At 49.6% G+C, this 57671-nt stretch carries 53 protein-coding genes and 1 riboswitch (2 of these 54 cut by a window edge); of the genes, 23 read left to right on the top strand and 30 right to left on the bottom strand.

The window, feature by feature from the left end; translation table 11 throughout:
- The 3 genes in view from HR45_RS09170 to HR45_RS09160 are tightly spaced (at most 18 nt apart) and all read right to left on the bottom strand, a layout consistent with a single transcriptional unit that may run on beyond the window.
- Positions 1-952, bottom strand: partial view of a DMSO/selenate family reductase complex A subunit gene (locus HR45_RS09170; protein ID WP_037442172.1) — the beginning only. 1478 nt of this gene lie to the left of the window's left edge; 952 of the gene's 2430 nt are visible here — the first part of the coding sequence; its start codon is at positions 950-952; its stop codon lies off the left edge, out of view.
- Between the two features lie 18 nt (positions 953-970).
- Positions 971-2953 (bottom strand): MtrB/PioB family decaheme-associated outer membrane protein, encoded by a 1983-nt coding sequence (locus HR45_RS09165; RefSeq protein WP_037442170.1) that lies wholly within the window; start codon positions 2951-2953, stop codon positions 971-973.
- Positions 2954-2967: 14 nt separating this feature from the next.
- Positions 2968-3918 (bottom strand): DmsE family decaheme c-type cytochrome, encoded by a 951-nt coding sequence (locus HR45_RS09160; protein WP_081933436.1) that lies wholly within the window; start codon positions 3916-3918, stop codon positions 2968-2970.
- A 777-nt stretch (positions 3919-4695) separates the two neighbouring features.
- On the opposite strand from HR45_RS09160, the gene HR45_RS09155 reads away from it, so the two are divergent.
- The gene (locus tag HR45_RS09155) at positions 4696-5136 is read left to right on the top strand and encodes a MarR family winged helix-turn-helix transcriptional regulator (RefSeq protein ID WP_052074635.1); all 441 of its coding nucleotides are present in this window, start codon (positions 4696-4698) and stop codon (positions 5134-5136) included.
- Between the two features lie 190 nt (positions 5137-5326).
- On the opposite strand, the gene nrfD is transcribed toward HR45_RS09155, so the two are convergent.
- The 4 genes from nrfD to HR45_RS09135 all read right to left on the bottom strand — a co-directional run bounded on the left by nrfD (position 5327) and on the right by HR45_RS09135 (position 7955).
- Entirely contained in the window at positions 5327-6268 is a 942-nt protein-coding gene (gene nrfD / locus HR45_RS09150; protein WP_037442167.1) for a cytochrome c nitrite reductase subunit NrfD, read from the bottom strand.
- A complete protein-coding gene (locus tag HR45_RS09145) occupies positions 6265-6942 on the bottom strand; it encodes a 4Fe-4S dicluster domain-containing protein (protein WP_037442165.1) in 678 nt (225 codons plus the stop codon). Before HR45_RS09145 ends, nrfD begins: the two co-directional genes overlap by 4 nt.
- Entirely contained in the window at positions 6935-7420 is a 486-nt protein-coding gene (locus HR45_RS09140) for a cytochrome c3 family protein (protein ID WP_037442163.1), read from the bottom strand. The genes HR45_RS09145 and HR45_RS09140 overlap by 8 nt, the downstream gene beginning before the upstream one ends.
- Before the next feature lie 67 nt (positions 7421-7487).
- Positions 7488-7955 (bottom strand): hypothetical protein, encoded by a 468-nt coding sequence (locus HR45_RS09135; RefSeq protein WP_037442161.1) that lies wholly within the window; start codon positions 7953-7955, stop codon positions 7488-7490.
- A 388-nt stretch (positions 7956-8343) separates the two neighbouring features.
- On the opposite strand from HR45_RS09135, the gene HR45_RS09130 reads away from it, so the two are divergent.
- The 9 genes from HR45_RS09130 (at position 8344) to HR45_RS09085 (ending at position 21545) form a co-directional block, all read left to right on the top strand.
- Positions 8344-9303, top strand: coding sequence for a LysR family transcriptional regulator (locus tag HR45_RS09130; protein WP_037442159.1), 960 nt, complete (start codon positions 8344-8346; stop codon positions 9301-9303).
- Between the two features lie 152 nt (positions 9304-9455).
- The gene (gene menD, locus HR45_RS09125) at positions 9456-11189 is read left to right on the top strand and encodes a 2-succinyl-5-enolpyruvyl-6-hydroxy-3-cyclohexene-1-carboxylic-acid synthase (protein ID WP_037442157.1); all 1734 of its coding nucleotides are present in this window, start codon (positions 9456-9458) and stop codon (positions 11187-11189) included.
- On the top strand, positions 11189-11974 hold the full coding sequence (gene menH, locus HR45_RS09120) for a 2-succinyl-6-hydroxy-2,4-cyclohexadiene-1-carboxylate synthase (protein ID WP_052074633.1): 786 nt from the start codon (positions 11189-11191) through the stop codon (positions 11972-11974). The genes menD and menH overlap by 1 nt, the downstream gene beginning before the upstream one ends.
- 3 nt (positions 11975-11977) lie before the next feature.
- Positions 11978-13021, top strand: coding sequence for an o-succinylbenzoate synthase (gene menC / locus HR45_RS09115; protein WP_037442155.1), 1044 nt, complete (start codon positions 11978-11980; stop codon positions 13019-13021).
- Between the two features lies 1 nt (position 13022).
- Positions 13023-14441 (top strand): o-succinylbenzoate--CoA ligase, encoded by a 1419-nt coding sequence (gene menE / locus HR45_RS09110; RefSeq protein ID WP_241461086.1) that lies wholly within the window; start codon positions 13023-13025, stop codon positions 14439-14441.
- Positions 14442-15736: 1295 nt separating this feature from the next.
- Positions 15737-18142, top strand: a complete 2406-nt coding sequence (locus HR45_RS09100; protein ID WP_063355105.1) for a type I restriction-modification system subunit M — start codon at positions 15737-15739, stop codon at positions 18140-18142.
- A 2-nt stretch (positions 18143-18144) separates the two neighbouring features.
- The gene (locus HR45_RS09095; protein WP_037442151.1) at positions 18145-18861 is read left to right on the top strand and encodes a restriction endonuclease subunit S domain-containing protein; all 717 of its coding nucleotides are present in this window, start codon (positions 18145-18147) and stop codon (positions 18859-18861) included.
- Positions 18862-19345: 484 nt separating this feature from the next.
- Positions 19346-20209: a DMT family transporter gene (locus HR45_RS09090; protein WP_241461085.1), complete on the top strand. Its 864-nt coding sequence runs from the start codon at positions 19346-19348 to the stop codon at positions 20207-20209.
- 199 nt (positions 20210-20408) lie between these two features.
- The gene (locus HR45_RS09085; protein ID WP_037442149.1) at positions 20409-21545 is read left to right on the top strand and encodes a 5-methyltetrahydropteroyltriglutamate--homocysteine S-methyltransferase; all 1137 of its coding nucleotides are present in this window, start codon (positions 20409-20411) and stop codon (positions 21543-21545) included.
- Positions 21546-21623: 78 nt separating this feature from the next.
- Here HR45_RS09085 and HR45_RS09080 read toward each other — a convergent pair whose 3' ends face one another.
- From HR45_RS09080 to moaA, 11 genes are all read right to left on the bottom strand, one after another.
- Positions 21624-22313 carry a TIGR01621 family pseudouridine synthase gene (locus tag HR45_RS09080; RefSeq protein ID WP_037442147.1) on the bottom strand — a complete coding sequence of 230 codons (690 nt, stop codon included), beginning with the start codon at positions 22311-22313 and terminating at the stop codon, positions 21624-21626.
- Positions 22314-22321: 8 nt separating this feature from the next.
- On the bottom strand, positions 22322-23584 hold the full coding sequence (locus tag HR45_RS09075) for a sensor histidine kinase (protein ID WP_037442389.1): 1263 nt from the start codon (positions 23582-23584) through the stop codon (positions 22322-22324).
- Positions 23585-23633: 49 nt separating this feature from the next.
- Positions 23634-24311 carry a response regulator transcription factor gene (locus HR45_RS09070; protein WP_037442145.1) on the bottom strand — a complete coding sequence of 226 codons (678 nt, stop codon included), beginning with the start codon at positions 24309-24311 and terminating at the stop codon, positions 23634-23636.
- A 3-nt stretch (positions 24312-24314) separates the two neighbouring features.
- Entirely contained in the window at positions 24315-24833 is a 519-nt protein-coding gene (locus HR45_RS09065) for a hypothetical protein (protein WP_037442143.1), read from the bottom strand.
- 259 nt (positions 24834-25092) lie between these two features.
- A complete protein-coding gene (locus HR45_RS09060) occupies positions 25093-26211 on the bottom strand; it encodes an ABC transporter ATP-binding protein (protein ID WP_037442141.1) in 1119 nt (372 codons plus the stop codon).
- Positions 26211-26879 (bottom strand): molybdate ABC transporter permease subunit, encoded by a 669-nt coding sequence (gene modB / locus HR45_RS09055; RefSeq protein WP_037442139.1) that lies wholly within the window; start codon positions 26877-26879, stop codon positions 26211-26213. Before modB ends, HR45_RS09060 begins: the two co-directional genes overlap by 1 nt.
- Positions 26879-27643, bottom strand: coding sequence for a molybdate ABC transporter substrate-binding protein (modA, locus tag HR45_RS09050; RefSeq protein WP_037442137.1), 765 nt, complete (start codon positions 27641-27643; stop codon positions 26879-26881). The genes modB and modA overlap by 1 nt, the downstream gene beginning before the upstream one ends.
- Positions 27643-28110 (bottom strand): molybdopterin synthase catalytic subunit MoaE, encoded by a 468-nt coding sequence (moaE, locus tag HR45_RS09045; protein ID WP_037442135.1) that lies wholly within the window; start codon positions 28108-28110, stop codon positions 27643-27645. The genes modA and moaE overlap by 1 nt, the downstream gene beginning before the upstream one ends.
- 2 nt (positions 28111-28112) lie before the next feature.
- Complete coding sequence (gene moaD / locus HR45_RS09040; RefSeq protein WP_037442133.1) at positions 28113-28361, bottom strand: molybdopterin synthase sulfur carrier subunit; 249 nt, start codon at positions 28359-28361, stop codon at positions 28113-28115.
- A 4-nt stretch (positions 28362-28365) separates the two neighbouring features.
- A complete protein-coding gene (moaC, locus tag HR45_RS09035) occupies positions 28366-28842 on the bottom strand; it encodes a cyclic pyranopterin monophosphate synthase MoaC (protein WP_037442130.1) in 477 nt (158 codons plus the stop codon).
- Positions 28843-28899: 57 nt separating this feature from the next.
- The gene (gene moaA / locus HR45_RS09030; protein WP_037442128.1) at positions 28900-29880 is read right to left on the bottom strand and encodes a GTP 3',8-cyclase MoaA; all 981 of its coding nucleotides are present in this window, start codon (positions 29878-29880) and stop codon (positions 28900-28902) included.
- Positions 29868-30003, bottom strand: a riboswitch (molybdenum cofactor riboswitch). Its footprint overlaps the gene before it by 13 nt.
- Positions 30004-30223: 220 nt before the next feature.
- On the opposite strand from moaA, the gene HR45_RS09025 reads away from it, so the two are divergent.
- Positions 30224-31870: an electron transfer flavoprotein-ubiquinone oxidoreductase gene (locus HR45_RS09025; RefSeq protein ID WP_037442126.1), complete on the top strand. Its 1647-nt coding sequence runs from the start codon at positions 30224-30226 to the stop codon at positions 31868-31870.
- A 112-nt stretch (positions 31871-31982) separates the two neighbouring features.
- The gene (locus tag HR45_RS09020; RefSeq protein WP_037442386.1) at positions 31983-33902 is read left to right on the top strand and encodes a methyl-accepting chemotaxis protein; all 1920 of its coding nucleotides are present in this window, start codon (positions 31983-31985) and stop codon (positions 33900-33902) included.
- A gap of 41 nt (positions 33903-33943) precedes the next feature.
- On the opposite strand, the gene HR45_RS09015 is transcribed toward HR45_RS09020, so the two are convergent.
- On the bottom strand, positions 33944-35473 hold the full coding sequence (locus tag HR45_RS09015; protein WP_037442124.1) for a DUF3612 domain-containing protein: 1530 nt from the start codon (positions 35471-35473) through the stop codon (positions 33944-33946).
- A 115-nt stretch (positions 35474-35588) separates the two neighbouring features.
- Here HR45_RS09015 and HR45_RS09010 point away from each other — a divergent pair, with 115 nt between their 5' ends.
- Positions 35589-36104 (top strand): aldolase/citrate lyase/malate synthase family protein, encoded by a 516-nt coding sequence (locus tag HR45_RS09010; RefSeq protein WP_037442122.1) that lies wholly within the window; start codon positions 35589-35591, stop codon positions 36102-36104.
- Positions 36105-36300: 196 nt separating this feature from the next.
- Positions 36301-37242 (top strand): YeiH family protein, encoded by a 942-nt coding sequence (locus tag HR45_RS09005; RefSeq protein ID WP_037442120.1) that lies wholly within the window; start codon positions 36301-36303, stop codon positions 37240-37242.
- A gap of 4 nt (positions 37243-37246) precedes the next feature.
- On the opposite strand, the gene HR45_RS09000 is transcribed toward HR45_RS09005, so the two are convergent.
- Positions 37247-37780, bottom strand: coding sequence for a helix-turn-helix transcriptional regulator (locus HR45_RS09000; RefSeq protein WP_037442118.1), 534 nt, complete (start codon positions 37778-37780; stop codon positions 37247-37249).
- A gap of 158 nt (positions 37781-37938) precedes the next feature.
- Here HR45_RS09000 and HR45_RS08995 point away from each other — a divergent pair, with 158 nt between their 5' ends.
- The 4 genes from HR45_RS08995 to HR45_RS08980 are packed head-to-tail and all read left to right on the top strand — an operon-like array spanning position 37939 to position 43496.
- Positions 37939-39117 (top strand): TolC family protein, encoded by a 1179-nt coding sequence (locus tag HR45_RS08995; RefSeq protein WP_037442115.1) that lies wholly within the window; start codon positions 37939-37941, stop codon positions 39115-39117.
- Positions 39114-40136, top strand: a complete 1023-nt coding sequence (locus HR45_RS08990; protein ID WP_052074632.1) for a hypothetical protein — start codon at positions 39114-39116, stop codon at positions 40134-40136. The genes HR45_RS08995 and HR45_RS08990 overlap by 4 nt, the downstream gene beginning before the upstream one ends.
- Before the next feature lies 1 nt (position 40137).
- Positions 40138-43191 (top strand): efflux RND transporter permease subunit, encoded by a 3054-nt coding sequence (locus tag HR45_RS08985; RefSeq protein ID WP_037442113.1) that lies wholly within the window; start codon positions 40138-40140, stop codon positions 43189-43191.
- Positions 43188-43496 carry a DUF3240 family protein gene (locus tag HR45_RS08980; RefSeq protein WP_037442111.1) on the top strand — a complete coding sequence of 103 codons (309 nt, stop codon included), beginning with the start codon at positions 43188-43190 and terminating at the stop codon, positions 43494-43496. Before HR45_RS08985 ends, HR45_RS08980 begins: the two co-directional genes overlap by 4 nt.
- 54 nt (positions 43497-43550) lie before the next feature.
- On the opposite strand, the gene HR45_RS19410 is transcribed toward HR45_RS08980, so the two are convergent.
- The 9 genes from HR45_RS19410 to HR45_RS08940 all read right to left on the bottom strand — a co-directional run bounded on the left by HR45_RS19410 (position 43551) and on the right by HR45_RS08940 (position 51474).
- On the bottom strand, positions 43551-43706 hold the full coding sequence (locus HR45_RS19410) for a hypothetical protein (protein ID WP_156104046.1): 156 nt from the start codon (positions 43704-43706) through the stop codon (positions 43551-43553).
- Positions 43707-43834: 128 nt separating this feature from the next.
- Complete coding sequence (locus HR45_RS08975) at positions 43835-44464, bottom strand: paraquat-inducible protein A (protein WP_037442109.1); 630 nt, start codon at positions 44462-44464, stop codon at positions 43835-43837.
- A gap of 68 nt (positions 44465-44532) precedes the next feature.
- Entirely contained in the window at positions 44533-45720 is a 1188-nt protein-coding gene (locus tag HR45_RS08970) for a cyclic di-GMP phosphodiesterase (RefSeq protein WP_037442107.1), read from the bottom strand.
- A 130-nt stretch (positions 45721-45850) separates the two neighbouring features.
- Entirely contained in the window at positions 45851-46081 is a 231-nt protein-coding gene (locus tag HR45_RS08965; RefSeq protein WP_037442105.1) for a hypothetical protein, read from the bottom strand.
- Positions 46081-46818 carry a DNA-binding protein gene (locus tag HR45_RS08960; RefSeq protein ID WP_037442104.1) on the bottom strand — a complete coding sequence of 246 codons (738 nt, stop codon included), beginning with the start codon at positions 46816-46818 and terminating at the stop codon, positions 46081-46083. Before HR45_RS08960 ends, HR45_RS08965 begins: the two co-directional genes overlap by 1 nt.
- Positions 46818-47384 (bottom strand): hypothetical protein, encoded by a 567-nt coding sequence (locus tag HR45_RS08955; protein WP_037442103.1) that lies wholly within the window; start codon positions 47382-47384, stop codon positions 46818-46820. Before HR45_RS08955 ends, HR45_RS08960 begins: the two co-directional genes overlap by 1 nt.
- Positions 47371-48051, bottom strand: coding sequence for an energy-coupling factor transporter transmembrane component T (locus HR45_RS08950; protein ID WP_037442102.1), 681 nt, complete (start codon positions 48049-48051; stop codon positions 47371-47373). The genes HR45_RS08955 and HR45_RS08950 overlap by 14 nt, the downstream gene beginning before the upstream one ends.
- Positions 48041-49387, bottom strand: a complete 1347-nt coding sequence (locus HR45_RS08945; protein ID WP_037442101.1) for an ATP-binding cassette domain-containing protein — start codon at positions 49385-49387, stop codon at positions 48041-48043. The genes HR45_RS08950 and HR45_RS08945 overlap by 11 nt, the downstream gene beginning before the upstream one ends.
- A 2-nt stretch (positions 49388-49389) precedes the next feature.
- Complete coding sequence (locus tag HR45_RS08940; protein WP_037442100.1) at positions 49390-51474, bottom strand: TonB-dependent receptor plug domain-containing protein; 2085 nt, start codon at positions 51472-51474, stop codon at positions 49390-49392.
- Between the two features lie 356 nt (positions 51475-51830).
- On the opposite strand from HR45_RS08940, the gene HR45_RS08935 reads away from it, so the two are divergent.
- The 3 genes from HR45_RS08935 to HR45_RS08925 all read left to right on the top strand — a co-directional run bounded on the left by HR45_RS08935 (position 51831) and on the right by HR45_RS08925 (position 54521).
- Positions 51831-53189 carry an isochorismate synthase gene (locus tag HR45_RS08935; protein ID WP_037442099.1) on the top strand — a complete coding sequence of 453 codons (1359 nt, stop codon included), beginning with the start codon at positions 51831-51833 and terminating at the stop codon, positions 53187-53189.
- A 102-nt stretch (positions 53190-53291) separates the two neighbouring features.
- The gene (locus HR45_RS08930; protein ID WP_037442382.1) at positions 53292-53951 is read left to right on the top strand and encodes a 7-cyano-7-deazaguanine/7-aminomethyl-7-deazaguanine transporter; all 660 of its coding nucleotides are present in this window, start codon (positions 53292-53294) and stop codon (positions 53949-53951) included.
- 129 nt (positions 53952-54080) lie between these two features.
- Positions 54081-54521, top strand: coding sequence for a GNAT family N-acetyltransferase (locus tag HR45_RS08925; RefSeq protein ID WP_052074631.1), 441 nt, complete (start codon positions 54081-54083; stop codon positions 54519-54521).
- On the opposite strand, the gene HR45_RS08920 is transcribed toward HR45_RS08925, so the two are convergent.
- The gene (locus HR45_RS08920; RefSeq protein WP_063355104.1) at positions 54454-55512 is read right to left on the bottom strand and encodes a LysR family transcriptional regulator; all 1059 of its coding nucleotides are present in this window, start codon (positions 55510-55512) and stop codon (positions 54454-54456) included. The two genes, HR45_RS08925 and HR45_RS08920, sit on opposite strands and share 68 nt — an antisense overlap.
- Before the next feature lie 347 nt (positions 55513-55859).
- Here HR45_RS08920 and HR45_RS08915 point away from each other — a divergent pair, with 347 nt between their 5' ends.
- Together HR45_RS08915 and HR45_RS08910 are read left to right on the top strand one after the other, a co-directional pair.
- Positions 55860-56999: an efflux RND transporter periplasmic adaptor subunit gene (locus tag HR45_RS08915; protein ID WP_037442097.1), complete on the top strand. Its 1140-nt coding sequence runs from the start codon at positions 55860-55862 to the stop codon at positions 56997-56999.
- 18 nt (positions 57000-57017) lie between these two features.
- Positions 57018-57671, top strand: partial view of an efflux RND transporter permease subunit gene (locus HR45_RS08910; protein WP_037442096.1) — the 5' end (the start) only. It continues 2472 nt past the right edge of the window; only the first 654 of its 3126 coding nucleotides appear in the window; its start codon is at positions 57018-57020; its stop codon lies off the right edge, out of view.

Here is a 57671-nt window from a genome sequence, read left to right as displayed (position 1 = left end):
CATAACTACGCTCATAAGGCAATGCTGCAAGACCTTTCTCCGGTATCGCCTCTTCCGCTCTGAAGCCGTAGCATTTATCGCGCAAAAACGCTTCATTGATCATGCCGTTGGTGATCAGGTGATATGCAATTCCCGAAATCAAAGCCGCATCAGTACCTGGGCGACATGCATGGTATTCAATTTTGCTACCCGCGACAGTGTCGCTGTACCGGCAGTCAAACAGAATGGTTTTTACTGAATTCTTAATTTGGGCAAACTCATAGCCTTCGCCGCTACCACTCTGACGGATCTCCAGAGGGTTAAAGCCGAAGAACAAGCACAAGTCACTGTTGTGAGACTCCAACATGGTCGAACGAGCATTAGAACCATAGATAATCGGGTACATACGGCTGACTTGGGCCGAACTGTAGCTGCCATAATAACCCAAATATCCGCCCATACAGTTCAGCAAGCGGCGCCAAGTCGAACTGCCATTGAGGTCATAGTACGCACCCGACTGATATTGGTAATAAACAGAGCGCGTACCATAGGTGTCATAAATGCCCTTGAGCTTGTCACCTATCTCACTAATCGCTTGTTCCCAACTAATACGCTGAAATTCACCAGCACCACGTGTTCCAACCCGCTTCATCGGATAGAGCACACGATCTGGATTGTAAACCCGCTTACGGTTAGAACGGCCACGCGCGCAAGGACGGATCTGATGGTTACCAAAACTGTCATCGCCAAAGACTTCGTTTTCAATACGCACAATTTTGCCGTCTTTGCTAAATACCTTAAGCGGACAGTTTGAACCACAGTTACATAGACAGGCCGACCAACTAACGACTTCCTCTGTAGCCCCTTCATCAGGTACTACTTCTTCAACATCTTTAGAGCTTGAATTACAACCGGTAACGGTTGCTGCGGCGCTTAACGCGGCGCTCATTTTTAAAAAACTTCTGCGTTCCATTTGCTTAAAACCTCTTACTTAGGGCAGCTTGTAGCTGACACTCAACATCAGCAGGTGTGCGTTATAGTTATGATCAAGTTTGCCTAGGGTGGTTAGGCCTGAGATGGCATCCACAGCCACTTGAGCGTCATCCGTGTCGTAGTAGCGCTCGTAGCGATAACTTAACTTCAGCCCTAATCGCTCGCTCACGGCATAGCGGCTATAAAGCTCAAGGCTGTGTTCGTAGTCGTAGTAATCGCCATAGTCATTGCGATCAATGGCGGTATTGCTTTCTGAATTGGCAAATTGATAGTCAGCCCCCAGACTCAGTGCTGGCGACCAACGGTAGCTGGCGCCAATACCTAGGTTGATGAAGCGGTCCTCGGTACTGCCAAACCAGTTCGCCACGCTAAAGTTGCTGGAACCGGCCATATCAGAATTGATCCACTGTTGACTGGCCATTGCATAAAGATGCATGGCATCAGAGGGATTGAGTCCGATGTTAGCGCTGTAACGGTAGTCTTCTGATGCAGACAGTCCGATATCTGTGTGTTGATAATCGTCTTTGGCGTATGCAGCAGTAATATCCACAGATAACCAAGACAATGGCACATGATTAAAGCTCAGTTCCGCGCCATAGCGCTCGCGATCAGCAAGGTAGTATTTACGTAGCAACGGATTTTCATCAGGAGACAAGATCCGCGAGGCGTCATACTGCGAGCCGTCACGCGTTTCATACAACGCCTTGATACCGAAGGTCATTGAGGTTAGCGGCTTGATATTGAGCCGAGCCCACAATTGATCTTCGTTGTTTTGTTCACGCTCAAGGTAGTTGCGTTCAGTACGTTTGTGCTGATATTTACCGCTTAGACGCCACTGACTGCTGAAGCGATAATTGGATTGCAGCGCAAAGGTTTCGCGACTGATATCTAGTGGCACATTGGCACGAAAAGCACCATTGGCGTTATCCCACTCTAACTGTGCAAAATCAGCAACGGCTCCTTGGTTGTCGCGGTCACTGTAGGTAAAGCTGCCATTTACTCGCCAACGAGCATTGATCAAGCTGCTGAAGTTGAGCCGAGCGTCACGCGTCTCTACCTCACCGTTCCAGTTCTGCAGTGGATTACCGTCCATCGCAATCAGATCGGCGTCTTGGATCAAGCGTCCCGCGGCAATATGGCTATTTACCACAGTGCGACCAAAGAGATATTGGCCATCCAATAGGACTTGGTGGGCGTCATTATCAGGCGTTGCCGCGTAGATATCTTCCCGATAAGGTAATGACAAGTTATTAATATTATTACGGAAAAAGCTTCCATTATACTGCAAACGACTAAACCAATTCGTTCCGTCCGCTGTTAAGCCTGCGGCTAAGGTATCGGTACTGTCATCGATTGGCTGAGCAAAATTGATCACACCGTTGGCAGCAATTAAGCTGGCGGCCTTGTTGCCGATGCGACTTTGATGGGCGAATTGAACAAACGCTTGATAGTCACCCAAGAACAAGGTCAACCCTGCTCCCACTTTTTCACGTTCAATAAACAATTCCGGTGAACGCATCGCCGTCTCAGACGGCTGCAACACATCATTGCTATACCAAATCGGTGAGTTGCCGCGTTGTTGGTAGTGAGTGAGTAACTGATAGTCAGCGCTAAAGCGGTACACTCCCGCCTTTTCGGCCAGCAAACTCGCCGCACTGTTATCTAAGCCTAAGTCATGTGCTGTTATCGCGGCGTGATAACCACCGTCATTGCGATAAGTTAACTCACCGCTGACCGCGCCAAGCCAACCCGCATCGTCCTTACCAAAATGGTTGCCGCTGCGAATATCATCACTATCATTCCAGCCAATCGCCGCACCGAATTCACCGGCTAAACCTTTGGTGGTATCACAACGTTGACACTGATAATTTTCAGTCGCTACGTTGGCTAAGTTCGCTTGCGCAACACCAAAATCAGCAGCAATCACTTGCCCGGAGGCGGCTAACAGTGCCAGCGTGATAAGGTTAAGTTTCATTGACATGTGATTCCTCCTTATCAGCGACTGAAGTTACTGCCAGCTGGGTGATTTGACCCATGGATCTGGCTGTGACAGTTAAGGCAGCTACGGCCGCCACCAAAGGCGTCAACACCCGGCTCGGCAACAACCCGACTCGCATGACCATCATCAACGTGACATTGCTGACACAATTGAGGCGCCTTTTGCTTAAGCAGATGCTCATTAACACTGCCATGCGCATCGTGACAAATACTGCAGTCCTCAGTTACTGGTGCATGCTCCCACAGGAAGGGGCCACGTTTATCGGCATGACACTGGAAACAGGTATCGTTGGCGGTAGCTTGCGTTAGTGCATTCGGGCTACTTGAGCCATGAGGGTTATGACAATTAATGCAGCTCATTTGATTGTCCAGTAACGGATGCGCTGAACGCTTGTGCATGTCGGCCTGTTGTTGGCGATGACATTCGCTGCAAACAGTGTTCACTTTGCGAGGGTTTAACGCGGGATCCTCGGCACTATGGATCTGATGACAAGCAACGCATTTCACCTGCTCTAGATTGTGCATGCTGCTATGCCAATCCTGAGTTTTACCTTGCTGGTGACACCCCAAACAAACACTGTTTTGACTTTCTGCCGACAGCTTGCTGTCGTGACCAAAGTCAATCATGGGTTCTTTGCCACCTCGATTGTGCTGCCCGAGAGGACCATGACAAGCTTCGCATTGCAGACCTGCCATTGGAGATTTACTGGAATTTAAACTGCCGTGAACCGAGTCGAATAGCGCCATGACTTTTGCATCTTTTTTGTGACACATCAGACAAGTGTCAGCGCCTTTAGACGAATAATTACCTTCGGTAAATTTTGTCTGAAGTTGCTGTTCTAATTGCTCACTACTCAAATCGTCCCACGGTGTTGCGATGACTGGGTAAATTGAAGACAAAAAGCCCCCTATCCCCAGGATTGCTATATAAACAAAACGGGACATCATTACACCTTTAGCGTTTATTTTTATTTAAATAATTTAGAACTTTTCAAATCCGATTTAATTTAGTTCCGAAATTATTGTTACATAAGTTACGAATTGTTTTTTATCGCTAATAACGGTTTATGATCTAAATGGGGAAATAGCTTAAAATTGTGATACAAAACAAATTTTCAAACTTTTAGGAAATTAAAATAATCCATTTAAATCATATAGATATGGAAAATTCACTATCTATTTTTTAAATCAAACTAATTAAGTATTACATTATGAGTGTATTCCACATAGTAAAAATCACTTTATCTAGATCACAAATAAAAAATATCAAATAGAAAAATTTATTTTATATACTTCAATAAATTATTTCTAATGGACATATATTATCAGCTGTCAATATTTAACCATAAAGCTAAAAATCACTCTTAAGTTTCTAACGCCACAAAAATATTCACCATAACAAACAGTTATAAATATAGCCTCATTAAAAAATACAGAACTCCATGCGGAATAAATAAAAACCTATGATTCCTCAACCTTATTATGTGCAAATATTCAAACTTGACACGTTAAAATTTGTGACTTTGAACAAATCAGATATTTAATGTCATATAAGGCAATGAATTCAGAATAAACAGCCGCTCGATTATCACTGGTAAAATTAAGTAAATTCCGCAAAATACCAACTCAAAAAAGTTTAATTATGCAACGGAGATCGAGGCGTTCATCTCGTATATCCGCTAAATTAGCATTGATTCAAATCTTGTTTTAATGGGGCAAATTGAGATGGAACAAGAAGTAAGTGGTTATCTGATGGCAGATATTTTACGAATGTTAAATTTGACCTTCCAAACACATGAGAAAGTAGCGGGACTAAGCATCGCCCAAGCATTGGTAGTCAAGCGCGTGGAAATGTGTCCAGGTATTCGCCAGTTTGATCTTGCTGAACGTTTATCGATGCAACCCATTAGAATTAGTCGAATTGTCGACTCACTCGAAAAACAGGGACTCGTTGAAAGACGAAAACCCGATAATGATCAACGCGTCCGACGTCTGTACGTGACCGAAAAGGCTCGGGATATTCTGGATAATATTGATGCGACTGTACTCGAAATTTGGATCCCTGCATGGGCTGGCATCAATGAAGCAGATGCCACGATCTTTCGTAAAGTATTGGGGCAGATGCAGCAGAATTTAGCAGCTAACAACACACGCTTTTCCAAATAGGCTATGAATTAACGAGCATCAGGCAACAAAAAGCCACCTGAGTGCTCGTCGGTGGCTAAACCCGTGGAGGTTCGGGTCAAAGGGGTCAAAAAATGACAAATAGTGGCATCCTGCCCAGTCACCTCCTTGTCGCAAGCGGCAGACCTGTCTGTCTGGGCTGCAATCCGCTGCGGCAGCCGACAACGCGCGGTTACGCAATGGTCAACTGCCCTGTGTAAAGAATAAAGTGTCGTAACATCAGCACGCCTAATAAACTGCAACTCGCAGTGGCGGCCACATAAGCCCAGCGCCGTTTGGCGGTGGCGGTCATAAATAGGTTCATCGCCAGCGGCACCGATAGACCGATCACCAAAATACCGAACCAGAACACCGCCCCCCAGAAGCCGAAACCAAGGGCGTTCATGGCGGCAATTTTGCTTTGTCCGCCGGTGAGCACTAAGCCCATGAAGAAGGTAAAGATCACCACAATTTCGACCAAAATCAGTGGGATTTCGATCTTATGGATAAACTTCACCTCGCGGCTATCAGGATTGCCGTGCAGCAATACGCCGCCCAGCAAAGATGATGCCGCGCCTGAGCTTAAACCGGATAACAGGAACAGGATGGGCAATACCGGATTATTCAGCATCGGATAGCCCGGCAACGCCGACAGTAGAAAGCCGGTGTAGGCTCCCAGTGACAATGACAGAATGACTAAAATGCCAGTTAGCGTTGGCTCTACACGGCTCAGCCAAGCAGTAATATGCTGCAACCACGGCAGATGCAGTTCACTCCATTCATCGATGTAAGGGCGCATCACCAGTGCAATCCACATAAACATCAGCACTGTGTACACCAGCAAAATCATCACCCCGACCGACATCACTGAGGTTGGGTTGTAAAACAGCAGAATTTTCCAAAACTGCAACGGCTTGGTTAAATCGGTCACCAAAATGCCTAGCCCCGCCATGACCGTCACTGGCGCGATAAGACAGGCGGCTCGAATATAACCCGAGAGATGCGGTGCCTCTTTAACGCACAGATGTTTTAGCAGTACCGCAAAAAACATCGCGCCGGCAGAGACGCCCGCAAGGAACAGATAGAAGGCGATGGGCCAATGCCACACCAGATATTCGCTATGAAAGGCACTCATAATGTTATCCCTCCCGCTTTGGCACGAATACGAAACAGTTTTGGATGCGTACCTAAATCCTCTTTAGTGCGATATACCGGCTGTGTATTCAGCGCCGCCACTATGTTGCTGTGCGGATCTTCCAAATCACCAAACATCAGCGCGCCAGTCGGACACGCCTCAACACACGCAGGCTGTTTGCCGTCGCGTAGATTGGTTTCTTTGCAGAAGTCGCATTTATCAGCGGAATGGGTGAGCGGATTGATAAAGCGAATATGGTACGGACAAGCCGCAATACAGTATTGGCAGCCAACACACTTCCAGCTGTTGACCGAGACAATCCCGGTTTTGTCATCAATGTAAGCGGCGCCAGTTGGGCAAACGTTGACACAAGGTGCCTGCTCACATTGCTGGCAAGACACACGGCTGAAGCGATAATACTGCTCAGGAAATTCGCCATATGGGCCGCTGCGTTCAATCCGCAGTCTGGCCACGCCTTCTGGCACCTGATTGGTATGTCGGCAAGCTTCAGCACAGGCATTGCAGCCAATGCATTTTGTTTCGTCGTGTAGGAGGGCATAACGAACCTTGCCCTGTGGCGTATCTTCGGCGCCAGCGTCATGCAGCAAATACAGTGATGTCGCGGCCACCAGCGCTGTGCCTCCTTTAATAAATTGGCGTCTGACATTATCCATGATCCACCTCCTGCAGCGCTTGTGACTGCTCAGCGTGACAGCGACGACAAACCTGACTGGATGGCGGTTGCAAAGCAGGATCATCCTGCGGATGCAACTGGTGACAAGACCAGCAGTACAACTTGTTCGCGTGCATGTTATGGAACCATGCTTGTTCGCCTAGGGTGGTGGCATCGTGACACTGCCAACAGCGTTGATTCGCCTCCAGCGGCGGCAGTGTTATATCGGTGGTAAACACCATAATGTCATTGGGTTTACGTGGATGGATACCTTTTTCGCCGTGACAATTACTACAGCTCAACTGCAGCTGTTCGTTGCCATGGACTCCCTGCATAGTGCCATTGCGCTTGTGGCATTTGAGGCAGGGATCTTGATTAATGTTCGGTGCGGCGGAATTATCTGCATTGGCAGGGCTGAAACTCATCAGGCATACCAATGTGGCGGCACCGAGCACTGTGCGCCAAGTATTCCTGGACATGTTGTGTCCCCAGATAGATGTTGAAAACCCGGTGGCACCTGAATCGTACCACCGGCACTGACCTCACTCAGGCAGCTAATGCCTGGCTCAGATGTTGTGTATCAAACGGATGATCTCGCTTCATATCGATGATGCGAATATTCATCTTGCGCAGTAACGGCAGCACGCTGGCGTTATCTACGTCGCTGAAGTCACTGATAATCATCTTGATTTCAGATGAGTTCTGGTCAATGAGTACATAGTCCAAGTAGCCATGTGGCTCGGCTTCATCACGCTCAACTTCCACAACAGAGTCTAAAGGTACGTGACTGCATATTTCATACTGGCCTTTAGTTAAACTTTTGAGTGATTTGAAAAAGCCTAAACTTTCATTATCAAACAGCCGGTTTTTAATTCTGGCATGTAACGGAACTTCGTTTTCATGACGGAAAAACTTAATGCAGGTGAGAACGAAAGTAACTACGACAAATGGTACAACTAGAAATAGAACAAAGTACACAAATGCATAGCTTAGATAGACAGATAGGATGCTCATATTTACCTCCAACCATCATTTTCTATTTTGTAATTGCGATGTTTTTATCGCCCCTTGAGTATTGAAGGAAGTGGCAATTTATTTTTTGATCAAGATCACATTTAGTGTTTGGGTGAGGCAGCAGATTTAAAAACTAAGATGTTGATTAAATTTGAAATTTCAATAAAACATACAATGCAAAATCAATAATGACTAAGTCAATTTTCTAATACTGGAAGAGTCTTTTTCAGTTTTAAGAAATAACAATTTTAAATTTGAGAAATAACAAAGAAAAATTCATTAAAAATACAGTTTAAACCCATATAAAATTTTATCCAGTTAGATTATCTATTTTTTTAAATTTCTATTATGCTAAATAAATATAAATGTTTTCGCGCGGACATTAACAATGAAACATGTCGATTTTGAAAAATTGGACATGATGAGCTTGCTCATCATTGTTAACCTATGCGAAAACAAATCTGCCACTCAAGCTTCAAAGATCCTTAATATACCTCAATCTAAAATAAGTAGATGCTTAAGAAACTGCCGTTCTATATTTGGCAATGAACTGTTTGAACGCAAAAAATATGGTTTAATTCCCAACGATTACGCTAAATCTATCTATCCAATTGCCAAAGAGATTGTGGAACACGCCCAGCGTTTTAACCAAATCGGCCAACAACACAAAGGCCATGAACGCTGGTTTGAGGTCGCCATCCCCGGCTTAGTCAGCTATCTCTACCCCAAAGCGCTGATGAAATCAGTGAAGCAAGAGAATAAGCATTTCCATCTCAATTTCAGTCCGTGGAACGCTTCAACCCTACAAGCCATTATGGACGGTGAAATTACGTTGGGCGTTTGCTGTGGCAATCACCAAGAAGCGACGGCCTTAGTTGAGAAAAATTTTGAGGTGGAAAGCATCAAATCACTGACCGAGTTGTTTCTGGTATGTGCCAGTGACCACCCCATTTTGCAGGGCGAAATTACGTTGGAAAAAATTGCCCAGTATCCGTTTATCAAAACCGAAGTTGGCTGCAACCCTCGCAGTACCTGCCCGTTTGAAGACTACTGCCATGCCAATGGCATTCCGCTCAACATTGATATCTGCATCAGCAGCGTGTCATCGTTGTTCCTCTATCTGCAAGAAAACCAAGCGCTGAGCTTAATGCCGTACCGCGCTGTGTATGATGTGCTGCCCGATGTGCCGATGATCCACGGCTGCCGCATTTCAGATACCGAAACACAGAAGATGTTTGCCTATGCCACACCAAAAACTGTGGAGATGATTTCCAGCACCAATAACTCCGATGAAGATCTTAACTGGTTGAAACAGCAGATCCGCCAAGTCACCCACGCCATGGTGTAACCCTAATGCCGAATAAACCCGGCTAACCTATCGTGCCAGCAAAGCGATTCGCGGCGGCAAATGTAGCGCGTAATCTTGCCGAAAGTTTTTATCCCTTTTGCCTGTGAGCGCAAATGGTTACACTAGTTGCAGCCAAAATTGGGTAACCGCTTATGCATAATAACTTCCATGCTGAGCTTAATCTGCTTTGGGGAGCCATTATCCTCGAAGAATTAGCTCGGCTCGGCGTTCAACACGTCTGCATGGCACCGGGTTCACGCTCCACTCCGCTGACACTGGCTGCCTCTCAACAACAAAAACTGAAGCAACACCTGCACTTTGATGAACGGGGGTTGGCCTTCTATGCGCTTGGGCTTGCCAAAGCCAGTCGTGCCCCCGTCGCCATCATCACCACCTCAGGCACTGCAGTAGCTAATCTCTACCCCGCGGTAGTGGAAGCTTGGCTCACTAACGTACCTTTGATCGTGCTGTCGGGTGATAGACCGCCTGAGTTGATTGGCTGTGGCGCAAACCAAGCGATTTTGCAGCCTGCGATATTTGCCAATTACGCCAAACGCTGCGATCTGCCCACGCCTGATACCAGCATTCCGGCCAAGGTGCTGCTCAGTAGCATTGATGAAGCCGTGAGTAATCTCGACGGTCCGCTGCATATCAACTGTATGTATCGCGAACCGCTGTATCCGCAAAACCTATTTAAGCCTTTGCAGGACCCGCTGCCGCTGGAACTGCAACTGTATCGTGATGCATTGCAGCCTTGGCTGGAACACAGTCGACCTTACAGCGAGTATTCCGTCGCACAGTTTGCCCACCTGCCAAGTAAAGACGTGCTCAGCCGCTTGGTGCATGGCAAAGGGGTGATTATCGCGGCTACGCTTGATGGCGATGAACAACCGGAACTGCTCGTCAAATTGGCCAACAAGCTAGGCTGGCCGCTGTTGACCGATGCTCAGTCGCAACTGAGGCAACACCCGGCGGCAATCGGCAATATCGACCAACTGCTGCAACAACCACAAGCCAAGGCGCTACTGCAACAGGCAGATCGGGTATTACTGTTCGGCGGGCGTCTACTCTCGAAACGGCTGATTAGTTATCTGGCCGAGCAACAGTGGCACAGCTACTGGCAGGTGTTACCGCGACAACAGCGGCTCGATCCGAGTCATTCCAGCAAACAAGTGCTGCTGGCTGAGCTGAGCCAAATCGCCAGTCTCGATTGGCCACGCTCGTCTGCTGCGCATTGGGCGCTGCCATTAGTCACGCAAAACGAAGCGTTAAATCAGCTGTTTACGCAACAAATTGACCAGAGCAGCTTTGGTGAAGCGCAAGTGGTACGGCAAATTGCCCGCACCCGTCCTGGCGCGCAGCAACTGTTTATCGGCAACAGTCTGCCAGTACGCCTGTACGATATGTTTGCCCCGCTCACCAGCGCGCCCGCTATCACCTACACCAACCGTGGCGCCTCCGGGATTGATGGTTTAATTGCTACTAGCTGCGGCGTTGCGGCGCATCAGGGCAAAGCCACCACCTTGATTATTGGCGATGTCTCGGCGCTGCACGACCTCAACTCCTTGGCCTTAGCGCGCCAAGCAAAAGCACCACTGGTGATTGTCATTCTGAATAACGATGGCGGCAGCATCTTTAATATTCTGCCCGTGCCAGATGACAGCGTGCGCGAGCAATATTATCGCTTAGGGCATGGTTTAGAGTTTGGCTACGGCAGCGCGATGTTTGGCTTACCCTACAACCAAGTGGACGATCTCACCGGCTTTATCGACGCCTATGAAGATGCGCTGGATTATAACGGAGCTTCAGTCATTGAAGTGAAAGTCGCGCCGCATCAGTCGAGCGAGCAGATTGCCGCTATTGGCCATTGGGTAAGGCAAAGCTAATGTTGCACACTCAATGTTACGGCAGCAAGCAGCAACCGGCGTTGGTGTTGCTGCATGGCTTTCTTGGCAGCGGTGCCGATTGGCGGCTACTGCTGGATAGCTTAAGCCAAGCGTTTTATTGCATCACGGTTGATCTGCCGGGCCATGGCCAGACTCATTATCAGCTGCAGCAGTCTCCAGCCTTTGCCGAATGTGCCGAACTGGTGCAACAATCTGTGCTAGCTCTCGGTATTGAGCAATATCACTTGCTGGGGTATTCGCTTGGGGGCAGGATAGCCTTGCATCTGGCCGCCAATTACCCGCAACAACTGCTGAGCTTGCAACTGGAATCTTGTCATCCCGGGCTGCAAACAACGGCGGAACGCGAGCAGCGCGCCAGCAATGATCAGCAGTGGCAACAACGGCTGGCGCGGTTACCGATGCGTGATTTTTTAACGCTGTGGTATCAGCAGGCCGTATTCGCCGATCTTAGCGAGCAACAGCGGCAAGCCCTGATTGCACAACGCGAACAACAAGACCCCGCGTCACTGTTAGCCATGTATGCCGGCACCTCGCTGGCACTGCAGCAGCCATTATGGCAACTGCCGTCACAGTTAACTTGCGCGGTACACTATTATTATGGCACTCAAGATGCCAAATTTACTGCCCTTGCCCAACGCTGGCAGCAGCAAGTGCCCGAGCTGCAGTTGCATGCCATCGACGCCGTTGGTCACAACTGTCATAAAGGACAAGCGGCAGCCATGCTGGCAGCACTGCTACCGGCATTACACGATTTGCGGAGATAAAGAATGACGCTTGAGTCTTTTAGCCTTGCTCGCTACCGAATTCCTTTAGATAGCGCCTTGCCAGTCGGCAAGCAGCGCATTGAATTGCGCCAAGGATTAATCCTGCAAGCTCGTGCCAATGAGCAAGATTATTATGTGGAAATCGCGCCACTCAGCGGACTCGATCGTGACGGCAGCGAAATCAATGGCTTTAGTCTGGAAACACTGGAACAAGCCATTACTGAACTGCAAAATCTGCTGCAGGCGATTGTAGAAGGCACGCTCGATTTAGACAGCGCCGCCGAACTGACCAAACTGGCCTCAGTCGCCTGGGGGTTAAGTCTGCTGTCTGCCAAAATCAACAACCAGCTACCAGTGCATCACACCCCGTTTGAGCCAGTGCCGTTGATTGTACCGCGCGAAGGCGAGCCTGAAGTGATGCTGCGTCAACGCTTGGCCACGCTGCCGACCAATATTCACCGCGTCAAAATCAAAGTGGCGCAAACCAATATGGCCGAAGAGCTTAAGCTGATCCACTTAGTGCAAGAGCTGCGTCCAGAGGTCAAACTGCGTCTCGACGCTAACCAAGGCTTTGAGTTTGAAGAGGCCGAAGCCTTCTGTGCCTGTCTGCCAAAACAGGCGCTGGAATATATTGAAGAGCCGTGCCGTCAATGGCAGAAAAACCGCGCCCTGTTTGCCTCAACAGGTGTCCCGTTTGCGCTCGATGAAACCTTAGGCCGCATTCCTGACTTTATGCCGTCAGAAGATGCTTACGATAGTGGCCTGCGCGCCTTAGTGATCAAGCCAATGCTGTGCGGCAGTCTGCCAAAACTGCAACAGCTGATTGAACACGCCCATAATCTGGGGCTGCGTTGTGTGTTGAGTTCCTCTATCGAATCATCACTCGGCATTGCCGATATTCTGCGTGTTGCGGCCGCACTGACGCCCGATGATACCCCAGGAGTCGATACTCTCACCCCGTTTACCAAAGCGTTAATCGAACCTTATGCCGACAAAACCTGCTTAGCGTTTGATTCACTCACGCCAGTGTTCACCATTAGGAAGTAACTTGTCGTTATCACCTCTGCATCAAACTGCCGCCGCAGCGCCTCATGCCATTGCGCTGCGTAGCGGTAGCCAAACCACCCGTTATCAACAACTTTCCCAACAAGTCCTCATTCTCGGTCAATGGCTCAATGACCAAGGGCTAAGCGCTGGCGATAAGCTCGCTGTGGTTGCCAGCAACTGCATTGAGATGATTTTGCTTTACTGGGCCTGCGTAGATCGCGGCGTGCTGTTTTGTCCACTGTCACCCAAGTTTCCCGAGCAGCAGTTACTGGAAATTATGCAGCGGCTACAGATCCGCGCGCTGTGGTGCCCAGACGACACCCGCCAAGATTTATGGTCGACAACCACGGCGATACGACGCCTGACGCCGAATTTTGCCGAAATCACCACTGATTCGTTAGTTAAAGTAGACAATCAGCCACCAGAAATAGAGATTGGCAAGCCAGTTAATCTGTTGCTCACCTCAGGTTCCTCTGGCGTGCCGAAAGGCGCGGTGCATTCACTCGCCAATCATATTGCCAATGCCGAAGGCAGCTTACAGCGTATCGAACTCACGCAGCACGATGCTTGGTTGTTATCGCTGCCGCTGTTTCATATCGGTGGCTTGGCGATTGTTAACCGCTGCGCTCTCAGTGGCGCAACGACTGTGATGGTCGACGATGCGCTGCCGTTGAGTGAACAACTCCAGCGCGATCCCATCAGTCATTTGTCGCTGGTCGCTACCCAATTACAAAGGTTATTGGCTGATTCACCAGCCAGCCTAAGCAAAGTGAAGTGCCTGCTGCTCGGAGGCGGTGCTATCGGCACTGAACTGACCGATGCGCTACAACAGATGGGCATCAGCGCCTTTACCAGCTATGGCATGACCGAAATGGGCTCGCAGATCACCACCAGCGCCGCCCATATCCCCGGCAGTGGCGAACTGTTACCTAACCGTGAACTTTGCATCAAAGACGGTGTTATTTGGGTAAAGGGTGCCACCTTGTTCCAAGGTTATCTGCAACCTGATGACAGTTTGCTGTTGGAAACCGACAGCGACGGCTGGTTCTGCACCAAAGACCGCGGCTATTTTGATGACGCAGGCCAACTGCATATTCAGGGGCGCAGCGATAACATGTTTATCTGCGGCGGCGAAAACATTCAGCCAGAAGAGATTGAAGCCGCGCTAAAACTGCACCCACAAATCCTCGACGCCATCGTATTTGGCGAAGCCAATGAGGAATTTGGCCTATTGCCGTCCGCCATTGTCAAAACTCGTGATGGCACCCTGCCAACTGACGCCGAACTCACCGAATTTCTGCTACCCAAAATCGCCCGCTTTAAACGCCCACGAGTTTACTACCCGTGGCCGGATGGGGATTTTCAGGGGTTGAAAGTACAAAGGAAGCTGGTGATTCAGGCGATAATCACCAATCGCTGATTGGATTGAGTTTGGCTGGATAGCGCCAAACTCTGGTTAGCATCCTACCTTGCTTACCAACACTGGTGTGCTAAATCGCCTGCGGCGGGCTTATGCACATGCGATCTTGTGGCACGATGTGAATCCATCCTTGGAATCTCGACGCCAGCCAATTACATCCATGTAATTAGCCAGCTCGCCATCCTTGGCTCGCGTTCATAAGCACATCGCTGCACGATATTCGCCTTGCTGGCAACGGCCACAAGCCCGCATGTGCTGGGAATTAAACGAGTACACCTGTTAGTTTCGAGTTTGCTTTGAGTTCTCAAAGCAAGATCATCTTTGCTGCAAAGTGAGTTAACTCGTTGTCTGTGGCGCAGTCAAACGCCGACTTTCTCGCCTACAAATATTGATCTATTTCACTCAAATGTTGTCCTTCTTTGAAATGTCTAAAAGCTGGACAGGCATACAGTCATATTGAAATCATGGCGATTTTAATCCCAACTTCGTGCGCATTTTCACATTTCAATATAAATAAATATCATTAAAATCATGTGATTATAAATACTATGGGTTAGATAATAGGTTTGGGAAACGCGCATGCGCGTTTTTCAGGATGGTGAATTTAGCAAAATGCTGATAAGTTCATTACATACAAATAGTTAACTGTGCGCGTTTTCACTGGTCCAACGAGGTAAACGCGCATGCGCATGAATAAGCTGTTAGGCATCAAAGGTTACAAATGTACAGCTCGATCTTGATAGTTTTGTATGGTCTTTTGGTTTCACTCGGTGCAGTGGCGGGGACTTGTACTCAGGGAGATGATGGACGATTTTATGCTTCGATAATATACGGTTCAGTGATGTGTTTACCTATCGTAGTCGCGCTTCAGCGTGGATATAAAGATACGACATTTATATGGTTCAGCCCCTTAATTGCTTTGTTGGCTGCGATGTTGGTGACTTATTTTTGGATGCCTTTGGTAATTGAAACAACCATTAAAGGTCATCATTTATGTGGCAAAATATTCGATTCTTATTTGGGAGAGATTTACCTCTTCGAAAGGGCTATACCAATGATTCACATAGTATCCTCGTTGGCTATTTTCATGCTTTCACTGAGGAACTTAGCGAGGGTAAAAAGAGGTTAAGTCGGTGATATTAAAAAGCCTAACAAGGCGTTTAAGAGCGATTCCGCAATGCGTGCCAGTTTCGCTTCGCTCACAGTATGGCACGCATAACGTCACGCCTTAACGCGGCGTTAGGGCTCCTGCACCGTTAGCGACGATGTATTAATTAGAAAAATATAGGAAAAATATGTCTCTAGATGAGAAATCTATTCAATGGTATGTGGAAAAAATCAACAATCTCTCTTCTGGTTCAAAACTAGCAATAGCTGATGAAACTAGTAGTGTTATCACGTACCCCAGTGAATTACGGTCGGATGAAAGCAATGTAAAAGCTTTCGAACCGGAGGAGTTAGTGCATGCAACCATTATCAACTTGCTTTGTGGAGATGAGTATGGTTACGACATTGAGAGGCTATATCACGAACAGTACTTTGCTCACGGTAGTACAGGGTCACTATCTGATGAAGTTGATTTAATTGTATATGATGAGGATGACCTCCCATATGCTGTGATGGAGTTTAAATCATCTGAAAAATATTCGTCTGATGAAGATAAAGCTATTAAGTATCAGCTTTTTGGCACGGCTCCTTTAATAGGCTCCCCAAAATTATTAGTTTATGGGACTGTTCATCCAAATACACCAAAAACAAACTTTGAGCTGAAATGCATAGACTATGTGAAGTATAAGTCTTATGAAAGTTGGGAAGACGCAGGAAAACCATATTCAACTGTATTCCCTAAGGACTATCAAGATCTAAATTATGTGCCATATGTCAATGGTGGCGAACGAGATCTTAAAATAAATACCACGCAATCAGATTTTAGAGCTGTTGCAAACAGCTTTCATAATGAATTTTTTGGAGAGCATCCTGATAATGCATTATTTGTTAACTTAGTTAAGTGCCTGCTTGCGAAAATATATGATGAGAGAACAACAAAAAAGGGAGACGAATACAGCTTTCAGGTCAAGTATAAGAATGGCAAGCCCGAAAAGTCTTCGTCTGTATATGGCTATGTAAACGACTTATATAAAGAAGCGTACTCTCGGTATATAGAAAAAGGGGTGACACCAGATGAGATTGACCCCAAAGAGTTTTCAAAAGAAAAAGTAAAATCGGTAGTATTAGCCTTAGAGTCATTATCGATTACGAAAGGGGCTGCTTTACATGGTGACGTGATAGGAGCCTTCTTCGAAGAAATACTTAGATCTGGATTCAAACAAGATAAGGGCATGTATTTCACACATTCGAATTTGGTTAGATTCATGATTGAAGCATTAGATCTTGAAGGATTAACCAAGAAAACTTGGAAGAATGCCACACACCCTGAAAATAGACTTCCTTATGTAATTGATCCAGCTTGCGGTTCGGGTGCTTTTTTATTGCATGCTATGAATAAAATTACGTCTTCAATTAAGGAAGAGTCTGTCACTCTCGTATCTGATTTCGAAGAAACGCAGTTTTACAACGCGCGCATGAGTGATGATATGCCAAACTATTGGGCTGAAAACTTCATTTATGGTTTCGACCCAAAATTTATTATGGCAATAACCTCTAAAGTTAATATGGTGTTACATGGTGATGGCTCTGCTCATATGTTTAAGTATGATGCATTCAAGCCGTTTTCCTCGTACAACGATACGAAGCTAAGGCCCTCTGGGGATAAGGAACGAAGTATTACGAGGAGTGTTTATGATAAGGATGTATGTGAGACTTTTGATGTGGTTTTGTCCAACCCACCGTTTGGTGTAACTCTCTCTTCCGACACAAAGAGAACTCTATCTAAAACGTTTTCGCTATCAGAAAAAACTCCATCCGACGCACTATTTATTGAAAGGGCATTTCAGCTTCTTAAACCAGAAGGACGTTTAGGTGTGGTTTTGCCCGAATCTATTTTTAATGCTGTAGATCTTATGCCAGTGAGAATATTTCTTTATAGAATGTTTCACGTAAAAGCAATTGTCTCTTTGCCGAGAAATGTGTTCATTGATACACCGACACTCACCAGTTTGCTATTTGCACAAAAAAAGAACGGGGCAGAAATTGAAAGCTGGGACAGAGAGTGGCAAAAGCATGAAACGCATGCAAATGAGTTAGTAAAAAAAGCGAAAATGGATCTATCAAAAAGTGGGGTTAAGAAATTTAAGACTCCCGATGATCTACAGAGGAAGATCTGTAAAACACTTGAACACATCATTGGTTTAAGCGATTGGGTGTATAAAAAAGGTAAAAATGCTGAAGTATTGCAGATGACGCCTCGTGACTCTTTTCAATCGACTGAAGAAGCCGCAGATTATTATAACTCTATTCTAAAATCATCCGGATTGTCTAAGTACATTGCACGCTATGCCTTTACCAATACGGCATTGAGATTTAACAATGAACACCATGCGTACATGGTAAACGAAGTAGGATTTAAACTGAGCAAGCGAAAAGAAAAGCCAAGACCTAATCAACTAGTAAAATTTGTATCTTCATCTGGAGAAACCGTTCAAAACCTTCATCTATGCGAGGAAGATTACAAAGTTGAAGTGTCGAAATCGAATGCAGAGACCGTGCTTGACTTCATTAAACGTGATGTCGTTTGGAGCTAAATATGTTTGAAAAACAAAAATACCCAATCGTAGGTCGATCAAGCTTGATTGATATTTCACGATCTCATTCATTGCGATGCGATAGCAAGCAGTCGGAAAAAAGATTTGTTGAACTGGATGTTCATTTGAATAGCAAAGAGACCGTTTTTTTAGGCGAGTTTCTGCCCGATCCATTGGTTAAAGGCTCTCAACCTGTTTATCTTCAAGAGGGTGATGGAATTCCTGTAATTAACACTCTCAGCATACAGAAAATGTCGATAAATGTTGATGACTGTAGATATATATCCGAAGAAGATTTTAATAGCTTGAGCCCAAGCAGAGTATTAAAAAACAACGATGTACTTTTAACTATGGACGGAGGTACATCTATCGGAAAGCCAGTACTATTTGAATTGGAGGGTGAATACACCGTCGATAGTCATGTAGCTATATTAAGGCCTCAGGGAATATCACCAAAAGCTCTTGTTTTTCTTTTGGCTTCTCCAATCGGACAACTTCAATTTCAAAGGTTCGAATCAGGCGCATCTGGTCAAACGGCTGTTACCGAAGAAGATTTGAGGCGCTTTTTAATTCCTAAATCAGCGATTGCAAAACTAGAGGATTATATTGATCAACTTGCTGAAGAGCGAACAAGGATTGAATCGGAAAGAATAAAGCTGGAGCAGGATGAAGCTAAAATGTGGGATAACTTCACCAAAAAAATAATTAATCAGCCCTAACAAGGCACTGCACTCGGACAAATTTACGCTGCGCTCCAACTTGCCGGTGAGCGCGGCGTTAACCCATAGAAATTTTTATCCGAAAATGTCGAGTTAGAGTTAAGGCTTTACCTCGGAAATGTCCATAGCCTACTCACAACTGCAGGCGACACCAATTTCCCTTCGGCGCTGCGTAGGAGCGTTGGGCAGACATTGAGCAATCGAGATATGGATATCGAGAAGCGATGGTGAATCATGGATGATGAATCAGAGCGATTTGCGAAGATGGCAAACCAGAAGCGCCGTAGCGTTTCGCGACATGGGGCGTCGTCGGGGTTCCAAGGGGCGAGGGACGAGCATCGTCCCTTGGCTCAGGTGTGGAGCGAGTAGTTCCACGACTTTCGCAAACGAAGTTTGCAATCACGCAGTGATAAATCTTGCCAAGAGCAGCTTAAATGGCTGCAAGCCATAAAAACAATCGCATAGCGATAAAGCAAACACCAAAATGAGTATTTCTATGCCGCCACTGTCAGCCATACGCTTAGTCACAGTTACTGCCATCACCATGCTGGCGTTCGCCGCCAATTCGCTGTTTTGCCGCGAGGCGCTGGCAAGCGGCAGTATCAGTGCAGCCAGTTTTACCTTGATCCGCATCGCCGCTGGCGGCTTGATGTTAGCGCTGCTGGCTACCAGCCAAATCCGCCGCTATGGGTTAGCCGGGAGTTGGTGGTCGGCCAGTGCATTATTCGGTTATGCCGTAGCGTTTTCGTTCGCATACAACAGCCTGAGCGCTGGCAGCGGCGCCTTACTGCTATTCGGCGCAGTGCAAATCACCATGATTGGTTACGGCTTGTGGTCAGGCGAGCGGATTAACCGCTGGCAAACATTGGGTACAGTATGCGCTATTGGCGGCTTAGTCTGGCTGGTACTACCGGGGGTGTCATCGCCGCCATTAGGGGGCGCGTTATTGATGTTGATTGCGGGGGTTGCGTGGGGCATTTACTCGTTACTCGGGCGCGGTATCAAACGGCCGCTACTCGCTACTGCGGGCAACTTTGTCCGCGCGGTGCCATTGGCTGTGATCGTGTATTTGCTCTTTTCAACGTCCGAGCCGGCAAGCCAGCTAGGGATTACCTATGCGATAGCATCTGGCGCGCTGGCGTCGGGCTTAGGTTATGCGCTGTGGTATTCGGTACTGCCCGCTTTAACGCCTGCGACTGCGGCGATGGTGCAGCTCAGTGTGCCGCTGATTACCGCTTTTGGTGGCTTAATTTGGCTCGGCGAATCGATAACGCTACGCCTGCTGCTGGCGTCTGCCGCGATTCTTGGTGGCATCGCGCTGTTTGTGCTGAGTAAGCGACCTACCTGAGCGCCATTATCTACCCAGCAGTCAATCCACACCTTTAACAAGGCGTTCAAATTCGTTAATGAGCTTCTATCAACTTGAAAGTTATTCAAGTCGCCATGAATTTTGTTCAGGCAAAAGTGAGCAAAAGCCAATTAACAGCCGTCTAGACATCCATTATCATAGCTGTATCTCCACTATTGAGTTGTAAGAGGAAAGCTTCATGGCACATCACACCCCATTTCGTAGCGACGTCGTCGGTAGTTACTTACGTCCGGACTACTTGCATCAGGCTCGCCGTGATTTTGCCGCTAAGCAAATCGACCAAGCGGCCTTAACCGCCATTGAAGATCGCGCCATTACCGAACTGGTGGCTCAACAAAAAGCCGCAGGCTTAAAGGTGGTGACCGATGGCGAGTTTCGCCGTGGCTTCTGGCATATCGATTTTTTAGAAAACCTCAACGGCGTTGAGGGCTATGTGCCGCAGCAAGGTTATAACCAGAAGTTTCATGGTAAGGCGGCGCCCTCTTACAATATTCGCGTCACGGGTAAAATTAGCTTTAACAGCGAACATCCATTTCTGGCGCACTTCGCTTTCTTAAAACAGTTGGCGGATGCCGATGCTGAGCTCGTCGCCAAGGCGACCATTCCAGCCCCGACCATGATTTTGCGGCAGGAGTTGTTGGCCAATGATGACAGCAGTCAGCTGTTAAGTGTCTACCCTAACCTAGATGATTTTTATCAGGATTTGGCCGCGACTTATCACGCTGCGGTACAGGCGTTTTATGCGGCGGGCTGCCGTTACCTGCAGTTTGATGATACCAACTGGGCGTTTTTGGCTGACGCGAGTAAGCGCGAGTCGCTGCAAGCAAAAGGTATTGATGCCGATGCCATTGCGCAGATCTGCGCCGAAATTATCAACGGCGCATTGGCCGATAAGCCTGCCGATATGACCATTACCACCCATATCTGCCGTGGTAACCATGCGTCGTCATGGTTGTTCTCCGGCGGCTATGAACCAATCGCTAAGCAACTGTTTGCCAGCAACTATGACGGCTTCTTTTTGGAATATGACAATGACCGCTCAGGTGACTTTGCGCCGCTGCGCCATTGGGCCAACAACGGAAGTCGCATTGTGCTGGGGTTAGTGACCTCGAAATTTCCACAGCTGGAAGACAAAGCACAAATCAAGGCACGCATTGAGGAAGCAACCCAATATGTGCCGCTGGAAAGTCTATGCCTTAGCCCACAATGTGGTTTCGCCTCGACCGAAGAAGGCAATAAGCTCAGTATTGATGAACAGTGGCAAAAGATCCGTTTGATTAACGAAATTGCCGCAGAAGTATGGCAGGACGCCTGATTTAGCGATTTCAGCAGCCCAGACCATGATGCAGTAGTCTGGGCTTGTCAGTTTTCAGTTAGCAATAAATCCGCAAGATTAACGTTGTGGCCAGTTTAGCTCGGCAGGTTGTTGCCACGTAAGCAGTTGCTGTGTGACTGCGGTGCTGTTGAACTGCTCACCGATGCTCGGTGGGCAGCGATAATCAAAGTTTTGCCCTTGCCAAGTAAACTGCAGTGCGTAGGCATGTAGATAACCACGGTCTGCCTCAGCGTCGGCAGGCCCATAAAGTGGATCACCCAGAATCGGCACGCCAATGCTATTTAACGCCACCCGCAGTTGATGTGTTTTGCCACTCAGCGGCTTCAACAGATACAACCGTAATCCGGGCGCGACCGATTGACTAAAAAATTGCGTAATCGCCGGATTGTCGGTGGTGCGCAGCAGCTTATACATACCGCGCCGCGATTTGGCCATATCGCCGATGACCCAACCTTGTTTCTTTTTCGGCTTACCGCTGGCGAGTGCCAGATAGAACTTCTGCACCCTATGTTCAGTAAACAACTCGGTAAACGCGGCCGCAGCCGTAGAACTGCGCGCCAGAATAATCAAACCCGAGGTCATAGTGTCAAGTCGATGCACAGAATAGAGCTTGGTATCGAGATCCTGTTCCAGCTGCGCCACTAGGCCAGCACTGCCGTCCTGACTGTGAAAGTGAACGCCGGGCGCTTTGTCCACCACGATAAAATCGGTTTCGCTGGCAATAATGCGGTAATTGGCTTGAGTCATGGTGCTTATTAAAGTTTAAACGTCAGGGTTACCAACAGGCCTGGCTGGTTGTCACTCAGGTCGATAGTGGCGTGATGGCGCGATAATATCGCTTTTACCATTGAAAGCCCAAGACCACTGCCCTGTTCATGGCGGCTGGGGTCGAGTCGCACCAAACGTTCAAATACCCGTTCACGAGCATCACTCGGAATACCGGGGCCATTATCCGCGATAGTGATAACGTTATATTGCTGGCGAATGCTGATGCTAGCACCTTCGCCAGCATACTTGATGGCATTATCAACCAGATTAAACAAAGCTTGAAAAAGAAGGTGTTTGTCGCCTGATATTACACAATCTTCACTGGTTTCCAGTGTCAACTGCTGTTGTTTCTCTTCCGCCAAGGCTTCGGCCATTTCGAGCAGATCGTCGCACAGCTCTTGTAAACGTACTGGCGCCAGTTCCAGATCTTGCTGGCCTTCCTCAATACGAGTTAACGCCAACATAGCATTAAAGGTCGCCAAGCAATGATCGAGCTCATCGGTCAGTTCACCGCAGCGCTCGGCCAATTGCTCTGCCGGCTGATACGGCAGTTGCTCGACACCAATGCGTAGATGCGACAGCGGGGTGCGCATATCGTGGGCGATGTTATCCGTCACGCCGCGTACCGCATGCAGGTTATGTTCGAGCGAATCTAATACCCGGTTAAACTGGCCAGCCAACATATCAAACTCATCGTTACGCTCGCTGACGGGCAAACGGGTGTTGTAATAGCCCTGTTCAATCCGTTCACTGAGGCGGTTGTACTGCACCAGTCGCCGCAGCAAGCCTTTGGAAAACAGATAGCCCAAGGCGAAGGTCAGCAAAATGGTCAGCGCCATTGCCGTGAGTGACACATTGACAAACTTAGTGATCAACGCCGCCAGTTGATCGGTGCGAGTGGCAATCAGTATCGGCCCATAACGGGTGATAACAATGCCACCAGTAAGAATATGAATTTTCTCGCTACTACCAACGAGAATGGGAAACTCTTTGGTTTCCGGTAACAGCGGCATATCTTCCGGCATGATACTGAGTGAGCCAAGGAGCTCTAACCCCGCCTGCCAGGCAATTAACGCGGTACGGGAATCAGCGGTGCGGATTTGCGCGGCAAACGCGCGGCGGTCAACGGTTAGCGCCAGTTGTTGATAGCGCTGCGCTTCGGAAATCAGGTGTTGTTCTACCTGCAGCTTCTGCTCGGCAGCCAGTTGGCGATAGACCACATACAATAAGCTGCCGATGATTAAGGTCACCAGCAGCGAAAAGATAATGGTGATACGCCATACGCTACTTTGATGAGGCTTAATTGCCTTTTCTGAGGCGATAGCCTGCTCCTCGCACCGTTTCAATCAGATCTCCGTGCCCCAACTCTTCGAACTTACGGCGCAGTTTAGCAATATGTACGTCGATGACGTTAGTACGTGGATCAAAGTGATAGTCCCACACTGCCTCAAACAACAGCGTGCGGCTAACCACCTGATTGGCATGCTCCATCAGATATTTCAGCAACAGGAATTCTTTCGGTTGCAGCAGCAGTTCTTGTCCATCAAGGGTCACTGAGCGGGTCAGCAGTTCCATACTCAGTGGGCCAACCTGCATATCGGTTTTAGTCGGGACACTGCCACCACGTTGCATCAGCTTTTCTGCGCGCACCAACAGCTCAGAAAAAGCGAATGGCTTGGTCATGTAATCGTCGCCACCAGCACGCAGGCCTTTTACGCGCTCATCCACATGACTCAGCGCTGACAGGATCAACACCGGTGTTTGATTGCCCGTCGCCCGCAGCGCGGCCAATAATTTCAGCCCATCCAGCTGCGGCAACATGCGGTCGAGAATGATCAGGTCAAAGTTACCACTGGTGGCAATCACTAACCCATTCTGACCATCAGTGGCGGTCTCTAGGCTATAGCCCTGTTCCTGAAAGCCCTTAGCGATATATTCAAGGGTGGTGTTGTCGTCTTCTACAAGTAAGATTTTCATCCATCAATCCCGTTTTAACAGCGGCATCTGTCGCCGATGGTCAATATCATAAGCCAAACGATGGCTACCGGCAGCGTCTATCACTCGCAGTTCCAAGTAGCTTATACCAAGATCACGATCCAACTGGGCAGACTGCAACTTGCCGTTGTTTTTGCGCAGTGCGTTATTGAGCACGTTACTCATACTCAGCTGTTTATTTAGCAAGTGTTTGGCCAGCAGCAAGCTATCATCATTGCTAGCAAGTTTTTGGTCTTGTTGATGCAACAACTGACCATTGCTACCACTGAACACTAACTGGTGACGAATACTGGTGATAGGCTCCACCAGACTAATATCGTACTGCCAACTGCTGGCATCCTCAGCCACATGAAAGCAGGTGATGACGCCGGGGAACTGCTGCTCCACCTTGGCAATCAAGCGACGCGGTGCCACCAATTTGCCGTTATCTAACTGCTGCCAATAGGAAGGCGCTGCCAATGCGGTCACCGAGATCAGACTCAGTGCAGCCAAAAACCACCTCATGCTGCCTCCGTTTTCACTGTTACCATGAGCATTAAGCTTCTGACGGCAGCGGCTTTTAATTAAGCCATACTAACCAATAAGCTAAAGATCACTTATTTGTTTATTGATCCTAGCTACTCACAGCGACGTGTTTAGTCGTTAACGGCAGTATAACTAAGTCAGCTTTAAAGCAGCATGGAAGCAAGATTAAGTTTTGATCATCAAAGAGCTGCACTTAAAAGTAGTCATTAAATGCTGAACTGGAGCGGCTGAAACCGCGCTAAGCACGATGGCGGAAGAGATGGATCATGTCGGACTTGAGCGCAACTTCGGTCTGCATGCCTTCATGGAAGCCAAGCTTTTGCGCCAAATTAAGTGATACTTCGGCTTGCAACGGATGCTCAACCCCAGCCACCGAGGTGGCAATCCGCACCAGATCGCCCATCACCAACATCGATTCGATGGTCACTTGTAACTTATTGAAACTTCGAGGAAGACGCCCCTGGCTGATGGAGTTAAAGCGCACGCCCTGATTGGGGATAACCCAACGCAGCTGCATACCTAATTGCAGATGTCCGGGATTTTCGCAGGCGATGCGTTGCTCACCAAACTGCAACCACGCAAGTTGTTCGTTGCTTTCAAGCGCGACAACCCTTGCATCAAAGATATTTCGCAGGCCCATATGACGGGCGACCAGCTCATTGTGCGGTTTCGCCATCACAGCTAATGGTTCGCCTTGCTGCAACATAGCACCCTGACTAATTAGCACCACGCGATCAGCCAAGAGTACCGCTTCATTAATATCGTGGGTCACCATAATCACTGGGATATTGAGCTTGGCTTTTAACTGTGCCAGTTCCACGTAGAGACGCTCACGGGTACCACGATCCACTGCGGAAAAGGGTTCATCCAACAATAACACTTGTGGATTACGCGCCAACGCACGCGCCAATGCTACCCGTTGCTTTTGTCCACCCGAAAGTTGATGTGGCAGGCGCTCAGGAAATCCGTCGAGATTAACCCGTCGTAGCCAATCCCGCGCTTGTGCGCGCCGCTCAGCCTTAGGTAGATGATCCAACGCGGCCATCACATTGGCCTCAGCGTTGAGATGGGGAAACAAGCCGAAGTGCTGCGGCACATAACCTAAGTGACGTTGTTGCGGCGTTAAGCACTGCTGTTCGTTGTACCAGATCTGTTCACCGCAGCGGATCTCACCGCTTTGCGGTGTGGATAACCCAGCGATCATACGCAGTAGTGTGGTTTTGCCACCGCCCGATGGCCCCACTACCGCCAATAACTCACCCGCTGCACAGCGAAATTCGGCCCGTAGCGGAATGCCCTGCTGTTGGTCAATACGGACCTGCAGCGCGGCGTTGGAGGAGGGGTTAATAAGCTTCATTAAGCGGACCTACGCAACATTCTGCGTGACATCGCGGAGGTAATTGCCAATGTCACCATCGCAAACAACACCAACAGCAGTGACATGGCGCCAGCACCATCAAAATCAAACGCTTGCACACTATCGTAAATAGCGATCGACAGGGTTTTGGTTTCGCCTTCAATGGCGCCGCCCATCATCAGAACCACGCCGAACTCCCCCAACACATGAGAGAAGCTGAGCACGATAGCGGTGAGAATCCCCGGCCACGCCAGCGGCAGTTCCAGTCGCCATAAAATCCGCCAACGGCTCATACCACAGCAGGCTGCGGCATCGCGGATCTCTTCCGGGATCGCCTCAAAGGCGCGCTGAATCGGCTGTACCGCAAACGGAATATTAATCACGATAGAGGCAATCACCAGCCCGGAGAAATGAAACACTAGCTGGGCATCGAAATACTGCTCAAGTAAGGCGCCAATCCAACTTTCACGGCCAAGTCCCACCAGCAGATAATAACCGACGACAGTTGGAGGCAGGACTAACGGCACCATGATCAGCGCTTCCAGCCATGACTTACCATAAAATTGGTGATACGCCAGACTACGACCGAGCCATAGCGTGATAGGAAGCAGAATGGCGACGCTTACCGCAGCCAGTTTTACCGAGAGCCACAGCGACAGCCAATCCATCAGGGTTTATCCGGTAGGCCAAAGCCAAAGTCGCTGAACACGGCTCTGGCACGATCAGATTGCAGATATTGATAAAACTGCTTAGCTTCTGCTGAGGCTTGCTTCATCAACACCATACGCTGCGCTATGGGTGAGTACTCACTTTCAGGAATGGCCAAATAGTGTCCGCGTTGTTGAAACTGCGGTGCGACGGCCAATGACAAGGCGACAATACCACCATCGGTAGAACCGCTTAGGGCAAATTGCGCGGCTTGCGAGACGTTTTCACCAAATACCAGCGAATCCTGTAGGGGTTGCCACAGCCCTTTGCTTTTTAGCAGTTCACGCGCACGCTCGCCATAGGGCGCATGCTCAGGGTTGGCAATGGCGAAGCGCTTGAGCTGCTGCTTATCGAGCAACTGTTTAACGCCATCTAATTGCGGATCTAACGTCAGCGATGAGTTGTTCGGTGCGACTAACGCCAGCTTGCCGTAGGCATAAATTACCCCGCTGTCTGCCGTTAGCCCTGCCTGCGCCAGCAGTGTCACATATTTCTCATCCGCAGAGAGAAACAGTTCAAACGGCGCTCCGTGGCTCAACTGCGAGACAAAGTTGCCAGAAGAGCCATAAGACACTCGCACTTTATTGCCCGTATCTTTTTGATAATTAGCAACAATTTTCTGCATAGCGAATTTAATGTTAGCCGCAGCGGCGATATTTGGCTGCGCCGCCATTACCGCAAAACTGGCACTCCATAATCCGCATAACAACAGCAATAAGCGCATTAACTTTCTCCGTTATCCCATGCCTTAGCCGCTTGTTCATCAGAGTCTCGCGCGTCGACCCAATGGCGACCGTCTGGGCTGGCTTCCAGCTTCCAAAATGGTGCTTTCGTTTTCAGAAAATCGATCAAAAATTCACAAGCAGCGAACGCCGCTTTGCGGTGCGCACTGGTCACGCCGATAAAGACGATTTGCTCACCTAGATGCATAGTGCCAACGCGGTGAATGATGGTGACCAAATTCAGTGGCCAGCGCTCACGCGCCTCAGCCGTGATCTGCTGCAGCACATTTTCGGTCATGCCCGGATAATGTTCTAAGGTCAGATCGGTGACTTCACTGCCGTCGTTAAAATCACGTACCTTACCGACAAAAGTCACTACCGCGCCATCACCATTATCCTCGGCGATGCGTGCGTACTCAGCCGCTACATCAAAATCCTCAGTCTGCACTAAGATTTTGTTCGCCTGCATGATTAGCCTCCGGTTACTGGCGGGAAAAACGCCACTTCATCACCGTCTTGAATGGCGGCATGCCATTGGCTCATGGTTTGATTGATCGCCACCAGCAGTTTGTCGGAATCTAACACTTGCGCCCATTTGTCATTCTGGCTAGCAAGATGTGCACGCAAGTCAGCCGCTGTCGCGAGATTAGCGCCATCGACTTGCACTGAGGCGGTGCCCAATAATTCGCGTACTTGCGCAAAAAATAAAACGTTAATCATCGGCTTATACCTTAAAGTGACCAGATTTACCGCCGCGCTTTTCGAGCAAACGCACACCGGTAATATGCATATCTTTCTGTACCGCTTTACACATATCGTAAATGGTTAACGCCGCAACCGAGGCCGCAGTTAGCGCTTCCATTTCCACACCGGTTTTGCCGCTGAGCTTGCACAAACTGGTGATGCGTACACGGTTATGTTCAGGCTGCGCTTCCAACTCCACTTCGACTTTGGTGAGCATTAGCGGGTGGCACAACGGAATTAATGCGGAGGTATTTTTAGCGGCCATGATGCCGGCAATACGCGCGGTGGCGAATACATCACCTTTGTGGTGGCTACCACTGATGATCATCTGCAATGTATCTGGTGCCATTTCGATAAAGGCTTCGGCGCGTGCTTCGCGTTCAGTAACGGACTTTTCCGTCACATCCACCATATGGGCGTTGCCATCGGCGTTAATATGGGTAAAAGAGTTAGACATTGAAACAACCTAATTCGAATTAATGCTGCAGACGTCGGCGCATAGCGCCGACTAGAATTAGCCGCCGATAGACGCCAGATGCTGAGTCACGCCAGTAAAGCCCTGATGCAGGAAGTGTGTTTCCTTTTTCAGACGCAGCTGCGCGTGCAGCCGTTCCACCAGTTCCGCCCTTTGGGTTTCGGCTTGCAGCAGATCGCGCAAATCCACGCCCTGCTCCGTAAACAAGCACAGATGCAGTTTACCTGTGGCAGAAACACGTAAGCGGTTACAGGTCGCGCAGAAGTTTTGCGCATACGGCATGATCAGACCAATACGGCCTTGATAATCAGGATGACTGAAGTTCTTCGCTGGACCATCATCAACATCAGACTGATCAAGCTGCCAGCCTTCGGCAATCAAACGCTGCTTAATGCTTTCGCCCGCCAGATGGTGTGCCTGGAAATAGTCACGGCCTAAGCCAGTTTCCATCAATTCAATGAATCGCAGGTCAATTGGCGTGGATTTAATCCAGTGCAGAAAACGTGGCAGATCTTTATCGTTCAGATCTTTCAGCAACACTGCGTTGATCTTCACCCGTTCAAAACCGGCTTCTAACGCAGCATCGATACCCCGCATCACTTTATCGAATTTGTTTTCGCCAGTGATCTGGTAAAACATGCGCGGGTCGAGACTGTCGACTGACACATTGATGCGACGTAAACCTGCGTCATACCACTCTTGCGCATGCTCTTCCAAACGGTAGCCGTTGGTGGTGGTGGCAATGGTGTTGACTTGGTCGTTATCAGCGATCAAACGAATGATGTCGGTAAAATCTTTACGCAAGGTGGGTTCACCGCCAGTCACGCGAATTTTTTGCGTGCCCACTTCAGCGAAGGCACCCACCAATTGCTCGATTTCACTGAGCGTGAGAAAAGAGGGCTTACCGTTTGGATGATAGCCATCCGGCAAACAGTAACCACATTTGAAATTACATACGTCGGTAACCGACATGCGCAGATAATGAAATCTACGACCAAAATTGTCTTGAAGTTGAGACATGATCACCTTTCCAAACACGGGAGGCGAGCTCATTTCTTCACTCACCCCAGTGGCGTTATTGCCACGGCTATCACCCCGTATCTTTCGTGACGTAGGGATCATAGCTCGGAGAACCGTCGAATCCTTATTATAGGTGTAAACGATCAGCAACAAAACCCCTAACTAGATTGTTTTATATTCAGTATTTACTTACAGAAGACAATTCTGTGACTATTATCAATATCTGAATTCCCTGGCGCACTCTCGCGGTTAAATTGTGTGCAACCACAAAAATTCGGGTAGGGTGTGTGACTAACAATAGCAATGACCAGCCGTCACTCACCCGCTCGACTAAGGAAGAAAAATGGAACGCGAATCAATGGAATTTGATGTTGTGATTATCGGCGCAGGCCCGGCTGGGCTGGCGGCGGCATGTCGCTTTATGCAGATATCCCGAGATAGCGAACATCCCCTTTCTGTGTGTGTTGTTGAAAAAGGTGCCGATATTGGCAGTCATATTCTTTCCGGCGCACTATTGGAAACCAGCGCTTTGGATGAACTCTTTAACGACTGGAAAGAGATGAACGTACCGCTCGATGCGGCGGTCACGACAGACGAATTTCATTGGCTCAGTGCCAATGGCAGTAAAACCATTCCTCACAGTTTCGTGCCGGCCTCGATGGCCAACAACGGCAATCATATGGTCAGTGCAGGCAATTTGTGCCGCTGGCTGGCAGAACAAGCAGAAGCGCTCGGGGCGGAGATTTTTCCCGGCTTCGCCGCCAAAGAGCTATTACTGGATGACGAGCAGGACTGTGTTTGCGGCGTCATCATTGGCGATATGGGACTTGATAAACAAGGTAACGCCAAAGACAGTTTTGTGCCGGGCATGGAGCTGCGCGCGAAATACACCATTTTTGCTGAGGGTTGCCGCGGTCATTTAGGCAAGCAGTTGATCAAACACTACCACTTGGACAACGGCAAAAGCCCGCAACATTATGGCATCGGTTTTAAAGAGGTGTGGCGAGTTCCGGCAGAACAGCATCGAGTGGGTAAAGTGATACACACTGGCGGTTGGCCACTGACCCAAGCCACGGGTGGCGGCTTTATCTATCATATGGATAACCAATTAGTTGCTGTTGGCCTGATTGTCGACCTTAACTACCGCAATCCGCATTTAAGTCCATTTGACGAGTTTCAACGTTTTAAAACTCATCCATTGCTAGCCAACTTGCTCGAAGGTGGTGAGCGCATTGGCTATGGCGCACGCGCCATCAGTAAAGGCGGCTTTAACTCACTGCCGAAGATGAGTTTTCCCGGCGGTCTGCTAATTGGCTGTGATGCCGGAACACTTAACTTCGCCAAAATTAAAGGTATTCATACCGCGATGAAAAGCGGCATGCTCGCCGCCGAAACCGTCTGCGAAGCCTTTATGAAAGGAGTTGAAGGCGGTAAGGATCTCAACTGTTTTGCCGAACGAATGGAACACAGCTGGCTGCATGAAGAGCTGCACAGTGCCCGCAACTTTGGCCCGGCGTTGCATCGTTTTGGCAACCTACTGGGGGGCATGTTTAACTACATCGAACAGAGCTGGTTTGGCGGTAATTTCCCGTTAACACTGCGCGATGACAAAGCAGATTATCGTTGTCTCGGCAAAGCCGCTGATTTCGATAAAATCGACTATCCGGCCCCCGATGGCAAACTGACCTTTGATCGTTTGTCGTCTATTTATCTGTGCAATATCAGCCATGATGAAGACCAGCCGAACCACTTAAAACTGCGGGACAAAACGATTCCTATCACCAGTAATCTGCCGTTGTTTGACGAGCCAGCCCAACGCTATTGTCCGGCCGGCGTTTATGAAATCGTCACATCGGCCGATAAAACAGAGTTCGTGATCAACGCGCAGAACTGCATTCATTGCAAAACCTGCGATATCAAAGATCCGGCACAAAATATCTGTTGGACAACACCTGAGGGGGGCAGCGGGCCGAATTACACTGGCATGTAACATTTACATCGCAGAATACGCCTCACCATTGCAGCCTCACTCAGCGTATGGATAATGCCGCCTGTCGCCGGACAGGCTGGTGACCAGTGCATTAATGAAGTCGGTTACTGTCATGTTGCTTAATAAGCTTTCAATCAAACAAAAATTTATTATCACTATGGTGCTGGCCGTCTTGCTGCCCAGTATTGTTGCCGGCGTCTTAGGCCAACGCAGCGCCCGTGAAGTGATCAGTCAACGGATGCTCAACTCTGAGCTACCCAACCTGCTACTGCAGATCCGCTATCGCATCGAGATGGAAATCGGCGGCCTGCTGAACGCCTCGGAACAGCTCGCCAACGATCCGCTGTTAGGCAGTTGGCTGGAGCGCGGGCGACCGGATGCTGAAGAGCCGCTGGTCGAAAAACGCCTGCAAGCCCTGTTCGATCAGTACGACTTAGCCCAAGCTTCCTACGCTGACCGTCAGTCGGCCGCCTATTACACCCAAAACGGTTTACTGCGAATTTTGACTCCCGCGCAAGACGGCTGGTTTTTTGCCTACCGTGACAGTGGCAAAGACAAAATGCTCAAGCTCTATACCGAACCTAGCACCGGTGACGTGAAACTGTTTATCAACTATCAGCAGGTAAATGGCCGAGCCTTGGTTGGCTTGGGCAAGAGCCTTAACGATATGGCCAACCTACTCAGCAGTTTTAAAGTGGAGCAAACGGGCCAAGTCTATTTAGTTGATGAGCAAGGCATGGTGCAAATCCACCGTGATAAGCAACTCGTTGGCAAAACACAACTACAACAGCTGTATCCCGGCGCCAATCTCAACAGCTTGCTAGAAAAGCAATCGATGGCGATGACGCAGGTTGACAGTGACAAAGGCGAATTGATGGTCGCCAGCAGCTATATGCCTGAAATTGGCTGGTATCTGGTGGCTGAAGTGCCGCAAAATGAGGTGTTTGGCGCATTAGATAAAGCCACTTGGCAGATTTTTGCCTGGACACTGATTATCTGCGCGGTGTTTATTCTGTTGGCGGTATGGGTCGGCGGTTCTATCAGTCGTCCCATAAGCGCCGCAGCCAATATGTTTGCCGAGCTGGGTCAGGGCGATGGCGATCTGCGTAAGCGTCTCCCAGTAGACCGGACTGACGAACTAGGGAAACTGGCGCAAGGCTTTAACCGCTTTGTCGATAAGATTCAGGCGTCGATTCAAGATGTTGCCCATACCAGCAATACCCTGACAACCGCAGCGCAAATGGCCGCCAGCCATTCACAGCAAACCGCCAAAGACAGCCAGCAGCAGCACGATCATGCGATGACCGTTGCCGCCGCCGTTAATGAGATGGGCGCTACCGTCAGCGAGATCGCTGCCAACGCAGCGCAAGCCGCCGACGCCGCCCGTAACGCCGATCAGGATGCCGCGAGTGGTCAGCAGGTTGTGTCACGCGCCCTTGAGGTAATAAGTCAGCTATCGCAAGATGTCAGTCAAATGGCCGATATCATCGCCAATCTGTCGCACAATACAGATGCCATTGGCAGCGTGTTGGATGTGATCCGCAGTATCTCCGAACAAACTAATCTACTGGCGCTCAATGCCGCCATTGAAGCGGCGCGTGCAGGGGAAGCCGGACGCGGTTTCTCGGTAGTGGCCGATGAAGTCCGCAGCTTGGCAACGCGCACGGCGAAATCAACCGACGAAGTGCAGCAGATGATCGATAAACTGCAGAGCGAAGCGGGCAAAGCTGTTGCCGCCATGCAACAGAGTCAGCAGCGTTCGGCACAAGGGGTTAGCGCCGCCGATGAAGCCACCGACGCCCTGCAACAGATTTCGTCACGCATCTCCCTGATTAGCGATATGAACATTCAGGTGGCCGCCGCAACCGAGCAACAGAGCAGTGCTGTGAATGAAATCAATCAACACCTGACCGAAATTAGCGACGTTAGTGCCCGCAGTGAAAGCCGTGCGGCAGAGGCTGCCAACGCCAGCGAACAACTCAATCAATTAGCGGCTTCACTGGCACAATTGGTGGCGCAGTTTAAAGTGTAAAACTCGAGGGCGGCGCAGTGATTAGCGCCGCCAGATTGAGGCTAACTAACGTCTGACTTTGCCCCTTGGCATTGATCATAACAGCTGGGCGAGCGTGGGCAGACAGCGCCACGGGAGCAGATCAACCGTGCCGGCTGCTGAATACCACGCTCTAACCAATTGATATTCAAAATGCGTGAAATGGTGTGCAGTTTGCGTTTGATTGGTGCCGGAATATCTACCGCTCCACCATTCGCCACACAGACTTTTTTCAAGGTTGCCGCCAGCTCGGCGGCGTCTTCGCCCTGCGCTTCAATCGCTGGATTGAGGTCGATACCGGCACACAGCACACGATTATTTCCGGCTAAGTCGCTCACCCGCACCGATTCACAACAATAAATACGCGTCTGCTGCTCAGTATCCAGCAAGGATATCTGCGCCGCACTGCCCGCCTTGGGTTCGGTAATCATGCGAAACACTGACCAATGCTGACATGGATCGGCGACGGTGCGCATATTGCCCCACGGCAACGGAATGCCATTACCGCGATAAACGGCTTTCAGTTTGCCCGGCGCATAGGCATCAAAGTAATGCCAATGCGGATAAGGAGACACCACCGTCATCCGTCGCATCGCCACCGACGGTGATACCTGTGCCAGCTTATGCACACCAACTTCATAACCTTGGCGGTCAAGCAACTGCCGAAACGGCACTTTAGGACACAACAGCGCTCCCGCAAAAAAGCTGGCTTCAAACTCGCGCCATGCCTGCAAAATATCTTGGGCATTAACCGAGCCAGACTGGATTGGCGTGGCATCGGCAGCGCTGGCCGAACCTATGCTAAGCACATTGTTGTAGCCATCGCTGTTGTGCAACACACAATGGCCGATATGCACCGCTAGGTCGTACTTCATTCGCGTCGGACTGGTTTTGAGGATCTCGTTCAGTGCCAACTTACCCGGCCCTTGCAGATAAGACGTGATCACCCGCTGGCCACTGATGCCGTGCGCGTCGATGACCGTTTTCGGCGCTTCGCTAAACCAGCTGATTTGCAGCCCCTGTGCATTGGCCAGCCGTAGCATTTCTTCTACCGATAGCGCTAACTGCTTGCCGCCTATCTCCTCCGCGGCGCGCTCTAAATCGGGAAAATGGTTTTGATGATATTCCTGATAGGCACGGATCAGCAGCTGAGCGAACTGACGTCCGCTAGTACCGGTTTGTGACAACATTTCCGGAATGGCGATTTGCAGAATATCACCGGAAAAAAGAAAGCCCGGCTCTAACGGCATGCCATCCAAACCGCCACGCCGACCTTTTGGCGGCACAATCGCTTCATCGCTGGGCGTATCATCCAGAAACCAGTCCAATTCTTTTTGGAAAACGGCAGCAATCACTCGCAGCATATCGACACTCGGGGTGCGTTTGCCACGCTCAATCATCGACAGGTAAGACACCGATGGCGCGTTCTCTGAATCAACCCGAACGCAGCGGGCCGACAGATCTTCCATAGTTAAATGGTTACGTTTCCGTAGGTTACGTATTTTTGTACCAAGAAAATGGGACTTGCGGGTCAAACTGATTTCATTACGCATTTTGTAAAATTCACAATGTAGAATTTTTATTGTGAAATTATAGAAGAAATTTAGATAGGCTACAAAACATCCAATTAAGGAGATTCACCACACGGCAACCACGGGAGTCAACAGTATGAGTATTTCACTGAACCATACCGAATTAAAAACACATCATCCGCGCATTGCCGCCGCAGTGGTCGCGAGCCAAACCTTAACTTTACGCCATATCGCCGACAAGCTCTTTAATGCCAAACAGCTGATGGATGAACTGTGTCCGCTGAGTAAAGGCTCGCATCAGGACGTCCGCGGTTATCTGGTGTATTACCAACACCTGTTGGCCTGTGGTAAGGACGGCACGTTCAGTGGTCTGCGCCAACCAAGTCAGTTTGTGGCACTGGGTGGTCAGCGTGAAAACCCACAGTCACTGATGCTGAAACATGACTCTGGCTGCCATCTGGAATTGTGCTTTGATAGCCAAGGGGATATCGGCGCCAACGACACTGCCAAGCTGCAAGATGTGTTGCTGGAAAATGGCAGTAGCCACAATCATCAGCGTCATTGGATCAGTCTATTGCACGACTGCACGCCACATCCAGTGCAATCTGACAAGGTGATTACCGGCAGCGATATGCGCTACGCCATGGGCTAAATGCCATCATTCATCTTAACGACACCGCAACTAACGAGCGGCCAACGGATGTTGGCCGTTATTATTTACAGCTATTCGCACACTCAAGATTCAATTTTTCTTAATCTTTGAATTAAGTTAATTTGATTTTTCTCATGGTGCGACAGTTTTTATACTGACATCCTCATTCAAGATGTTGCTATTGAGGGATTAGAGGATGTTGAGCAGTATGACGTTGCAGCCGCGCTACCGAAAATTGCTGTTGCTGTTATTAGGCGTGAGTTGTTTACTGCCCATGGTAAATTCTCCGACGGCGCTGATCCTCGGCTTTATGCTGGCCAATGTTGTTGGTGTGCCGCACGACTGGCAGATTGGGGCGCTGACAAAGAAGCTGCTGTCACTGTCTATTGTCTGTTTGGGTTTTGGGATCCCTTTTGCACAGGCCGCCAGCATTACCATCGCCAACCTACCGCTTATTCTCGGTTCGATCATCGCCACTATCGTGATCGGCACCCTGCTCAGTAAGCTATTTAAACTGGAGCGCAATACTGGCCATCTGATAGCCTGCGGCACCGCAATTTGTGGCGGCAGCGCAATCGCGGCCGTTGCCCCAGCCATCAACGCCAAGAATGATCAAACCGCCCTCGCCTTGGCCTGTGTATTTGTGCTCAATTCGATTGCGCTGTTTATTTTTCCGGTGATAGGCCACCTGCTGTCGCTCAGTCAGCACGATTTTGGTGTGTGGAGTGCGATTGCGATTCACGATACATCGTCGGTGGTTGGGGCGGCATCAGCTTATGGCGAAGAGGCGTTAAAGACGGCGACGACGATCAAGCTGGCACGCGCGCTATGGATTGTGCCAGTGGCGGCATTGAGCGCCATGTGGTTTGGCGGCAACGGCAAGTTAAAAGTACCGATGTTTATTTTGTACTACTGCCTCGCCATCGCCATCAGTACGTTGCTGCCGCAAGGGCAACCGCTGTACGACGGCTTATTTTTAGTGGGCAAACGCTTACTTATCGTCTGTCTGTTTTTAGTCGGTTGCGGTATTACTATCAGCAAATTGCGCACCCATGGCAGTAAACCGTTACTGGCCGCTACCCTGTTGTGGCTCTGTATCGGTTCAGGTTCTTTGCTGGCGGTGTTGTCATTGCAGTAACAAATTAAGCAGCCTGCACCCCATGATGCGCTTCTTCATGGTTGGCAGGCTGAATAAAATCTTCCATAAACCACGCACAAAAGCTGTGGCGACCATCAACCTCAGCTTTGGTGTAAATCGATGAGGCTTGTTGACGCACGGTTTTCTCTTTGGTGTTACGCACGCCGGAGATCTCTCTAAAACTCAGGCCTTTCAGTAGCAGTAGCGCCACTTCCTGTTCGCTGCGGGTTAAGCCCCACAATTCAAACTGCTGTTGTACGGCTTGCGTATATTCCTCGCGCGCCGCTTTCATGCGGGTCGAAATATTCCCAATTCGATGGTCTGCACGTTTTAAGCGAATCGCCAACAGCCGAATTTTGCGAGTACGACGCAACAAATCAGTGCTGATGTAAATGGCGCCCAGAGCCGACAACGTCACCAATAAACCTTCTTGTACGATATGCCATTGCGGCACGCCAAGGTCGAGATCTGACAGCACATCCAACAGATTAAGAATGGTAATTATGCTGAGCAGGGTAATCATCAGCCAATCCTTCATTTATAGCACTCCATACAACAATTACTTAAAAATCAAAATGATAATCTTATGGTACATATGTCCCATAAGCGGGTTTTAGGGACATATCCCCGAGGAATCACCCGTTCTTATGTGTCAGGCTGGCAGGGCATTATTCGTCCCCCATGAAAAGACAGCCTATGAAACGACACACGCTTTGCTTGGCGCTGGCATTGCTGTTGCCAGTATCGCCTATACTTGCCGCCGATGAGGCCGCAATGCATGCATTGCTGGCGCAAGCCCAAACTAAATTACAGCACACTTCGACGCAACCGACGGCACTTTATCAAAGTTCCGGCTGGCTACTGGGTTTGCCCAGCATCAGCATCAGCCACTTACAAGGACTCGATAGCCAGCGTAGTTTCGAACAGGAACTGAACCTCAACCTACCGCTAAAGTCACCAGCGATGCATCGGCTAGATGCTGAACTTAAGCCACTTAATGAACAGCTAACCGCACAGCAGCGCAAACTGCAACAACTTTACCTCTCTGGATTGTTACGGCAGTACTGGTGGCAACAGCAATTGGCCCAAGCGCAACTCCAGCAATTGCAGCACAAACAACAGCTACTGAAGCAGTTAGTCAGCTATCAACAAGCCTTACATCAAAGTGGTGAGGCGAGCACCAGCCAACTATTAATGGTGCAGCGCGAGCTGCTGGAGCTCGAACTCAGCAAGCTGCCGCTGCAGCAACAGTTGCAAAGCGCCAACGAGGCGCTGCGACGCTTAACGGGCTTAACTGAACTGCCAACGCTTGATGAAAGCAGCCGCACATTACCGCAGGATGACGGCATCAATAATCCACTGTGGCAGCTCGCCAATATCCAGTTGCAGCGTCAAAAGCTGCTGGGCAAATCGATGGCGGATGGCGCGCAAACACCGTGGATTTTATCGGTAAACAGCAAAAATACCGCCAGTATTGGTATGGAAGAACAAGCCATCGGCTTGGCGTTGGACATTCCCATTAGTGTCGGCAGCGGCCTGAGTCAGGCGGAAGTCGGTACGCTGGTTGAACAAGAGCTGAGCCTCGCACAGCAGCAACAGCAACTGATGCTGCAAACTCATTTGACCCTGAGCGAGCTCAGGCATCAGCAGCAGCAACTGCAACAACAGCAGCAACTGTTGCAGCAATCACTCACGTTGAGCCAACAACTGACCGATGCCCTCGCCGCCACTAAGCAGCAAGGTTTTGCCCAATATCAGGCATGGCTGCGCAGCTATATCGATACCTTAGATACCGAAAGCCGGTTGCAACTAAGTCAGCTACAGCAAGCAGAACTACATTCCAAACAATTACAAGCTCTTGGAGTCACTTTATGAAACGGACATCATTTTTCAGTGGTGTAGCGCTGAGCTTGCTATGCGCTACCATCAGCGCCGAACCGCTAAGCGTTGCCAGCCTTGCGAATCTCAATGTGAGTTTTACGAGCGTCAGCAGTGTGGCACAGATCCCCGCCAGCCCAGTTCCCGCACAAGTCGGCTATGAAGCGGGAAACGCCTTTGTCCTGAGTGTGCCGGAAACCATTCAACAGCATCATTGGTTAGTGGCTAACGGCAGTATCGTGGCGAAAGATCAACCACTGGTGCTGTTACAAGGGGCTGGTATTCATCATTTTCAGATGCAGTTTGCCGCCGCCAAGGAAAGCTTTGAGCTGGCGCAAAGCCGCTATCAGCACAACAAACCGTTGCACAGTAAAGGCACCATCGGCGCTGAAATGTGGAGCCAAATTAGCAGCCAATACTTTGCGACCAAGCTGAAGTTTGAGCACATGCATCACTTTATGGAACTGCTGTCACCTGCGCCAGCGCAGCAAGGGATGCTGCTCAGCGCGCCACAAGCCGGCATCATCAGTTACGACGCAACACCGACGCAGGTAATGGAAGGTGAGCAACTGCTGGCATTGATCCCACAAACCGATATTCGACTGCAACTGCAACTGCCATTATCGGTCGCGGCGGATAGCAATGCCGTGCAACTCAGTCATTGTCAGTTAGCCATTGAGCGCAAAGCGGCTATCGCACACGGCGGCTTCGTTACCGCATGGAGCGCAGCAATTCCCACAGAATGCAACTTAACGCTAGGGCAACAGTTGCAAGCCACGCCGTTACGTCAACTCGCCGCGCTGCAAATTCCCAAGCAAAGCGTCTACAGCTGGGGCACAGGCAGTCGAGTATTACGTCATCAGGGTGAGCAACTTATCCCCACTGACGTCGCGATTGTCGGCGTCAATGGCGACAACTATTTGGTACAACCTGAGCCAACGCTGCAACACAGTGAAGTGTTAAGCGAATCGGTTGCGGCCGCCAAAGGCATGCTGCTGGGTCTGGGAGGCGAGTAACATGCTAAATGCAATGATCCGCTTCTCGCTGACACAGCGGCTGTTTATGCTGATCACCGGTCTAATTCTGGCCGCGGCGGGCAGCTATGCTTGGCTTGGTATACCGCTGGATGCTTTTCCGGATATTTCGCCAACGCAGGTCAAAATCATTCTTAAAGCACCGGGGATGACTGCTGAAGAGATTGAATCGCAGGTAACAGTACCGGTAGAAACCGAACTGCTGGGCATTCCGAAGCAATCAATTTTGCGCTCCACCACCAAATACGCCATTACCGCCATTACTCTCGACTTTAACGAAGGTACCGATATCTATTGGGCACGGCAGCAGGTGAGCGATCGCCTCGCCGCCGTCAAAGATAAACTGCCGAGCAATATCGAGGGCGGTATTGCGCCCATGAGTACCCCGCTCAGTGAAATCTTTATGTTCTCACTGGAAAATCCGTCGATGAGTTTGCTGCAACGGCGACAACTGTTGGAATGGCAAATTCGACCACTGCTGCGTACCGTCCCCGGTGTTGCTGACGTGAACATTCTCGGCGGCTTTGCCAAAACCATGCAGATAACGCCCAATCCACAAGCATTAGCGCAGGCCGGTATCAGCCAAGATGAGCTGATGGCGCGCATTGAGGCCAATAACGTCAACACCGGCGCGGGCCGCATTACCGTGGGCACCGACAACTTTACCGTACGTACGGAAGGTCGTATCGATTCGTTGGAAGCGCTGCGGCAAATGGTGATCGTCAGTAATGCTAACGGCAGTTATCGCTTGCAAGATTTGGCCAAGGTCGAAATTGGCCACCTTGCCCGCTATGGTGCGGTCACCAAAGACGGCAGTGAGACCAGCGAAGCGTTGATTGTCGCGCTGAAAAATGCCAACACCGCCGATGTGGTCAGCGCGGTAAAACTGAAACTAGCCGAGATAGAAAAAACCCTGCCGCCCGGCAGTAAACTCAATGTGTTTTATGACCGCGCGAATTTGATCAGCACTGCCATCGGCACCATTTCTGAAGCCTTAGTGGAAGCCGTAATTCTGGTGATCGTGTTGCTGGCGCTGTTCCTTGGCAACCTACGTGCGGCGTTAGTGGTCTCTTGCGTATTGCCGCTCGCCGCATTAGCGACCTTTATCTTGATGCGCTACTTTCACTTATCGGCCAACCTGATGAGCCTTGGCGGCTTAGTCATCGCCATCGGCATGTTGGTCGACTCGTCGGTGGTGGTAGTGGAAAACATGGTCAACCAGCTCGCCGGTGGGCAAAGAGTACCGAGGCTGCATCTGATCTATCGCGCCACCAAAGACGTTGCCACACCGGTGGTGTCTGGCACAGTGATCGTGATGATCGTGTTCTCGCCACTGCTGACACTGTCCGGGCTGGAAGGCAAGATGTTCACGCCAGTGGCGGTCACCATAGTGTTCGCCATGTTGTCCGCCTTAGTGTTGGCGCTGACCATTATTCCAGTGCTGGCATCTTATTTGGTCAATGAAAAAGCGGTAGAAGAACCAAGGTTCGTGCACTGGCTCAAGCGCCACTATTTGGCAACCCTCACTTGGGTGCTGAGTAACGGCAAAAAAGCGGTTGCTATCGCGGGCACCTTGTTAGTGCTGAGTTTTGGTCTATTCACCTTAGTGGGCAAAACCTTTATGCCGACGCTGGATGAAGGTGACATCATTTTGCAGCTCGCCAAATCGCCGTCGATATCGCTGCAATCATCACTGGATCTCGATAAACAAATTGAGCAACACCTGCTAGCGACTGTGCCGGAAATCGAACAACTGGTGGCCCGCACGGGCGCAGATGAGTTGGGCTTAGATCCGATGGGGCTCAATGAAACCGACGTGTTCCTGCAGCTTAAACCCGCCGACCAATGGCGCTTTGCCAACAAGACCGCGTTGATTGATGCCATCCGTACCGAAGTAATGAAATTTCCCGGTATCGATTTTAACTTCACCCAACCGATCCAGATGCGCGTCTCAGAAATGCTGACCGGCAGCATTGGTGATGTGGCGATTAAGATTTTTGGTGATGACCTGTCGCAACTGAACACGCTCGCCAGCCAAATTGCCGAGATGACCAGCAACACCACTGGGGCACAGGATGTGAAAACGGCAATGACCGAAGGCAGTCCGTTTATCAACCTGAAATTAAAGGATGGTCTTGCCAGCCGTTATGGCATGGATGCACTGAGCTTTGGGCGCTACCTCAAGAGCCAGCTCGAAGGCATTATGGTCACAGAAGTCATTCAGGGTAAGAAACGTACGCCAGTATTGATTGCCCATCCGCGTGACAACATCAGTAGTCTGACGCAATTGCAACAACAAGTGATTTTACTGCCAGATGCCACGCAAAAGCCGTTGAGTGAACTGGCCGATATCAGCTTCCGTGAAGGGCCGATTCTGATTGACCGCGAACAAGGCAACCGCTTTGCCGTGGTGACGACTAACGTCAGTGGTCGCGATATTGTCGGTTTTGTCGAAGAGTTGAAAAGCAAGTTAGACCAACAACTGCAACTTCCGAGCGGCTTTAGTCTGAGCTTTGGTGGTGAATTTGAAAACCAACAGCGCGCCACCAACAACTTACTGCTCGTGGTGCCGGTCGCCATCATGCTCATCAACCTGATCCTGTTCACCACCTTCGGCACGATCTCGAAGGCATTGCTGATTCTGGCCAACGTACCATTTGCCATGATGGGCGGCATTATCAGCTTGTATCTGTCGGGGGAATATCTGTCAGTACCGGCATCCGTGGGCTTTATCGCCTTGTTAGGCGTGGCGGTGCTCAACGGTGTGGTGATGGTCAGCTATTACGAGCAATCACGTCATCTGTTTGCCAGTTTGGAGGAGCGCGTCAAACAAGGTGCGGCACGGCGTTTACGGCCAATCCTGATGACGGCAACCACTGCGATGTTTGGTCTGATCCCACTGGCGTTCGCCACCGGTCCCGGCGCGGAGATCCAGCGGCCGTTGGCGATTGTCGTCATTGGTGGACTGATCACCTCCACCATTACCACGCTTTACCTGCTACCGCTGCTCTATGAAACGCTGGAGAAACGCAAATGAAACAGCTGCTAGTACTGATTACCCAACACAACATCAAGGATGATATCGTTGACAGGCTGATGTCGCTCGATTATTTGTCGGGCTTTAGCTTAATCAATATCTGTGGTTTTAGCCGCGAGCACAGCCAGTACAATCTGAAGGAACAAGTGGAAGGTTATCGCGAGTTCTACAAGTTTGAGGTGATGCACCCACAGCAGCAACAAGCGGAGCTGTTGGCCGCCATCGCCGAGGTGTGCCAGCACAACCCTTGTCGCTACTGGATTGTGCCTATTGCCAGCAATGGCGTATTAGGCGCCAGCGAGTAAAGTGACTGAGTGACCGTCAGGTGACCGCTGCAAACGCGGCGGTCATGTTTTTGGCTAACGCTTAGGGTTGCTAAGGCGTTGCGATTTTGAAAAGCCCCACCACAACGCGATAAATACGCCGAGATAGAGCACGGCTTGCACTGTTGCAGAACAATAGTTGGCCACCAGCACCAGAGCTACTGCAATAAGCAACATCAGCACGACTTTCACACCCACCTCCGGCTTTTTGAATGGCAATGGTGGCAATTATCGCGAGCGACTCACGCTTCGGCCAATAATCAAATGCCATACTAAATAACCGAAAGCTTTATAAAATATTTTCTTATCACCTTTTAATCTTAAGAGTTGGTCACTGTGACACGCTTTATCAGGCTATGTCCCAACAGGGATAACAAGCAGTAACCAAGGAAAAACCAAAAGCCAAGGCCAAAGCTGGCATTAGTGCGCACCATATCCCCCATCCCCGCAGACGCGTTACCCGCCATAAAGCTGATAATTAATGCCACCACAAACACATCCGCCATCGACCATTTGGATAATGCGCCGGACAGGGTTTGTAAACGCAGCGCTAGCGACTCGCGCGCGATCATCGAGCAGAGAGTTAACAGAATTTTGATGACCGGCACAATGACGGAGAACAACATCACCAGAAAGGCCACTAAGGCATTACCGCTTTGATAGAGCTCCGTCACCGTGCTCCAGATGCTGCGTGTCTTATCAAAGACTTGCACTTCACCTTCGAGATGATTCAGCCCTAGCAACCCCGCCACCATGCCAATCATATTGCGCGCATGTTTACGATCTGACTCGGAATCATCAGCGACGCTACTGGCGAGCATATCCATTCCGGTCGCCGATAACTTGGCTTTTTCTACTGTGCCGCTAAGCGACAAAATGGGCTGAGTGACACCAGGGATCAACAAACACAGCGATAGCAGCAACAGCAGCGCAGCTTTCCAGTGCGACATGCAACACCTCCAACAATACAAAAGGCCTGCGATAAGTGCAGGCCTCGACAGTGTAACGACTACTGAAATTAATAGAAGGGGCTAGGGTCAACGTCCATGCTGCTGGGTGACACGCCACGCTCAATATTGAGTGCAGAACTTTTAATATCCACCAACGCGACATCGGTGTAATGCTTATGTTTGTTGTGATAGAAACATTTCACAATCGGATGCAGCGCATCGCGGCCTTCGGTATCCCACACAATGCCAACGCGGCCGTCGGAGAGTTCCACCAACGAGCCCACCGGATAAACACCAACACAGCGAATAAATTCATAGACCAGGCTTTCATCGAGATGGAATGGCGTGAGACTCAGCAGAATCTTAAACGCTGCCGCGGGGCTCATCGCTTCTTTGTAACAACGGGTAGCGGTGAGTGCATCATAAATATCGACAATACAGCTCATACGCCCATGTTGCGGTAACTGCTCGGCAGTTAAGCCGCGCGGATAACCTTTACCATCAAGCTTCTCATGGTGCATCAGACACACATCTTTACTGACCTGAGACAGCCCCTTCGCTTCTGACATGATAGGAATGGCGTACACCTGGTGCAGTTTCATGTGCTCAAACTCTTCCGCGGTCAATTTGCCGGGTTTGTTGAGCACCGCATCGTCCACCTTGATCTTGCCGATATCATGCAGAATACCGCCAACAGCCAGTTGCTTGAGCATGGCACGGTCAAAATTGAGGTAACGACCAAAGGTCACCAGCAGTACAGCGACATTAACAGAGTGTTCGAGCAGGTAGGCGTCTTTCGAGCGTAATGCGCTAACACACTTAAGCGCATCAGAATGGCCCATAACGGATTCGATCATGTTATCGGCGAGCGCCTCAAACGGCTTCACCTCAATGGCTTTGCCTTCAAAGGTTTCCGACAGCACTTTGCGGATCAAGCTCTTGGCCTCATCAAGCAAGGATCTAGCTTCATCTTGAGCTTTCTGACGATTCACTGAACGTTTGTTTTGCGGAGATAAGGCAGCAACGTCGTCTTGTGCCTCAGGGGCTTTGGCGGCGATATCGGAGCGCCCCATATCAACCCACACAAACTTGATGCCACGCGCGTTGAGCGTAGTAATTGCGGAAGATTTTGATAACTTGCCTGGATTGGAAACCGCGACCTGACCATTGTTCTCGATAGCCGCAACATACATTCCTAGCTCTAAATGAGCGACCGGAATTTTAACCAAATCTGCAGATTGCAGCGCTTCTGACATTAACAGCTCCCGAGATAACCGGTCATTTTCGAGACCGACTGACTGCGCCTGGCACAGTTACCAGAGTTAGAAGCCTTATTTTATAAGCAACGGTTAATTTTTGCCTGTATCAACACAACATTTTTTCACATTAGTCCGCGATGATGTCGGCCATGACCATACAAGCGAAACTATGTGGAGACCAACGTCGGAAAGCGCAGTTGTAGCAACTACGCACTACATCGTCGACCTGCTCATCTTCATCATCTTCCTGAAAACGCGGGCAGTTTTCCGCTTGTAAACGCACCTTTTGCTGGTCATTACGGCCACCGTTAAACAGCCAGCGTCCATCAATAAGCGAGAAGTTTTGCGGCTGAGGCATCAGTACTCCTTTAACTCTTGTTTAGACGCATTACTCCAGCCTAACGCATTACGGCTAACCAACAGCGCAAATTTGCCTTGGACCCATACCGCCTTCACCTTGCCAGCCAGCCACACAGTTTCGTCATCAGCCAACCAGCTACCATCGGTGGTCATCACCGCATCTAAACCGGTACGCGCAAGCACATCGGCCACACAATACTGAAGCGGTTGTTCTCCCTGTCCCAGCTGAATCTGGCCTTTGACCCGGCCATCATTGCCTGTCAAACGTAAGCCTAAGCCCGCGAGGGCGCCGATAACGCCTTGGCCTGTACCACCATGTTCACTGAGACTGATCTGCAGTTGCAGTGCTAAAAGGTAAGCTTGCTCCTTGGTCAGCACCTGTTGTTTGGCGCGCAAACCAAACTGGCGTAAGGCAGCTTCATCGCTCAACTCGGCTAAATTCACCACGGCTAAGCCAGGATCCGCCGCGTCAGCACATTCTTGCTGTAAATGCGCAATTGCCAGCGCGCGAATGTTGGCTAACGGCAATGTACCGCTGTAGGCAAAACACATAGCACTGTTGTGTGAGGTGTAAGGAATATCCTCGTGCACATAGAGTTGATGGCGCGTGACAAACGATACCTTCGCGGAAGCATCTGCCTGCTGCAGCAGTTCCGCTATTTCGCTGGCAATCTCGCCGGTGCCTTTGGTACCAATATCATCGGTATCATCAATACAAATTAACCAATCGGCCATTACAGCTCCTGATCTATCTTACTATCACGATACAGCAAATCATGCGCCTTGAGACGCCTGACTACCGGGATCACTAACAACGCGCCAATCGTGGCAAAAACGCCGCCAGAGCCGACTTTGGCCGCAAAACGTACGCTGGCCACTTGCCAACTCATGCCCACCAGCAGGTCTTCTAACAATCCTTTCGCCGACCATACAATGGCACCGGCTACGGCGACGACAATCAGTCGCCAGCGCAATGTCAGTAGGTTCTGCACCAGCAGCAGCGTAAGCTCCATCGCAATCGCAGGCGCCAAAAACTTCACTAATAAAATGGGACCACCTTTGCCCACGCCCAAGATGGCCGCCACCGCGCCCGCCATCGCACCGCATGCGGTAATCGCGCCCACGCGCGCCACTGTGCAGTAACAGGTGAGATAAAAGAAACTCATTAACAGCATCGAGTGGCCAGATAGCCCCAGACGCAGTCGCAGCATGCTTTTCAATGCCACCAATAAGGTGGCACAAAAACCAATAAACAGTGCATCCTGCAGCTGAAATCCTCTAGATTGACTATTTGTTGCCATTTTCGCTCTGTCCAGGACGCCAATGTGTACGTCGTGATTTGTGGCCGAAATGCCGTGCACGGGCAGCCGTTGCTGTCTGTTGTGCAAGTTTGAGTAACTGAACTAACAGCGGGAACAAGACGCAGTAACACAACTCACTCCAATTACGAGGGTTGAGTAACTGTTTAGGCGAGATGCGGGCACCGCGTAGCAGTTGTAATTGATAGATTTCGCGCGCTTCGTTGACCATAAACGGCAACAGGTTAATCGATGCCACGATGACGAAAGCCCACTTTGACGGCATGACTTTACTGAGCAACTCGCCAATCGCCTCAGCGCTAACGGTACTGGTGAGCCACCAGCCCGGCAGTAACGCCAGCAAAATACGCGCAACGGCCATGACCCCTTGCCCCACTTGATTGCCGCCATGAATCGCTAAATACAACACCATAGTAAATAGCAGTTGCAGCAGAATGTAGCGCAGTAAGCCACCGAGATTGCCCTTGTTAATAACGCCATGCAGTACTAACAATGCATCGATACCAGCCAGCCATGGCAAGTAAACTTGTGGCACAAAAAACGCCGCCGATGACAGCAACAAGGCCAACACCATCGCTGTGCCAGCAAACCACAAAGAGCGACTGGAGATCGGTGTCGCCTGTGAGCGCGAAAAATGACTAACTGGCATAATAGGCTTCCTCAAGTGCATAGCTGACGGTAAGCATACCATCGGCGATGTCCCATTGTTGAGAAACCGGTAACTGTCGCAACGGTCGGTGACTCGATACGATAACGGCAGTGCCACGTTCGCGCAGTCGATTCACCATCAGACAAAAGCGGTCAAAATATTCCGCGTCTAGGCCCGCCATTGGATCATCCAACAGCAGCAGTTGCGGTTGGTAACACACCAGTGATGCCAAGGCGACCAAATGTTGCTGTCCATAAGAGAGTTTATGAGGTGACTGCTTGGCAAACGCTTCCAGCCCTAAGTCTTGCAGTAATGCGGCGGCATTTTCTAAAGGCAGTTCGAAACGTTTCAGGCTGAAGGAGATCTCATCCAGCACGCTGTTTTCAAAAAGTTGCCGCACCGGACGCTGCATCAGTAATCCCAGACGTGCGCCATAAGCGCCCGCTTTAGGCCGTTCGCCAAACACGCGGATTGGCAGGGCGACAGTATTACTTTGAATACCGGCAAGCGACTTCATCAGGCTACTTTTGCCGGCACCATTATCACCGATCAGGGTGACTAATTCGCCGCGACGAACCTGCAATGGTTGCTCACAACTGAAGAGTGGACTGTCGCCAACAAAGCGATAATCAAAACTATCGGTGTCAACAATCACTTCATCACCACAACTCATCGCCTTCAGCGGAATGGCGTGTTGGGTGCGATAGATGCCCGGTTTCAGTTGACCATCGGCAAGCTGCCAAAAATGATCGACCAGCCCATCAAATGAACGCGGATTGTGCTCACTAATCACCACCGCAATTCCGTCAGCCACTAAACCACGGATCACCATGATCAGCTCTTCTACACCGCGGTCATCCAGCTGTGCCCAAGGTTCATCGAGCAGCAGCACCGTTGGATTACATACCAATTGTGCCGCCATCATTAAGCGGTATTTCTGCCCCAACGATAGATTGCTGATGGGACAATCTAAACTCACAAACAACCCCACCCGTCGCAGCGCTCGCTGCACCATAGGGATCATCTGTTCGGTTGCTAACGCCAGATTTTCCAGCGCAAACGCGACTTCGGCGCCCACTGTCTGGCGTAGCAGCTGTACTTGTGGATCTTGCATCACCAACCCTGTGAGCAATCCCTGACGCCGAAATACGCCGCCCTCAAATGGGCGGCTCAGCAATCCAGCGATTAACTGCAGCAGTGTTGATTTACCAGAACCCGTGGGGCCAGTTATACAATGGCAACTACCGGACTCAAGCCGAAAATCGAGATCACGGAAGATCCACGGCTGACCGCTACCATAGTTAAAATTAACCCCATCAAGTTCAATCAAGCGCATGATTAAATCTGCCAGTTCAGTCCTATAAACACCTGACGACCCGCCATTGGCATAGAATCGCTTTGGTAGTAGTTCTCATCCAACAGGTTGGCGGCACGGATATAAAGCTCTAACTTGTCATCCGCAAATCCTTGACTCAGTTTCACATCCACCAAGGTGTATGGATTTAAACCAAACTCTGTCAGCGTTCTCACACCATTGACTCTCACGTTTTGGAAGTAGACCTGATCGATCACACGCTGCACGTTCAGATGCACCTTAGTATCGGTCGGCAATTGATATGCGGCTTCAAAACGGATCTGATGTTTTGGACGATAGTTCAAACCATCGCTACGCGTTTCGTCTGCATGACGGTCTTTTGAGTTCAGATAGCTATACGCCAACGTCAACTTCAAACCAGCAACGCTTTGGTTAGTGATCGTCGCATCATAACCAGTGAAACGGTAATCGCCGATGTTTTGCGAAATACCATCACTATCTTTGACGATGTAGTTGTCGGTATCTGTGGTAAAGGCATGGATTTCCAACTGACTTTGCCACCCCAAATCCTGCTCCAGGCCGATCTCCAAGTGACGAGAGGTCTCGGTTTGCAGATCCAGATTACCGGAAGACAGATCGTACAGATCTGACATTGACGGGAAGCGGATTTTACGGGCAACGCCCAAGGTCAGCTTGGTACCTTCCAGCGCTTGCCAGTAGCTAGATGCCATCGCGGAATAGTCGTCATCTGAATTGCTGTCGGCATCCATACTATGGAAGCCCGCGCCAACAGTGTAACCAAAGTTATCGCCCAGCTGATGTTGATATTCGGTCGCCAAGGTGTAAACCCATGCAGAATCTGACAGTGTCGTCACGGTTGGCGCACTGCTGCTGCCTGAGCCAGAACCACCGCCTGAACCAGAACCACCACCTGAGCCAGAACCACCGCCTGAACCAGAACCGCCGCCTGAACCAGAACCGCCGCCTGAACCACCAGTCGATGCCACTGGATATTGGGTATCTTCAGAATCCCAGCTCTGCTTTTCCGCAATCGCCGAGGTGCTCCAAATACCTTTATCAGCAAAGTCAGCGATCAACTGCAGATTGAGGCCTTGCACTTTAGAGGTGCTGTCTTGTGCTGCGGAGAGATCTGCGTAAGTGGCGTCAGTAAAGGTTTGATCCACTTTGTCAGTTTGGTTGTGATAACCGAAACCACGTAGGGTCAGCACATTGTTGAATTTATGTGCCACGCCCAACTGCACTGTAGTGCCTTGGTAGTCATCAACACCTTGATAGCGTACGTTGCTCACACCGCTACCGTCGCGCGGCGCCTGACCCCAATCGCCTGAACGCAACGCCGCATTGGCAATCAGTTGCGTGTCATCATTCACCCAGTAGCTGCCTTGAGCATAGAAGTTACGAATGGTGCGATCAGCATTCAAACGGGTGTCGCGATCTTGATATTCAGTCGCCACATAGTCAGACGACATAGGGAAACCATCTGTGGTTTGATAGCTGCCGCTAACAAATCCTTGCCAGTTATCGCCGCTGCCTGCCAAGCTCATCTCGCTGTTGTAGGTCGAGTTTTGCGAACCCTCAACTTTGGCGGAGAATGCTGGCGCATTTTGCCCTTGCTTGGTGATGATATTGATGACACCACCCGCACCACCTGGACCATAAAGTACAGAGGCCGGCCCCATAGATACTTCAACGGTTTCAATTTGGCTGGTTGGAATTAAGCTAGGATCGAATTGGCCATCGTCAGCACTGTTGGCTGGAACACCGTTGATTAACAGTGTCACATGGCGTGTTTTGAATCCACGAATGTCGATACGCGGTGTACCTTGACCACCGTAGCGCACATACACGCCTGGGACAGTTTCAAGCACATCTTCTAAGCTAACGGCGCCCATGGCTTTGATATCGTCAGCGTTGATGCTCCAATGGGTCGTGGCTTCGGCAAGCGCCGTTGGCTTATCACCATGTACCACGATAACTTCGTTCACGTTTAACAGACGATCACGTGAAACTTGTTCATCTGCATTAGCTTGACACGCGCACCCCACGGCTATTGCCAGTAGTGAAATTCTTGCTGGTAATTTTGACATTATGCTATGCCTTGTGAATGGAAAAACGGAAAGTTCGACACCAATTCTGATGTTAAGGCGCACAAGCTTAAAGGGAAGAACCCCTAAAAAGCCATCAGGATCTAATATTCAAAGCACATGGAGTAGTAAAAAATATCCAACTGCGACATTTTGACACAGGTGCGCAGCAAATAACGCAAAAATGTCCACCCTGATCACAAATTTAAATAGTCTTACAAGATACAGATCACGGCAAAAATCACACCTTAGCATCGGATTGCTTGACACTCCGAGCCGCTAACTTTAGTTTGTGTTGAAGCAATAGTCTGCCAACCAAGACCCTTCAGGTTGCTGTTTTTACCCTTTCGGAGCGTCATTTGTCTGTTACATCTCTTTCGCAAGCCGTTAAATCGCTACAACAACGGCTCACTGAACTGACTTTATCTGAAGTTCAAGCTCCGGTGTTACAACTCAAACAACCGATTGATACCTTGCCGCTGATGGCGTGGCTGGCGACCCAACACAGTTTTCCGAAAATCTACTGGCATGGCCGCAACAATGATGAAGAGGCCGCCGCCATTGGCAGTTGTCACCAGTTTTTCTTTGAGCAAACCGTCACGGATGAACAACTGGCAAGCGTCTATCAGCAACAATTGAGCTGCTTGGCAGAACCGGATATTCGTTACTACGGCGGCATCGCCTTTGATCGGCGTGAAGCATCATGGCCAGAGTTTGGCCGCGTGCGGTTTATTCTGCCGCGTCTGGAGTTACGTCGCCAAGACGAGCACTACCAACTGCTGCTTAACCTCTATTTGGCCGAAGGTGATGCACAGTACGAACTGGCGCGCGCGAGAGATGCATTGCAGGCATTAGTGCCAGCAGCGCCGTTAGCACCGCCGCGTAAGACCGAAGTGCTGGAGCGTCGTGACACCCCAAATCAACAACGTTGGCAGCAGTTGGTGTCGATGGTGACCGAACCGCAATTTAACGCTGACACCCCCAAAGTGGTGTTGTCCCGCCATACTCAGTTAAAAGTCGCCGATGCGCCTGATCCTTGGACCGTGCTGGCCAGTTGGCAAGGGCGTAATCCCAACAGTTTTCAGTTTGGCTTTCAGTTCAGTCCCGAACGCAGTTTTATCTCCTGTACGCCGGAGCGACTGTTTCAACGCCATGAACATGAACTGAAAACCGAAGCTTTAGCGGGCACCACAGTGCGCGGCATGACGGCAGCAGAAGATCAGCTACTCGCACAACAGCTGTTAGATGACGCCAAAAATAGCGTCGAAAACCAGTTTGTTCGCACCCATATTGTCAATGAACTCAACCCGTTGAGCGATGAAGTCGACGGTAATGCGCCGCTGGCAATCTTTAAGTTGAACCATATTCAACATCTGCATCGCATCATTCGCGCTAAGCTGAAACACAACGTCAACGATTTTCAGCTGCTGCAAGCTATGCATCCCACGCCTGCAGTCGGCGGCTTGCCTAAGCAAAGTGCGATGGACTTTATTCGTGAGTATGAAGGTTACAATCGCGGCTGGTACGCCGGCGCCTGTGGTTATCTGAGCCGTCATGTAAGTGAGTTTGCAGTGGCGATTCGCAGCGCCTTATTAGAGCCCGGCACCATTAACCTGTTCGCTGGCGCGGGCATTTTGGCGGGATCAGATCCGCAATCAGAATGGCAAGAGTTGGAAAATAAGCTCGCCACCATTATGTCGATTCTGGTGGATTTCTAACGCCGACTTGTCAGGCGGCGCGAGTTGACTATAATGTGCGCCGCTTTCGAGCTTAATCGCGGGTTCCCTCACCCCGCTGCAATCAATCAAAAAGGTCACAATATGTTGATGTTAACTCCAGCGCAGATTAAACGTGCGCTACTGCTGCTTATCAGCTTTCACATTTTGATCATCAGTGCCAGCAACTATCTGGTACAACTTCCATTTCAAATTTTCGGCTTTCACACTACGTGGGGCGCGTTTAGCTTTCCATTTGTGTACCTCGCCACAGATCTGACCGTACGCATCTTTGGTAAAGAGCCCGCCAGACGCATTATCTTTATGGCAATGTTGCCCGCCTTAGTCTTGTCCTACTTAATTGGCGTCCTATTCCACGATGGCGCCTTTCAGGGCGCGGCTTCTCTGGCAGAAATCAATAATCTGGTACTGCGCATTTCGTTTGCCAGCTTTGCAGCTTACTGCTTTGGCCAGTTGATGGATATCAAGGTATTTGCCGCGATTCGCGAACGCTGCGCTTGGTGGGTAGCGCCGACGGCATCAACCGTGGTGGGAAACCTGATTGATACCCTGCTGTTCTTTGGTATTGCCTTTTATCACTCAGATAATCCGTTTATGGCGCAACATTGGCCAGAAATTGCTAGCGTTGACTACGGCTTTAAGCTGCTCATCAGCTTGTGCCTGTTCCTTCCGGCGTACGGCGTGTTGTTGAAAGTCCTACAAGAGATGATTCTGAGGGGCAGCGCAAAATCCGCACTGTGTTAATGGAACCGTAAATTCGAACTGGTATACTGCGCCCGATTTTGCTGGCAGCCCTTTGCTGCTGGCCGTTGGGGGTAACAAACGATGTATCACACAAGCATAACGACAGTCACTGAACTGTCGAGCTCACATATGGCGCAGGTGATAGCGCTGATGGAGCAGATACCAGAATATGACGCGGTTGATTCCGTCGCCGAAATTCGACAGCGTCTTTACGATAAACGCATTCTGCTGCAGTTACTGTACGTAGAAGATGAGTTAGCTGGCTTTAACTTGGGCTATGCACTGGATGAACAGCGTTTTTATAGCTGGCTGGGCGGAATCGCCGCAGAGTTTCGGGGTATCGGCTTAGCCAAGAAGATGCTGTTGGCGCAAGAGCAATGGCTCAGCGCCAACGGTTATCAATCAGTACAAATTAAGACCCGCAATAAGTTCAGAACTGTGCTTAATCTGTTGATCCGTAATCGCTACCAAGTCGTTGACTTTACGCCGGTTGCCGATGATATCAGTCAGCATCGCCTATCACTGCAGAAGCAACTGAACCCTTCAAATTTAGCGCATCGAGCGTCTTGATGCAGGAAAACTCCTGAGGACGAGCTATCGGCGTGACATTGCCTTTTTCGTCCTCATTCAACAACACAAAGTCTGGCTTTTCCAACAGCTCTTCATCTTTACTGCGAAACAGCATCTGGTAGATAAAATCGATAAACACCATGTATTTGCGTGGCAGATAGGCACGTTTTGGATAAGACATGGTCAGCACATTATGTTCCATCGGAAAATCTTCCAGCAGTGGCACTAACTCGCCACTCACTAATGCCTGCTCAGCAATCATCACTGGCAGTGCGGCAATCCCGAGTCCTGAAATCGCCACTTCCCGCGCGAGCGTGATGTTGTTGACCCTAAACGGCACTTGCGGCTCAATGGTTTGCCAACGTTGACCATCAAAGATTCGAATCGAGTCACTGCTGCCCAAATGACGGCTATATTGGCAATCAATATAACGATGATTGACCAAGTCCGCAGGCTTAGTGGGTTTACCAAAGCGCGCCAGATACTTAGGACTGGCCATCAAGGTGGTGCTGGTATTAAACAACCGGTAGGTTTGAATACGCGAATCTTCAATCATGCCCACATGGAACAGCACATCAATGCCTTCTTCAATCAGGTCAACTTTGCGACTGGTCAGTTCAGTATCGATGCTGATATCGGGGTAAGCCTCCAAAAATGAGGCGAATACTGGCCCCAAGAATAACTGCCCCATTTCAAATGGACAGATAACTTTCAGACTCCCTTTAACCCGCTGTTGGCTCGCACTGAGCTGTGCTTCGGCGTTTTCTAAATCCTGTAGGATTTTAGTAATTTTGTTGTAGTACTCTGAACCCGCTTCCGTTAAGCGCAAAGCTCTTGTGGTGCGAAACAATAGTTGAACACCAGTCTGGGTTTCTAGCTCTGCCACCTTGCGGCTGACAGTCGTTTTGGTCAATCCAAGCGCGCGGGCAGCGCCAGTAAAGCTACCTTGTTCAACAACTTGCGCAAAGATTTGTACTCGATTGAGATCCATTGATTGTTTCACCTATGCAACAGTGAGCCACATTTTCGCTATCTAACAAATTATACGTTACAGTGGTAAACTATAGCCTTCTGTAGGTAAAACTACCAGACTCATTGTTCAACTTGTTACGTCTGTGGGTACAAATTTGTGGCACAAATTACGGTCTGGTAGGAGAAAATATCCCTTCTAACAGCGGTGCCTTTAACGAAATTTTACTATTTAAAATTTCCACTTTGCGGATTAGCCGCAGATAATAACCGGTAGGTTATAAAATACGCACCCTTTGAACTGAATTAGCATCCCTTTGGAATAGGTACATCGCTGCGTAAGGGATTAGCATAGCAATAGGAGTTTTCATGCGGCATATTGTCAAAGTTGCCTCGGTTGTAAGCATGGCATTGTGGTTGTCCGCTTGTGGCGGAGAAGCCCAACAAGCACAAGGGCAACAAGGTCCAGCCAAAGCCACCGAAGTTGGTGTTATCCAAGTTCAGTCATCTTCTCAGGTGCTCACAACTCAGTTGCCTGGTCGTAGCCGGGCTTATCTAGAAGCTGAAGTACGTCCTCAGGTGTCAGGCATCATCACCAAGCAGGGATTTGTCGAAGGTTCTGAAGTCAAGCAGGGGCAATCGCTGTATCAAATCGATCCTGCGACTTATAACGCGAGTCTGTTGAGTGCAGAAGCTGATTTGGAACGCGCGAAAGCGAGTCTGGTATCTGCTAAAGCCACCTATAAACGTTACACCGAACTGACCAAAACCGACTTTATCAGTAAAGAAGATTTCGATACTGCTGAAGCCGCGTACAAGGAAGCGCAAGCTGCAGTTAGCGTTGCAGAAGCCGCCGTCAACACTGCCAAAATCAATGTTGAATACACCGAAGTGAAAGCACCAATTGCTGGCCGTGTGGGTATTTCATCGGTTACACCTGGCGCATTGGTCACCGCCAACCAAGCCACTGCCCTTGCCACGATTCAGCAACTGGATCCAATCAAGATTGATATCGTGCAATCAAGTGCACAACTGCTGCGTTTGAAAGCCAGCCTCAAGGCCGGCCAACTGCAGGCAAGCGATGACGCGACCGTTAAACTGATGCTGGAAGATGGCAGCATCTACGACCAGAGCGGCACCTTGAAATTTGCCGAAGTTAGTGTTGATCAAAGCACTGGTTCCGTCACTTTACGCGCTGAATTCCCGAATCCTGAACATACCTTGCTGCCAGGCATGTATGTGCGCGCCATTATCAATGCTGGTATCGATCCGCAGGCGATTATGGTGCCACAGAAAGTGGTCACCCATAACGCTAAGGGTCAAGCCGTGGTAATGGTCGTTAACGACCAAAACGTGATTGAACCGCGCGTCGTGACTACTGCACAAGTCATTGATAACAAATGGCGCGTTACCAGCGGGCTGAAAGCCGGTGAAAAAGTGGTGATTGAAGGGCTACAACGGATTCGCCCAGGCGCACCAGTCACTCCAAAAGTTGTATCAGCAGAGTAGTAAAACGGGGCTAATTTTATGGCACGCTTTTTTATCGATCGCCCCATCTTCGCGTGGGTGATCGCAATCCTAATTATGTTGACGGGGATCCTCGCGATTAAATCGCTGCCCGTCGCGCAATATCCCAAAATTGCACCGCCAACAGTGGTGGTGTCTGCGACCTATCCTGGTGCTTCGGCCAAAACGGTTGAAGACTCAGTAACGCAGGTGATTGAACAACGTATGACAGGTCTTGACCACATGCGTTACATCACCTCAAGCAGTGATAGCTTTGGTAACGCGCAGGTAACGGTGACCTTTAATGCCGAAGCCGATCCTGATATTGCGCAGGTGCAAGTACAGAACAAACTGCAAGCGGCAATGACCTTGCTGCCGCAGGAAGTACAAGCGCAAGGGGTTAACGTTAATAAATCGACCTCAGGCTTCCTGATGGTATTGGGCTTTATCTCTGAAGATGGCTCAATGAACAAGGCGGATATCGCTGACTTCATTGGTTCTACTATTCAGGATCCAATGAGCCGGGTATCCGGTGTTGGTGAGACGCAGTTGTTCGGTGCGCAATACGCGATGCGTGTTTGGCTCGACCCATTGAAGTTAACCCAATACAACCTCACTACTGCCGATGTTACTGCCGCGATTCAATCGCAAAACGCTCAGGTTGCCGCTGGCCAG

This window comes from Shewanella mangrovi, from assembly GCF_000753795.1.
In the GTDB taxonomy this organism is placed as follows: Bacteria; Pseudomonadota; Gammaproteobacteria; order Enterobacterales; family Shewanellaceae; genus Shewanella; species Shewanella mangrovi.
This window is presented reverse-complemented; position numbering and strand designations above follow the sequence as displayed.

Excerpts from the sequence above, each read along its gene's own strand:
- HR45_RS08965 (WP_037442105.1), bottom strand. The coding sequence starts at position 46,081 with ATGCCTCAGCCGCAAAACTTCTCGCTTATTGATGGACGCTGGCTGTTT.
- HR45_RS08960 (WP_037442104.1), bottom strand. The coding sequence starts at position 46,818 with ATGGCCGATTGGTTAATTTGTATTGATGATACCGATGATATTGGTACC.
- HR45_RS09165 (WP_037442170.1), bottom strand. The coding sequence starts at position 2,953 with ATGTCAATGAAACTTAACCTTATCACGCTGGCACTGTTAGCCGCCTCC.
- modB (WP_037442139.1), bottom strand. The coding sequence starts at position 26,879 with ATGGATTGGCTGTCGCTGTGGCTCTCGGTAAAACTGGCTGCGGTAAGC.
- menD (WP_037442157.1), top strand. The coding sequence starts at position 9,456 with ATGCATAATAACTTCCATGCTGAGCTTAATCTGCTTTGGGGAGCCATT.
- HR45_RS08915 (WP_037442097.1), top strand. The coding sequence starts at position 55,860 with ATGCGGCATATTGTCAAAGTTGCCTCGGTTGTAAGCATGGCATTGTGG.
- menH (WP_052074633.1), top strand. The coding sequence starts at position 11,189 with ATGTTGCACACTCAATGTTACGGCAGCAAGCAGCAACCGGCGTTGGTG.
- HR45_RS09095 (WP_037442151.1), top strand. The coding sequence starts at position 18,145 with ATGTTTGAAAAACAAAAATACCCAATCGTAGGTCGATCAAGCTTGATT.
- HR45_RS08955 (WP_037442103.1), bottom strand. The coding sequence starts at position 47,384 with ATGGCAACAAATAGTCAATCTAGAGGATTTCAGCTGCAGGATGCACTG.
- HR45_RS08990 (WP_052074632.1), top strand. The coding sequence starts at position 39,114 with ATGAAACGGACATCATTTTTCAGTGGTGTAGCGCTGAGCTTGCTATGC.
- HR45_RS09020 (WP_037442386.1), top strand. The coding sequence starts at position 31,983 with ATGTTGCTTAATAAGCTTTCAATCAAACAAAAATTTATTATCACTATG.
- HR45_RS09080 (WP_037442147.1), bottom strand. The coding sequence starts at position 22,313 with ATGACTCAAGCCAATTACCGCATTATTGCCAGCGAAACCGATTTTATC.
- modA (WP_037442137.1), bottom strand. The coding sequence starts at position 27,643 with ATGCGCTTATTGCTGTTGTTATGCGGATTATGGAGTGCCAGTTTTGCG.
- HR45_RS08975 (WP_037442109.1), bottom strand. The coding sequence starts at position 44,464 with ATGTCGCACTGGAAAGCTGCGCTGCTGTTGCTGCTATCGCTGTGTTTG.
- HR45_RS09005 (WP_037442120.1), top strand. The coding sequence starts at position 36,301 with ATGTTGAGCAGTATGACGTTGCAGCCGCGCTACCGAAAATTGCTGTTG.
- HR45_RS09015 (WP_037442124.1), bottom strand. The coding sequence starts at position 35,473 with ATGCGTAATGAAATCAGTTTGACCCGCAAGTCCCATTTTCTTGGTACA.
- HR45_RS09085 (WP_037442149.1), top strand. The coding sequence starts at position 20,409 with ATGGCACATCACACCCCATTTCGTAGCGACGTCGTCGGTAGTTACTTA.
- moaA (WP_037442128.1), bottom strand. The coding sequence starts at position 29,880 with ATGTCTCAACTTCAAGACAATTTTGGTCGTAGATTTCATTATCTGCGC.
- HR45_RS09000 (WP_037442118.1), bottom strand. The coding sequence starts at position 37,780 with ATGAAGGATTGGCTGATGATTACCCTGCTCAGCATAATTACCATTCTT.
- HR45_RS09090 (WP_241461085.1), top strand. The coding sequence starts at position 19,346 with ATGAGTATTTCTATGCCGCCACTGTCAGCCATACGCTTAGTCACAGTT.
- HR45_RS08980 (WP_037442111.1), top strand. The coding sequence starts at position 43,188 with ATGAAACAGCTGCTAGTACTGATTACCCAACACAACATCAAGGATGAT.
- HR45_RS08925 (WP_052074631.1), top strand. The coding sequence starts at position 54,081 with ATGGCGCAGGTGATAGCGCTGATGGAGCAGATACCAGAATATGACGCG.
- HR45_RS08920 (WP_063355104.1), bottom strand. The coding sequence starts at position 55,512 with ATGGATCTCAATCGAGTACAAATCTTTGCGCAAGTTGTTGAACAAGGT.
- HR45_RS09155 (WP_052074635.1), top strand. The coding sequence starts at position 4,696 with ATGGAACAAGAAGTAAGTGGTTATCTGATGGCAGATATTTTACGAATG.
- HR45_RS08995 (WP_037442115.1), top strand. The coding sequence starts at position 37,939 with ATGAAACGACACACGCTTTGCTTGGCGCTGGCATTGCTGTTGCCAGTA.
- HR45_RS09060 (WP_037442141.1), bottom strand. The coding sequence starts at position 26,211 with ATGAAGCTTATTAACCCCTCCTCCAACGCCGCGCTGCAGGTCCGTATT.
- HR45_RS08950 (WP_037442102.1), bottom strand. The coding sequence starts at position 48,051 with ATGCCAGTTAGTCATTTTTCGCGCTCACAGGCGACACCGATCTCCAGT.
- HR45_RS08945 (WP_037442101.1), bottom strand. The coding sequence starts at position 49,387 with ATGCGCTTGATTGAACTTGATGGGGTTAATTTTAACTATGGTAGCGGT.
- menC (WP_037442155.1), top strand. The coding sequence starts at position 11,978 with ATGACGCTTGAGTCTTTTAGCCTTGCTCGCTACCGAATTCCTTTAGAT.
- HR45_RS09145 (WP_037442165.1), bottom strand. The coding sequence starts at position 6,942 with ATGGATAATGTCAGACGCCAATTTATTAAAGGAGGCACAGCGCTGGTG.
- moaC (WP_037442130.1), bottom strand. The coding sequence starts at position 28,842 with ATGTCTAACTCTTTTACCCATATTAACGCCGATGGCAACGCCCATATG.
- moaD (WP_037442133.1), bottom strand. The coding sequence starts at position 28,361 with ATGATTAACGTTTTATTTTTTGCGCAAGTACGCGAATTATTGGGCACC.
- HR45_RS08985 (WP_037442113.1), top strand. The coding sequence starts at position 40,138 with ATGCTAAATGCAATGATCCGCTTCTCGCTGACACAGCGGCTGTTTATG.
- HR45_RS08940 (WP_037442100.1), bottom strand. The coding sequence starts at position 51,474 with ATGTCAAAATTACCAGCAAGAATTTCACTACTGGCAATAGCCGTGGGG.
- HR45_RS09135 (WP_037442161.1), bottom strand. The coding sequence starts at position 7,955 with ATGAGCATCCTATCTGTCTATCTAAGCTATGCATTTGTGTACTTTGTT.
- HR45_RS09070 (WP_037442145.1), bottom strand. The coding sequence starts at position 24,311 with ATGAAAATCTTACTTGTAGAAGACGACAACACCACCCTTGAATATATC.
- moaE (WP_037442135.1), bottom strand. The coding sequence starts at position 28,110 with ATGCAGGCGAACAAAATCTTAGTGCAGACTGAGGATTTTGATGTAGCG.
- nrfD (WP_037442167.1), bottom strand. The coding sequence starts at position 6,268 with ATGAGTGCCTTTCATAGCGAATATCTGGTGTGGCATTGGCCCATCGCC.
- HR45_RS09010 (WP_037442122.1), top strand. The coding sequence starts at position 35,589 with ATGAGTATTTCACTGAACCATACCGAATTAAAAACACATCATCCGCGC.
- HR45_RS09160 (WP_081933436.1), bottom strand. The coding sequence starts at position 3,918 with ATGATGTCCCGTTTTGTTTATATAGCAATCCTGGGGATAGGGGGCTTT.
- HR45_RS09140 (WP_037442163.1), bottom strand. The coding sequence starts at position 7,420 with ATGTCCAGGAATACTTGGCGCACAGTGCTCGGTGCCGCCACATTGGTA.
- HR45_RS09025 (WP_037442126.1), top strand. The coding sequence starts at position 30,224 with ATGGAACGCGAATCAATGGAATTTGATGTTGTGATTATCGGCGCAGGC.
- HR45_RS09100 (WP_063355105.1), top strand. The coding sequence starts at position 15,737 with ATGTCTCTAGATGAGAAATCTATTCAATGGTATGTGGAAAAAATCAAC.
- HR45_RS08930 (WP_037442382.1), top strand. The coding sequence starts at position 53,292 with ATGTTGATGTTAACTCCAGCGCAGATTAAACGTGCGCTACTGCTGCTT.
- HR45_RS09065 (WP_037442143.1), bottom strand. The coding sequence starts at position 24,833 with ATGAGGTGGTTTTTGGCTGCACTGAGTCTGATCTCGGTGACCGCATTG.
- HR45_RS09130 (WP_037442159.1), top strand. The coding sequence starts at position 8,344 with ATGAAACATGTCGATTTTGAAAAATTGGACATGATGAGCTTGCTCATC.
- HR45_RS08970 (WP_037442107.1), bottom strand. The coding sequence starts at position 45,720 with ATGTCAGAAGCGCTGCAATCTGCAGATTTGGTTAAAATTCCGGTCGCT.